59 protein-coding genes and 1 tRNA gene (2 of these 60 cut by a window edge) are annotated in these 53,743 nt (G+C 66.8%); 21 read left to right on the top strand and 39 right to left on the bottom strand.

The window, feature by feature from the left end; all coding sequences use genetic code 11:
* Positions 1-2,007, top strand: partial view of a bifunctional cytochrome P450/NADPH--P450 reductase gene (locus AC1DJH_RS27225; protein WP_478187858.1) — the 3' portion only. It extends 1,224 nt beyond the left edge of the window; the window shows 2,007 of its 3,231 coding nt (coding positions 1,225-3,231); the start codon falls outside the window, past its left edge; its stop codon occupies positions 2,005-2,007.
* 19 nt (positions 2,008-2,026) lie between these two features.
* Here the strand turns inward: AC1DJH_RS27225 and AC1DJH_RS27220 are convergent, their stop codons facing one another.
* The 5 genes from AC1DJH_RS27220 to AC1DJH_RS27200 form a co-directional block, all read right to left on the bottom strand.
* The gene (locus AC1DJH_RS27220) at positions 2,027-2,806 is read right to left on the bottom strand and encodes an esterase/lipase family protein (RefSeq protein WP_478187857.1); all 780 of its coding nucleotides are present in this window, start codon (positions 2,804-2,806) and stop codon (positions 2,027-2,029) included.
* 88 nt (positions 2,807-2,894) lie between these two features.
* Positions 2,895-3,530 carry a TetR/AcrR family transcriptional regulator gene (locus AC1DJH_RS27215; RefSeq protein WP_472122266.1) on the bottom strand — a complete coding sequence of 212 codons (636 nt, stop codon included), beginning with the start codon at positions 3,528-3,530 and terminating at the stop codon, positions 2,895-2,897.
* A 20-nt stretch (positions 3,531-3,550) separates the two neighbouring features.
* Positions 3,551-3,991, bottom strand: coding sequence for a phasin family protein (locus AC1DJH_RS27210; protein ID WP_478187856.1), 441 nt, complete (start codon positions 3,989-3,991; stop codon positions 3,551-3,553).
* A gap of 79 nt (positions 3,992-4,070) precedes the next feature.
* A complete protein-coding gene (locus AC1DJH_RS27205) occupies positions 4,071-4,625 on the bottom strand; it encodes a hypothetical protein (protein WP_478187855.1) in 555 nt (184 codons plus the stop codon).
* Positions 4,626-4,783: 158 nt separating this feature from the next.
* Complete coding sequence (locus tag AC1DJH_RS27200) at positions 4,784-6,568, bottom strand: WS/DGAT/MGAT family O-acyltransferase (protein ID WP_478187854.1); 1,785 nt, start codon at positions 6,566-6,568, stop codon at positions 4,784-4,786.
* A 223-nt stretch (positions 6,569-6,791) separates the two neighbouring features.
* Between AC1DJH_RS27200 and AC1DJH_RS27195 the strand changes: the two genes are divergently transcribed.
* On the top strand, positions 6,792-8,864 hold the full coding sequence (locus AC1DJH_RS27195; protein ID WP_478187853.1) for a prolyl oligopeptidase family serine peptidase: 2,073 nt from the start codon (positions 6,792-6,794) through the stop codon (positions 8,862-8,864).
* Positions 8,861-9,781 carry an arginase gene (gene rocF / locus AC1DJH_RS27190; protein WP_435487457.1) on the top strand — a complete coding sequence of 307 codons (921 nt, stop codon included), beginning with the start codon at positions 8,861-8,863 and terminating at the stop codon, positions 9,779-9,781. Before AC1DJH_RS27195 ends, rocF begins: the two co-directional genes overlap by 4 nt.
* Positions 9,782-9,809: 28 nt before the next feature.
* Here the strand turns inward: rocF and AC1DJH_RS27185 are convergent, their stop codons facing one another.
* The 3 genes from AC1DJH_RS27185 to AC1DJH_RS27175 all read right to left on the bottom strand — a co-directional run bounded on the left by AC1DJH_RS27185 (position 9,810) and on the right by AC1DJH_RS27175 (position 12,617).
* Positions 9,810-10,574 carry a DUF2242 domain-containing protein gene (locus AC1DJH_RS27185; protein WP_478187852.1) on the bottom strand — a complete coding sequence of 255 codons (765 nt, stop codon included), beginning with the start codon at positions 10,572-10,574 and terminating at the stop codon, positions 9,810-9,812.
* Between the two features lie 84 nt (positions 10,575-10,658).
* Positions 10,659-11,312: a nucleoside/nucleotide kinase family protein gene (locus tag AC1DJH_RS27180; protein WP_478187851.1), complete on the bottom strand. Its 654-nt coding sequence runs from the start codon at positions 11,310-11,312 to the stop codon at positions 10,659-10,661.
* Between the two features lie 33 nt (positions 11,313-11,345).
* Positions 11,346-12,617 carry a Glu/Leu/Phe/Val family dehydrogenase gene (locus AC1DJH_RS27175; protein ID WP_478187850.1) on the bottom strand — a complete coding sequence of 424 codons (1,272 nt, stop codon included), beginning with the start codon at positions 12,615-12,617 and terminating at the stop codon, positions 11,346-11,348.
* A 213-nt stretch (positions 12,618-12,830) separates the two neighbouring features.
* On the opposite strand from AC1DJH_RS27175, the gene AC1DJH_RS27170 reads away from it, so the two are divergent.
* Both AC1DJH_RS27170 and AC1DJH_RS27165 read left to right on the top strand, forming a co-directional pair.
* A complete protein-coding gene (locus AC1DJH_RS27170) occupies positions 12,831-13,253 on the top strand; it encodes a hypothetical protein (RefSeq protein WP_478187849.1) in 423 nt (140 codons plus the stop codon).
* A 160-nt stretch (positions 13,254-13,413) separates the two neighbouring features.
* On the top strand, positions 13,414-13,881 hold the full coding sequence (locus tag AC1DJH_RS27165; RefSeq protein ID WP_435441080.1) for an Lrp/AsnC ligand binding domain-containing protein: 468 nt from the start codon (positions 13,414-13,416) through the stop codon (positions 13,879-13,881).
* 3 nt (positions 13,882-13,884) lie between these two features.
* Here AC1DJH_RS27165 and AC1DJH_RS27160 read toward each other — a convergent pair whose 3' ends face one another.
* Entirely contained in the window at positions 13,885-14,595 is a 711-nt protein-coding gene (locus AC1DJH_RS27160) for a YggS family pyridoxal phosphate-dependent enzyme (protein ID WP_478187848.1), read from the bottom strand.
* Positions 14,596-14,646: 51 nt separating this feature from the next.
* Here AC1DJH_RS27160 and AC1DJH_RS27155 point away from each other — a divergent pair, with 51 nt between their 5' ends.
* Entirely contained in the window at positions 14,647-15,690 is a 1,044-nt protein-coding gene (locus tag AC1DJH_RS27155) for a type IV pilus twitching motility protein PilT (RefSeq protein WP_435441082.1), read from the top strand.
* A gap of 136 nt (positions 15,691-15,826) precedes the next feature.
* Positions 15,827-16,963 carry a PilT/PilU family type 4a pilus ATPase gene (locus tag AC1DJH_RS27150; RefSeq protein ID WP_435441083.1) on the top strand — a complete coding sequence of 379 codons (1,137 nt, stop codon included), beginning with the start codon at positions 15,827-15,829 and terminating at the stop codon, positions 16,961-16,963.
* Between the two features lie 44 nt (positions 16,964-17,007).
* Here AC1DJH_RS27150 and AC1DJH_RS27145 read toward each other — a convergent pair whose 3' ends face one another.
* Both AC1DJH_RS27145 and AC1DJH_RS27140 read right to left on the bottom strand, forming a co-directional pair.
* Entirely contained in the window at positions 17,008-18,558 is a 1,551-nt protein-coding gene (locus AC1DJH_RS27145) for an MFS transporter (protein WP_478187847.1), read from the bottom strand.
* On the bottom strand, positions 18,555-19,085 hold the full coding sequence (locus AC1DJH_RS27140; RefSeq protein ID WP_478187846.1) for a MerR family transcriptional regulator: 531 nt from the start codon (positions 19,083-19,085) through the stop codon (positions 18,555-18,557). Before AC1DJH_RS27140 ends, AC1DJH_RS27145 begins: the two co-directional genes overlap by 4 nt.
* Positions 19,086-19,173: 88 nt before the next feature.
* Between AC1DJH_RS27140 and AC1DJH_RS27135 the strand changes: the two genes are divergently transcribed.
* On the top strand, positions 19,174-20,082 hold the full coding sequence (locus AC1DJH_RS27135) for an NAD(P)-dependent oxidoreductase (protein ID WP_435496716.1): 909 nt from the start codon (positions 19,174-19,176) through the stop codon (positions 20,080-20,082).
* A 150-nt stretch (positions 20,083-20,232) separates the two neighbouring features.
* Here AC1DJH_RS27135 and AC1DJH_RS27130 read toward each other — a convergent pair whose 3' ends face one another.
* The 3 genes from AC1DJH_RS27130 to AC1DJH_RS27120 form a co-directional block, all read right to left on the bottom strand.
* Positions 20,233-21,024 carry a BON domain-containing protein gene (locus AC1DJH_RS27130; RefSeq protein WP_472122229.1) on the bottom strand — a complete coding sequence of 264 codons (792 nt, stop codon included), beginning with the start codon at positions 21,022-21,024 and terminating at the stop codon, positions 20,233-20,235.
* Positions 21,021-21,665: an SIS domain-containing protein gene (locus AC1DJH_RS27125; RefSeq protein ID WP_435441088.1), complete on the bottom strand. Its 645-nt coding sequence runs from the start codon at positions 21,663-21,665 to the stop codon at positions 21,021-21,023. The genes AC1DJH_RS27130 and AC1DJH_RS27125 overlap by 4 nt, the downstream gene beginning before the upstream one ends.
* Before the next feature lie 87 nt (positions 21,666-21,752).
* A complete protein-coding gene (locus AC1DJH_RS27120; RefSeq protein ID WP_478187845.1) occupies positions 21,753-22,136 on the bottom strand; it encodes a YraN family protein in 384 nt (127 codons plus the stop codon).
* 45 nt (positions 22,137-22,181) lie between these two features.
* Between AC1DJH_RS27120 and rsmI the strand changes: the two genes are divergently transcribed.
* Positions 22,182-23,129 (top strand): 16S rRNA (cytidine(1402)-2'-O)-methyltransferase, encoded by a 948-nt coding sequence (gene rsmI / locus AC1DJH_RS27115; protein ID WP_478187844.1) that lies wholly within the window; start codon positions 22,182-22,184, stop codon positions 23,127-23,129.
* On the opposite strand, the gene AC1DJH_RS27110 is transcribed toward rsmI, so the two are convergent.
* Together AC1DJH_RS27110 and AC1DJH_RS27105 are read right to left on the bottom strand one after the other, a co-directional pair.
* Entirely contained in the window at positions 23,126-23,662 is a 537-nt protein-coding gene (locus tag AC1DJH_RS27110) for an RNA 2'-phosphotransferase (RefSeq protein WP_478187843.1), read from the bottom strand. The two genes, rsmI and AC1DJH_RS27110, sit on opposite strands and share 4 nt — an antisense overlap.
* Entirely contained in the window at positions 23,659-24,552 is an 894-nt protein-coding gene (locus AC1DJH_RS27105; RefSeq protein WP_478187842.1) for a LysR family transcriptional regulator, read from the bottom strand. The genes AC1DJH_RS27110 and AC1DJH_RS27105 overlap by 4 nt, the downstream gene beginning before the upstream one ends.
* A 100-nt stretch (positions 24,553-24,652) precedes the next feature.
* Between AC1DJH_RS27105 and AC1DJH_RS27100 the strand changes: the two genes are divergently transcribed.
* The gene (locus AC1DJH_RS27100; protein ID WP_478187841.1) at positions 24,653-25,150 is read left to right on the top strand and encodes a hypothetical protein; all 498 of its coding nucleotides are present in this window, start codon (positions 24,653-24,655) and stop codon (positions 25,148-25,150) included.
* A gap of 12 nt (positions 25,151-25,162) precedes the next feature.
* Here the strand turns inward: AC1DJH_RS27100 and AC1DJH_RS27095 are convergent, their stop codons facing one another.
* On the bottom strand, positions 25,163-25,891 hold the full coding sequence (locus tag AC1DJH_RS27095) for a glutathione S-transferase (protein ID WP_478187840.1): 729 nt from the start codon (positions 25,889-25,891) through the stop codon (positions 25,163-25,165).
* Positions 25,892-25,972: 81 nt separating this feature from the next.
* Positions 25,973-26,791 (bottom strand): sulfite exporter TauE/SafE family protein, encoded by an 819-nt coding sequence (locus AC1DJH_RS27090; RefSeq protein ID WP_478187839.1) that lies wholly within the window; start codon positions 26,789-26,791, stop codon positions 25,973-25,975.
* Between the two features lie 127 nt (positions 26,792-26,918).
* On the opposite strand from AC1DJH_RS27090, the gene AC1DJH_RS27085 reads away from it, so the two are divergent.
* On the top strand, positions 26,919-27,683 hold the full coding sequence (locus AC1DJH_RS27085) for an AraC family transcriptional regulator (protein ID WP_478187838.1): 765 nt from the start codon (positions 26,919-26,921) through the stop codon (positions 27,681-27,683).
* Positions 27,684-27,713: 30 nt separating this feature from the next.
* Here the strand turns inward: AC1DJH_RS27085 and AC1DJH_RS27080 are convergent, their stop codons facing one another.
* A complete protein-coding gene (locus AC1DJH_RS27080) occupies positions 27,714-28,130 on the bottom strand; it encodes a hypothetical protein (protein ID WP_478187837.1) in 417 nt (138 codons plus the stop codon).
* Positions 28,131-28,569: 439 nt separating this feature from the next.
* Here AC1DJH_RS27080 and AC1DJH_RS27075 point away from each other — a divergent pair, with 439 nt between their 5' ends.
* The 4 genes from AC1DJH_RS27075 to AC1DJH_RS27060 all read left to right on the top strand — a co-directional run bounded on the left by AC1DJH_RS27075 (position 28,570) and on the right by AC1DJH_RS27060 (position 32,165).
* Entirely contained in the window at positions 28,570-29,736 is a 1,167-nt protein-coding gene (locus AC1DJH_RS27075) for a tyrosine-type recombinase/integrase (RefSeq protein WP_478187836.1), read from the top strand.
* A 275-nt stretch (positions 29,737-30,011) separates the two neighbouring features.
* Positions 30,012-30,848, top strand: coding sequence for a protein kinase domain-containing protein (locus tag AC1DJH_RS27070; protein ID WP_478187835.1), 837 nt, complete (start codon positions 30,012-30,014; stop codon positions 30,846-30,848).
* Positions 30,815-31,006 carry a hypothetical protein gene (locus tag AC1DJH_RS27065; protein ID WP_478187834.1) on the top strand — a complete coding sequence of 64 codons (192 nt, stop codon included), beginning with the start codon at positions 30,815-30,817 and terminating at the stop codon, positions 31,004-31,006. The genes AC1DJH_RS27070 and AC1DJH_RS27065 overlap by 34 nt, the downstream gene beginning before the upstream one ends.
* Before the next feature lie 13 nt (positions 31,007-31,019).
* On the top strand, positions 31,020-32,165 hold the full coding sequence (locus AC1DJH_RS27060; protein ID WP_478187833.1) for a hypothetical protein: 1,146 nt from the start codon (positions 31,020-31,022) through the stop codon (positions 32,163-32,165).
* Between the two features lie 6 nt (positions 32,166-32,171).
* Here AC1DJH_RS27060 and AC1DJH_RS27055 read toward each other — a convergent pair whose 3' ends face one another.
* Complete coding sequence (locus tag AC1DJH_RS27055) at positions 32,172-32,852, bottom strand: hypothetical protein (protein WP_478187832.1); 681 nt, start codon at positions 32,850-32,852, stop codon at positions 32,172-32,174.
* Positions 32,853-32,989: 137 nt separating this feature from the next.
* Between AC1DJH_RS27055 and AC1DJH_RS27050 the strand changes: the two genes are divergently transcribed.
* Positions 32,990-33,799, top strand: a complete 810-nt coding sequence (locus AC1DJH_RS27050) for a hypothetical protein (RefSeq protein WP_478187831.1) — start codon at positions 32,990-32,992, stop codon at positions 33,797-33,799.
* 552 nt (positions 33,800-34,351) lie between these two features.
* Here the strand turns inward: AC1DJH_RS27050 and AC1DJH_RS27045 are convergent.
* The 12 genes from AC1DJH_RS27045 to AC1DJH_RS26990 all read right to left on the bottom strand — a co-directional run bounded on the left by AC1DJH_RS27045 (position 34,352) and on the right by AC1DJH_RS26990 (position 42,146).
* Entirely contained in the window at positions 34,352-35,194 is an 843-nt protein-coding gene (locus AC1DJH_RS27045) for a hypothetical protein (protein ID WP_478187830.1), read from the bottom strand.
* A gap of 170 nt (positions 35,195-35,364) precedes the next feature.
* Positions 35,365-36,093 (bottom strand): hypothetical protein, encoded by a 729-nt coding sequence (locus AC1DJH_RS27040; protein WP_478187829.1) that lies wholly within the window; start codon positions 36,091-36,093, stop codon positions 35,365-35,367.
* 10 nt (positions 36,094-36,103) lie between these two features.
* Positions 36,104-36,310: a hypothetical protein gene (locus AC1DJH_RS27035; RefSeq protein ID WP_478187828.1), complete on the bottom strand. Its 207-nt coding sequence runs from the start codon at positions 36,308-36,310 to the stop codon at positions 36,104-36,106.
* 77 nt (positions 36,311-36,387) lie between these two features.
* Positions 36,388-36,765, bottom strand: coding sequence for a hypothetical protein (locus AC1DJH_RS27030; protein ID WP_478187827.1), 378 nt, complete (start codon positions 36,763-36,765; stop codon positions 36,388-36,390).
* A 347-nt stretch (positions 36,766-37,112) separates the two neighbouring features.
* Entirely contained in the window at positions 37,113-39,182 is a 2,070-nt protein-coding gene (locus AC1DJH_RS27025; protein WP_478187826.1) for a DUF927 domain-containing protein, read from the bottom strand.
* Positions 39,183-39,196: 14 nt separating this feature from the next.
* Positions 39,197-40,198, bottom strand: coding sequence for a DUF7146 domain-containing protein (locus tag AC1DJH_RS27020; protein ID WP_478187825.1), 1,002 nt, complete (start codon positions 40,196-40,198; stop codon positions 39,197-39,199).
* The gene (locus tag AC1DJH_RS27015; protein WP_478187824.1) at positions 40,195-40,479 is read right to left on the bottom strand and encodes a hypothetical protein; all 285 of its coding nucleotides are present in this window, start codon (positions 40,477-40,479) and stop codon (positions 40,195-40,197) included. Before AC1DJH_RS27015 ends, AC1DJH_RS27020 begins: the two co-directional genes overlap by 4 nt.
* On the bottom strand, positions 40,470-40,637 hold the full coding sequence (locus tag AC1DJH_RS27010) for a hypothetical protein (protein ID WP_478187823.1): 168 nt from the start codon (positions 40,635-40,637) through the stop codon (positions 40,470-40,472). Before AC1DJH_RS27010 ends, AC1DJH_RS27015 begins: the two co-directional genes overlap by 10 nt.
* Positions 40,634-40,873 (bottom strand): hypothetical protein, encoded by a 240-nt coding sequence (locus tag AC1DJH_RS27005; protein ID WP_478187822.1) that lies wholly within the window; start codon positions 40,871-40,873, stop codon positions 40,634-40,636. Before AC1DJH_RS27005 ends, AC1DJH_RS27010 begins: the two co-directional genes overlap by 4 nt.
* A 160-nt stretch (positions 40,874-41,033) precedes the next feature.
* Positions 41,034-41,378: a hypothetical protein gene (locus tag AC1DJH_RS27000; RefSeq protein WP_478187821.1), complete on the bottom strand. Its 345-nt coding sequence runs from the start codon at positions 41,376-41,378 to the stop codon at positions 41,034-41,036.
* A complete protein-coding gene (locus AC1DJH_RS26995) occupies positions 41,375-41,749 on the bottom strand; it encodes a helix-turn-helix transcriptional regulator (RefSeq protein ID WP_478187820.1) in 375 nt (124 codons plus the stop codon). The genes AC1DJH_RS27000 and AC1DJH_RS26995 overlap by 4 nt, the downstream gene beginning before the upstream one ends.
* 136 nt (positions 41,750-41,885) lie before the next feature.
* Positions 41,886-42,146: an Ogr/Delta-like zinc finger protein gene (locus tag AC1DJH_RS26990; RefSeq protein ID WP_478187819.1), complete on the bottom strand. Its 261-nt coding sequence runs from the start codon at positions 42,144-42,146 to the stop codon at positions 41,886-41,888.
* Positions 42,147-42,378: 232 nt separating this feature from the next.
* Between AC1DJH_RS26990 and AC1DJH_RS26985 the strand changes: the two genes are divergently transcribed.
* Positions 42,379-42,936, top strand: a complete 558-nt coding sequence (locus tag AC1DJH_RS26985) for a hypothetical protein (RefSeq protein WP_478187818.1) — start codon at positions 42,379-42,381, stop codon at positions 42,934-42,936.
* Here the strand turns inward: AC1DJH_RS26985 and AC1DJH_RS26980 are convergent.
* The 4 genes from AC1DJH_RS26980 to AC1DJH_RS26965 form a co-directional block, all read right to left on the bottom strand.
* Positions 42,926-43,339: a PIN-like domain-containing protein gene (locus AC1DJH_RS26980; RefSeq protein WP_478187817.1), complete on the bottom strand. Its 414-nt coding sequence runs from the start codon at positions 43,337-43,339 to the stop codon at positions 42,926-42,928. The genes AC1DJH_RS26985 and AC1DJH_RS26980 overlap by 11 nt on opposite strands.
* Entirely contained in the window at positions 43,336-44,025 is a 690-nt protein-coding gene (locus tag AC1DJH_RS26975) for a DUF433 domain-containing protein (protein ID WP_478187816.1), read from the bottom strand. Before AC1DJH_RS26975 ends, AC1DJH_RS26980 begins: the two co-directional genes overlap by 4 nt.
* Before the next feature lie 214 nt (positions 44,026-44,239).
* Positions 44,240-44,314: transfer RNA gene (locus tag AC1DJH_RS26970), tRNA-Arg, on the bottom strand.
* Between the two features lie 43 nt (positions 44,315-44,357).
* A complete protein-coding gene (locus tag AC1DJH_RS26965) occupies positions 44,358-45,026 on the bottom strand; it encodes a TetR family transcriptional regulator (RefSeq protein WP_472122180.1) in 669 nt (222 codons plus the stop codon).
* 181 nt (positions 45,027-45,207) lie between these two features.
* Here AC1DJH_RS26965 and AC1DJH_RS26960 point away from each other — a divergent pair, with 181 nt between their 5' ends.
* The 4 genes from AC1DJH_RS26960 (at position 45,208) to AC1DJH_RS26945 (ending at position 51,918) form a co-directional block, all read left to right on the top strand.
* Complete coding sequence (locus tag AC1DJH_RS26960; RefSeq protein WP_478187815.1) at positions 45,208-46,539, top strand: efflux RND transporter periplasmic adaptor subunit; 1,332 nt, start codon at positions 45,208-45,210, stop codon at positions 46,537-46,539.
* 16 nt (positions 46,540-46,555) lie between these two features.
* On the top strand, positions 46,556-49,720 hold the full coding sequence (locus tag AC1DJH_RS26955; RefSeq protein ID WP_472122175.1) for an efflux RND transporter permease subunit: 3,165 nt from the start codon (positions 46,556-46,558) through the stop codon (positions 49,718-49,720).
* Entirely contained in the window at positions 49,713-51,143 is a 1,431-nt protein-coding gene (locus AC1DJH_RS26950) for an efflux transporter outer membrane subunit (protein WP_472122173.1), read from the top strand. Before AC1DJH_RS26955 ends, AC1DJH_RS26950 begins: the two co-directional genes overlap by 8 nt.
* A 115-nt stretch (positions 51,144-51,258) precedes the next feature.
* A complete protein-coding gene (locus tag AC1DJH_RS26945) occupies positions 51,259-51,918 on the top strand; it encodes a c-type cytochrome (protein ID WP_478187814.1) in 660 nt (219 codons plus the stop codon).
* A gap of 76 nt (positions 51,919-51,994) precedes the next feature.
* Here AC1DJH_RS26945 and AC1DJH_RS26940 read toward each other — a convergent pair whose 3' ends face one another.
* The 3 genes in view from AC1DJH_RS26940 to AC1DJH_RS26930 are tightly spaced (at most 44 nt apart) and all read right to left on the bottom strand, a layout consistent with a single transcriptional unit that may run on beyond the window.
* Positions 51,995-52,561, bottom strand: a complete 567-nt coding sequence (locus tag AC1DJH_RS26940; RefSeq protein WP_472122167.1) for a DUF2946 family protein — start codon at positions 52,559-52,561, stop codon at positions 51,995-51,997.
* Positions 52,562-52,565: 4 nt separating this feature from the next.
* Positions 52,566-53,621 carry a YheT family hydrolase gene (locus AC1DJH_RS26935; RefSeq protein WP_478187813.1) on the bottom strand — a complete coding sequence of 352 codons (1,056 nt, stop codon included), beginning with the start codon at positions 53,619-53,621 and terminating at the stop codon, positions 52,566-52,568.
* A 44-nt stretch (positions 53,622-53,665) separates the two neighbouring features.
* Positions 53,666-53,743, bottom strand: partial view of a YybH family protein gene (locus tag AC1DJH_RS26930; RefSeq protein WP_435441105.1) — the final stretch only. The gene runs 375 nt beyond the window's last position; only the last 78 of its 453 coding nucleotides appear in the window; its start codon lies beyond the right edge, outside the window — the gene reads right to left on this strand; its stop codon occupies positions 53,666-53,668.

The following is a 53,743-nucleotide window of genomic DNA, read 5'->3' as shown; positions in this document are numbered from 1 at the left end:
CGCGCGTGCATCGGGCGTCAGTTCGCGCTGCAGGAAGCGGTGCTCACGCTGGGCATGATCCTGCAGCGCTTCAACCTGGTGGACCACGCGGGCTACCAGCTGAAGATCAAGGAGGCGCTCACCATCAAGCCCGAGGGCTTCAAGATCAAGGCGCTGCTGCGCGACCCGGCCACGCGGCCGCGCGGCAACATGACCGACGCGGCGGCGGCGCCGGTGCAGCCCACGCAGCCGGCCGTGCGCAAGCCGCAGGCCGCGCGCCACGGCACTTCGCTGCTGGTGCTGCAGGGCTCCAACCTCGGCACGGCAGAAGACCTGGCACGGCAGCTGGCCGAAGCGGGCGAGCTGCGCGGCTTCTCGACGCAGCTGGCCTCGCTCGACGACTACGCCGAGCGCCTGCCGGCCAACGGCGCGGTGGCCATCGTCTGCGCCTCGTACAACGGCGTGGCGCCCGACAACGCGGCCGAGTTCCACCGCTGGCTCGACAAGGCCGACGACGCGCTCAACGGCGTGCGCTTCAGCGTGTTCGGCTGCGGCAACACCGACTGGGCCGCCACCTACCAGGCCGTGCCGCGCCGCATCGACGAGCGGCTCGAGGCGCTGGGCGCCACGCGCGTGCATCCGCGCGGCGAAGGCGATGCGCGCGAGGACATGGACGGCGCCTTCCAGGACTGGAGCGACGCGCTGTGGCCCGAGCTGGTGAAGGCCTTCGACATCAAGACCGGCGCCGACACGCCCGCGCAGAGCGAGCCGCTGTACACGCTGGAAGAACTGCCGCCGCCGCAGAAGAACGCGATCGTCGATGCGCTGGGCGCGGTGGCGCTGCGGGTCATCGAGAACCGCGAGCTGCAGAGCCCGGCCGATGGCGGTGTGCACGGCGAGGCCGGCCGCTCCACGCGCCACGTCGAGCTGATGCTGCCCGAAGGCCTGGTCTACCGCGCCGGCGACCACCTGAGCGTGGTGCCGCGCAACAGCCCGGCGCAGGTCGAGCGCGCGATGGCGCGCTTCGGCTTCGACCGCACGGCCCATGTGCGCCTGCATGCGGGCGCGGGTCGCAAGGCGGCGTTGCCGGTGGAGCAGGTGATTGCCGTCGACCGGCTGCTGGGCGACTACGTCGAGCTGCAGGACGTGGCCACGCGCAAGCAGATCGCCACGCTCGCGGCGTACACCGAATGCCCGTTCACCAAACCGAAGCTGGCGGCGCTGTCGGGCAGCGACGAGGCCTCGCAGGCGGCGTACAAGGCCGAGGTGCTGCACAAGCGCAAGTCGCTGCTCGACCTGCTCGAGGAACACCGCGCCTGCCAGGTGCCGTTCGCGGTGTTCCTGGAAATGCTGTCGCCGCTGTCGCCGCGCTATTACTCGATCTCTTCATCGCCGACGATGACCCCGGGCCGCTGCAGCGTGACGGTGGGGGTGGTGCGGGAACCGGCGCGCTCGGGCATGGGCACCTTCGAGGGCGTGTGCTCCAACTTCCTGGCGCGCGCGGAAGCCGGTGACACGGTGCATGGCGTGGTGCGCGAGACCACGGCCGAGGGCTTCCGCCTGCCCGAGGATGCGAGCCGCCCGCTCATCATGGTCGGCCCGGGCACGGGGCTGGCGCCGTTCCGCGGCTTCCTGCAGGAGCGCGCGGCGCAGATCGAGGCGGGCCATTCGCTGGGCGAGGCGCTGCTGTTCTTCGGCTGCCGTCATCCGGCGCAGGACTTCATCTATGCCGAGGAGCTGAAGGGCTGGGCGCACCGCGGCGTGATGAAGCTGCACACCGCGTTCTCGCGCTCGGGCGAGCGCAAGGTCTATGTGCAGGACCTGATCCGCGAGCAGGGGGCCGAAGTCTGGAAGCTGCTGGAAGCGGGTGCCGTGCTCTACGTGTGCGGCGACGGCTCGCGCATGGAGCCGGACGTGCGCCGCACGCTGAGCGACCTGGCGCGCGAGAATGGGCACGACAGCGCGGCGTGGATGGACAGGATGATTGCCGACCAGCGCTACGTGCTCGACGTCTGGGCCGGCGCGTAGCCTCGCCCAGCCTCGCAGGTCAGCTCGCGCGGTCCGGGTCCGGGTAGACCAGCGGCCCCAGCAGTCCGCGATTGAAGGGCTTCCACTGGCCCTCGGCCTGCGACAGCCGGTCGGCCACCGCATAGAGCACGGCCGGGTGCGCGCCCAGCCCCAGGTGGCTGGCCATCACCTCGATGTTCTCCGACTGCGGGCCGGTCTTCTCGATGCTGCAGCGCCAGGCCACCACGCCGTCGGTGCGGCTGAAGATGGAGGTGGTGGGCACGGGCGGCGTGGGCTGCACGAACTTCATGCGGCGCGGGTCGTGCGAGCTCTGGCCGCTCACGCCCTCGTACACGCGCCAGGCGTTGGTGGCGCGCGGGCTGCCCGAGAACGGGCTGCCCAGGGTGATCACGTCGCGGATCATGTGCGAATACGACGACGCCAGCATCCGTGCGTACACGCCGCCCAGGCTCCAGCCGATGACGCTGACCTTCTCGCCGTTCTTCTCGTGCAGGGTCTTCAGCAGCTCGACCATGCCGTGCTCCACGCCTTCGCGCGGGCCGAGGTTGCGGCCCAGGCCCCAGCCGTGCGCATCGTAGCCGCGGCTGCGCAGGTAGCGGCGCAGCAAGAGCGTGGAGCCGTCGCCGGCCACCAGGCCCGGCAGCACGATCACCGGGTGCCCGTCGCCGCGCGGCGTGAGCTGCAGCAGCGGCCACATGGCGATGCCGGCGCCGGTTTCCCAGAGCGCGCGCGCTTCGGCCAGCAGCAGCAGGCGCGACGGCGGGGCGATGGTGTCTTTGGCGTGGGTGGCGGTGGTCATGGTGCGGGTTCCTTGTCTGCCGATTCTTGTCTGTTGACGACGAAGTTGGGGCTCTGGCAGCCCATGCCCCGTCGGACAACAACGTCATTTATCCGAGGTATTTGCCCCTCAGGTAATCGAGGTAAGCCCTCGATTCACTGGAAACATACGGCGAAACGAGCGTGAGCGTGTAGAAAGCCGCCAGGCCCGGGTCGGCCTGCGCCAGCGCGTCGCGCCCCGGCACCAGCCGCTCGAACGACAGCCAGCAGGTGGTGGTGAACACCATCTGCAGCGCCAGGATGCGCGCCTGCTCGGCGCTGGTCTCGATCACGCCCGAGGCCACCAGCCCTTCGCACAGCGCCTGCGCGGCCAGCAGGTTGTGCGCCGTCAGGGCCTGGGCACGCTGGCCCAGCGCCGGGTATTCGCTGGCCAGAAAGGCCATGTCGCGGTAGATGAAACGGTATTCGTCAATGGCCTCGAAGCGCAGGTGCAGCGCCAGCCACAGGTCGTCGATGGCGGCAATGGCGGCCGACGAACCGTTCAGGGCCTCAAGCCGCTGCTCGAAGCGCCGGAACAGCCATTCGACGATCAGCTGCTTGGCCTTGAAGTGGTAGTGCAGGTTGCCCGGGCTGATGCCGAGCTCGGCCGCGATCTTGTGCGTGGACACGGCGGCAAGGCCCTGCGCGTTGAACAGCGCAAGGCTGGCCTGCAGGATGCGATCGCGCGTGGTGTTGGAACTGGCCACAACCGGCTTGTGTCGTGGCTTCAGCGCCTGGCGCGGCCGCGCGGGGCGGCAACGCCGGTGCCTGCGGTGCCTTCGAGTTGCGCCACCCGTTCGCGCAACTGCGCGACCTCATCGCGCAGGGCCTGCACCTCCTGCGCGCCCGGCATGCCCAGGCGCTCCAGCGCGGTGGCGACGCGCTGGTCGAACACGTCCTCGAACTTGCGGATGCCGAAGCTGTCGAGGCTGGGAACCTTGCCCTGCCGGATGCCGAGCAGGCCTTCGATCACGTTGGCCTGGCGCTTGGCGACGTCGTGGCGCACGGTGTCCAGCGCCTTCAGGCCCGCGCGCAGCAGGCCTTCGGCCTTGCCGGGCTCGGGCGCCTTCGGCGTCTTCGGCGTCTTCTTCGTTGCGGTTGCCGCCTTGCGGGCGGCCGCTTTCCGCGAAGCCGGCGCCTTCTTCGCAGGCGCCGCCCTCTTCTTCAACTTTGCAGTTTCTTCAGGACGGGTCGCCATGCGGTGCTCCAGATGCCGGGAAAAAGAAAGGGGCCCGAAGGCCCCGGGGTCAGGCGGCCTTGCGGGCCGCAGCGCGGCGAACCGGCGTGCGGGCCACGGCGGCCTTGGCCTTCACCGTGCGGACCGGCCTGGCTTCTTCGGCGCCGCTCACACGGGCTTCGATCTGCCGGGTGCCGGCGACGATCTTGTCGGCGATCTGCACCGAGACGGTGGCGATCGGCTGGTTCAGCGCGCCCAGGGCGTTGATCACCGAGGTGACGACCGGCGACTCGACGCGGGCCACGCGGCCGGCGACCGTTTCGATGCCGGTGGTGGTACCCGCTGCGACGCGGTCCATCACGGAGACGATGCGGCCGGTGTCGATGTCCAGGCGGTTGGCCAGGAAGCCGTTGATCTTTTCTTGCGCGCCGATCAGGTTGGCCTTCACCTGTTCGCTCACCATCGGAATCTGGCGGCTGCCCAGGAAGTTGCTGTAGCGCGAAGCGGCGCCGCCCAGCAGGCGGTGCACGCCGGTGCGGTAGGCACCGACCAGGGTCTTGCCCGCGTCGTTGTACTGGCCGACGACGTGGACGGCTGCGGATGCGATGGTGGTTTGCGTGGACATGGTGATTTCCTTTGAAGTGGATGGGCTCGCGAAGGAAACCGAGAGGTTCTGTCGCGATGGGCCTATCTTCTTCCCGGGGGCCTAGGCCTGGAAAACTAGAACGGTCGGAAAACTAGTCCAACTGCCCCAACTTTCTGCAGGCCGGGCCCGCGCGCCGATCATGCCGCAGCGGCGCGCGGGGCGCGGGCGCGCTTGGCCGGCGCGGCCTTGCGGGCCGGCGGCTTCGGCGCGACGGCTTTCTTTGCAGCAACCTTTTTCGCGGCGGCCCTGGCAGGCGCCTTGGCGGCCGTTTTTGCGGTCGCCTTCACAGTCGCCCTGCCGGGAGCTTTCGGGGCGGCGGCCTTCACCGGCGCTTTCACCGGCGCGTTCACCGGCGCGTTCACCGGCGCGTTCACCGACGCTTTGGCCGCCACCTTCTTCCGGGCGGCAGGCGTCTTCTTTGCGGCGACGGCCGGCGCCTCCTCGTCCGACGGCTCCTCCACCGTCTTCGGCGGCGCGGGCGCGGGCGCCGCGCCCGCGGCGGCAGGGTGCTTCTGCGTCAGTTCCATCAGCAGCTTGTGCTCGGCCAGCATGTAGTCGCCGATCTCGGTGATGTCGGGCACGGCGCGGCGGCAGGCGATCAGGCCGTAGTCCATGCGGCCGTTGTAGCTCTGCACCGTGACGTTGAGCGCCGTGCCGTGGCTGGCAATCGACACCGGGTAGTAGCAGGTGACCAGCGCGCCGGCAAAGTACATCGGGAACGGCGCCCCCGCCACGTTCGAGATGGCCACGTTGGCCGCCGGCGGCAGCAGGTTGACGATGCCCGAGCGCCCCACCATCGACGCAATGCCCGACACCAGCCAGGGCGCAGCAAAGGTCGGAAAGTCGTCCAGGATCACCGCCTTGAAGCGGTTCATGGTCGACTTCGACGCGTTCGACGACGTGTTGATGGCCTTCAGCCGCTGCACCGGGTCGGTGATGTCGGTGGCCAGGCTCACCAGGATCATGCTGGCCTGGTTGTTGGCCGTGCTGTCGCCCGCCTCGCGCAGGCTCACCGGCACGCCGGCCACCAGCGGCTTGGCGGGCAGCTCGTTGTTGTCGGCCAGGTAGTGCCGCAGCGCGCCGGCCACGGTGGCCATGACCACGTCGTTGAGCGACACGCCGAAATGCTTGGCGACGTACTTGGTCTCGGCCAGCGAGATGGTGCGCCCGGCGAAGGTGCGCTGGTTGGTGATCGACACGTTGAGCGAGGTGCGCGGCGCGAACAGGTTGAACTTCTTCGGCGCGGCGGCCGTGTCCTTCTCGGCCGACTTCTCGTCGGGCTTGGCCAGCCCGCCGATGGCACGCGCGATGGCCGGCGCCATCTTGAAGAGCTTCACGTACTGCTGCGCGGTGTTGCGCAGCGCCGCGGTGGCCAGCTCGGCCATGCCCAGCTGGTAGCCGCTGCTGCGCGGGCGCGAACGCGGCGGCTTCACCATGCGGCCCGTGGCCTCGAGGTCGAAGATCGCCTTGCCCAGCTCCACGCCGGCCTGCCCGTCGATGCCCGCATGGTGCACCTTGGTGTAGAGCGCCACCTGGCCGCTCTTCAGCCCGTCGATGATGAAGAACTCCCACATGGGGCGGCTGCGGTCGATGAGCGTGGAATGCAGCCGCGCCACGTACTGCTGCAACTGCCGGTTGGTGCCGGGCTTGGGCAGCGTGATGTGGCGCACGTGGTAGTCGAGGTCGATGTCCTCGTCGTCCACCCACACCGGGTTGGACATGTCGAAGGGCATCAGCGCCAGCTTGCGCGTGAACACGTCGGCCAGGTGGATGCGGCTGGCCATGAAGTTCTTGGCGTCTTCGTAGAAGTCGCCCTTGTAGCCCTTGGGCAGGTCGAGCACGTTGAGCGAGCCCACGTGCATCGGCATTTCCGGCGTTTCCAGGTGCAGGAAGGTGGCATCAAGACCGCTCAGGTGTTTCATGTGTTGTGTCTCCTAGGTGGGGCTGGCGCCGTGGGGCAGGATAGCGCGGGCATTGCGTTCGTGGGCCCCGTCTTCTTCAGTGTTTCCACCGGGGGGAAGGCACCGGCGGGGCAGGGGTTTGCCCGGAGTAAGGGAAAGGTTGCGCATGCCCGGCGGGGCCGCGACAGGTGCGCCCAGGGGCTTGTGCGGACCCTCTTTCACACGGCCTCCGTACACTGAGGCCATGACATCCAGCCTCCCCCCGCAATCGCTGCAACCAGCGCAAGACGACCACCTCTGGCTCGAAGACATCGACGGCGAGAAGCAGCTCGACTGGGCCCGTGCGCAGAACGCGCTCACCGTGCAGGCCTACGCCCAGTCGCCCGCGTTCGATGCGCTCCAGCAGGGCATCCTCGAGGTGCTCGACTCGGAAGAGCGCATTCCGATGGTGCGCAAGATCGGCGCGCGCTTCTACAACTTCTGGCGCGACAAGGCGCACCCCAAGGGCCTGTGGCGGCGCACCACGCTCGAGGAATACCGCAAGCCGCAGCCCGCCTGGGAGACCGTGCTCGACCTCGACGCGCTGGCCGCGGCCGACCAGGAGAACTGGGTCTGGCACGGCGCCGATTGCCTGGACCCGGACTACAAGCGCTGCCTGATCTCGCTGTCGCGCGGCGGGGCCGACGCCGACGTGGTGCGCGAGTTCGACCTGGAAACGAACCAGTTCGTCGAAGGCGGCTTCACGCTGCCCGAGGCGAAGAACCACGTGGGCTGGAAGGACATCGACCACCTGTACGTGGCCACCGACTTCGGCCCCGGCTCCATGACCAGCTCCAGCTATCCGCGCATCGTGAAGGAGTGGCGTCGCGGCACGCCGCTGGAAAGCGCCGTGACGGTGTACGAAGGCCTGCACGAGGACATGTCCGTCGGCGCCTACCGCGACAACACGCCCGGCTTCGAGCGTGACTACGTCTCGCGCCAGATCGACTTCTACGACAGCGAGACCTGGCTGCGCGGCGCCGACGGCGCGCTCGCCAAGATCGACGTGCCCGACGACTCGCTGGCCGAGATCACGCGCGAGTGGATGCTGATCGAGCCGCGCACCGACTGGACCGTGGGCGGCACCACGTACAAGTCGGGCTCGCTGCTGGCCACGAAATTCGACGACTACATGGCCGGCCGGCGCGAACTCACCGTGCTGTTCGCGCCCGACGACACCACCGCGCTGGACAGCCATTCATGGACGCGCCACCACCTGATCGTCAACGTGATGCACGACGTGGTGAACCGGCTCGAAGTGCTCACGCCCCCGGCCGACGGCAAGGGCGCGTGGACACGCGAAAGCCTGGGCGGTGCACCGGCGCTGTCGACCATCGCGGCAGGCGGCATCGACGAGGACGAGAACGACGACTACTTCCTCACCGTGAGCGGCTTCCTGCAGCCGACCACGCTCTACATCGGCACCATCGGCCAGGGCGAGCCCCAGGTGCTGAAGGACAGCCCCGCCTTCTTCGACGCCTCGCGCTACCGCGTGAGCCAGCACTTCGCCACCTCGAAGGACGGCACGCGCGTGCCCTACTTCGAGATTGCCGCCCATGACCTGAAGGCCGACGGCACCCACCCCACATTGCAGTACGCCTACGGCGGCTTCGAGATTTCGCTGCAGCCCAGCTACAGCGGCAGCATCGGCCGGGCGTGGCTGGATCAGGGAGGCGTGTACGTCGTTGCCAACATCCGCGGCGGCGGCGAGTACGGCCCGCGCTGGCACCAGGCCGCGCTGCAGGAGAACCGGCTGCGCACCTGCGAGGATTTCGCGGCCGTGTCCGAAGACCTCATCGCACGCAGGATCACCTCGCCCGCGCACCTGGGCGCGATGGGCGGCAGCAACGGCGGCCTGCTGATGGGCAACATGCTCACGCTGTACCCGCAGCTGTACGGCGCCATCGTGAGCGAGGTGGCGCTGCTCGACATGCGGCGCTACACGCAGCTGTCGGCCGGCGCGTCGTGGATCGCGGAATACGGCGACCCGGAGCAGCCCGACGAATGGGCGTTCATCAAGACCTTCTCCCCCTACGAGAACGCGGAGGCCGGCCGGGCCTATCCGCCCGCCCTGTTCACCACCTCCACCCGCGACGACCGCGTGGGCCCGGTGCATGCGCGCAAGATGCACGCGAAGATGGTGGCGCTGGGCCACGACAGCAGCTTCTACGAGAACCTGGCGGGTGGCCACAGCGCGGCCACGGACAACAAGGAGTCCGCCTTCATGGACGCGCTGGGCTATGCGTACCTGTGGCAACACCTGAGGAAGCCGAAATGAGCAACGACCCCACCACCCTCGAACTGATCGGCGCGCCGACCGACATCGGCGCCAGCGTGCGCGGCGCCGGCATGGGGCCCGACGCGCTGCGCGTGGCGGGCCTCGCGGAGGCGCTCGCGGGGCAGGGTTTCGCGATCATCGACCGCGGCAACCTCGCAGGCCCTGCCACGCCCTGGACGGCCCCGGCCAACGGGCTGCGCCACCTCGACGAGGTGATCGCGTGGAACCGCTCGGTGTACACGGCCGTCGACAGCGCGCTGGGCGCAGGCCACGTGCCGGTGATGCTGGGCGGCGACCACTGCCTGGCCATCGGCTCCATCAGCGCGGTGGCCTGGCACGCGCGCCAGCGCGGCAAGAAGCTGCGCGTGCTGTGGCTCGACGCGCATTCCGACGTCAACACCGAGACCACGAGCCCCAGCGGCAACCTGCACGGCATGCCGGTGTCGTGCCTGCTGGGCCACGGGCCCGCGGTGCTCACGGGCTGGAGCGGCGAGCGCGCGGCGCTGCAGCCCGACGCCATCCGCTTCATCGGCATCCGCAGCGTCGACAGCGACGAGAAGAAAGCCATTCGCACGCTGGGCCTGCATGTGTTCGACATGCGCCACATCGACGAGCACGGCATGCGCACCACCATGACCGAGGCGCTGCAGGACGTGGACGAAGACACGCACCTCCACGTGAGCTTCGACCTCGACTGCCTGGACCCCGGCATTGCGCCCGGTGTGGGCACCGGCGTGCGCGGCGGGCCGACCTACCGCGAGATGCAGCTGTGCATGGAAATGATCTCCGACACCGGGCGGCTGGGCTCCGTCGACGTGGTCGAGCTGAACCCCGCGCTGGACGTGCGCAACCAGACGGCCGAGGTGGCGGTGGAGCTGATCGAGAGCCTGTTCGGCAAGTCGACGCTGGTGCGTTGACGTCGAGCCCCGCGGGGCGGGGCCGCCCTCAGCCGCGGCTCGGCGACGACGGCACGGGAAAGGTCATGACCGGTGCAGGCGCAGGTGGCGTGGCCGGCGCGGCAGGCGACGTCGGGGCTGGCAATCTGGCCGCGGGCGGTTGGGTGGGGGCCTCGGCCTGGCTGTCGCCGGCGTCTTCAGCGCCTTCAGCGCCTTCAGGGCCTTCGAGGAAACGGTCGAGCAGCGCGAAGAAGCGGTCGTAGAAGCGCTCGTCGGTCAGCGTTTCGCTCGCCACCTTCACCATGGCGTCGTCGCTGGCCGAGAACGGCAGCGACAGCGAGCCGATCGCGCCCACGCCCACGCTGGCCGAGTTGTTCACCTTCTTGATGCCGTAGCGGTCCTGCAGCGCCGTCACGAAGGCCACCGTGCTCTTGCTGGCGGTGCCGCCCTTGGTGCCCCTGGTGCCCCTGCCGCCCTCCTGCGCGCAGACCACCCGGAACTCGACCTCCACATGCACCTCGGCCGCCGGCTGGAAGCTCTTGCGCCCGGTCACCAGGTCGGCGTTGGCGGCCGTGATCATGTAGCCCTGGCTCAGCAGCGCGCGGCGCGCGGCCTCGCAGGTCTGGGCCTCGGTGGCCTCGTAGTTGCGGGTGTGCGTGGTGGTGGAGCCGAACTCCTCGGGCTCGTAGGTGACGCGGCGCGAGCTGGTGCCGCAGCCGGCCAGAACGAGCGCGGACACCAGGCCCAGCAGCAGGACCGGGGCGCGAACGAAGGAGAAGGTAGAAGCAGATGAAGTGAGGTGCATGGTCGGCATGAAGCGGCGGATGCTAACCGGCGTAGCGCGCCGGCAAGGCTTCGAGCGTGCCAGCGGCCCGGCGTTCCCCGCCGCGATAAATTTTCAGGACCAGGGCAGCACGTGCTGCGCGCGCACCCGCGTCGCCGCGATCAGCCGCGCATTGGGCGCGTCGGTGCTGTCGACCCAGGCGCGGGCCTCCTCGGCGCTGCGGCCGAACTGCTGGTGGCGCCGCACCAGGCGCGCTTCGCGCAGGGCGTCGTCGATGTCCACGTACCAGACCTCGTCGAGCATCGCCGCCGCCCCTGCCCACGGGCCGACGTCGTGCAGCAGGTAGTTGCCTTCGGTGATGACCAGTTGCGTGCTCGGCAGCACGGCGATGGCGCCGGCCACCGGCTCCTCGATCTCGCGGCGGAATTCGGGCGCATAGACGATGTCGCCGTCGGGGCGCTGTTCGCGCAGGCGCTGCAGCAGCGCGACGTAGCCGGCGCTGTCGAAGGTGTCTGGGGCGCCCTTGCGGCCGGCGCGGCCGAGCCGTTGCAGCTCGACGTTGGCGAGGTGGAAGCCGTCCATGGGGACGACCTGGGCGCGGTCGGCGCCGATGGCCCCGAGGAGTGCCGCCGCCAGCGTGGACTTGCCGGCGCCGGGGGCGCCGACCAGGCCCAGCAGCTTGCGCTGCCCGCCGGCCATCAGGGCGTGCAGGCGGGCGAGGCTGTCTGCAGGAATGGGAGGGAGTTTCTGCACAGGAATGCTGGTCATGCCCCGAGCGTACAACCCCTTCCCGTCAAAAAATCACGGGTACAGGCCGCGTTCCTGGCGCGCCATCAGGATGCGCTCGCAAGCCACCGCGTACGTCGCCGTGCGCAGCGTGATCTTGTGCTTGTCCGCCGTGTCCCAGATCTGGTTGAGCGCGTTCATCATGATGCGGTCCAGGCGCACGTTGATCTCGTCCTCGTCCCAGAAGAACGACGAGAAGTCCTGCACCCATTCGAAGTAGCTCACCGTCACGCCGCCGGCGTTGCAGATCACGTCGGGCACCACCAGCACGCCGCGCTCGGCGAGGATGTCGTCGGCCACCGGCACGGTCGGGCCGTTGGCGCCTTCCAGCACCAGCTTGGCGGTGGTTTTCTTCGCGCGTTCGGCGGTGATCTGGCCTTCGAGCGCGGCCGGGATCAGGATGTCGCAGGCCGTGTCCCAGAAGGCGTCGTTGGGCACCACGTCGCCGCCCTTGAAGGCGATCACGCCGTCCTTGTTGGCAATGGGGATCAGCGTTGCCAGGTCGAGGCCGTTGCTGTTGACGATGGTGCCGGTGTGGTCCTGCACGGCCACGATCTTGGCGCCGGCTTCCGCGAACAGTTCGGCCGCGACCGAGCCCACGTTGCCGAAGCCCTGCACCGCGATGCGCGCGCCGCGCAGGTCCATGCCCAGCCGGCGGGCCGCCTCTCGGCCGGTGACGAACACGCCGCGGCCGGTGGCCTTGACGCGGCCCAGCGAGCCGCCCAGGTGCAGCGGCTTGCCGGTGACGACGCCGGTGGCGGTGCCGCCGGTGTTCATCGAGTACGTGTCCATCATCCAGGCCATGATCTGGCCATTGGTGTTGACGTCGGGTGCGGGAATGTCGGTGTGCGGGCCGATGATGATGCCGATCTCGCTGGTGTAGCGGCGAGTGATCTTTTCCAGTTCGTTCTGCGACAGCTTCTTCGGATCGACGCGGATGCCGCCCTTGGCGCCGCCGTACGGCAGGTTCACGGCGGCGGTCTTGATGGTCATCCAGGCCGACAGCGCCATCACTTCTTCGAGCGTGACGTCGGGGTGGAAGCGCACGCCGCCCTTGCCCGGGCCGCGGCTCATGTTGTGCTGCACGCGGTAGCCCTCGTAGTGGGCAATGCGGCCGTCGTCCATTTCGATCGGCACGTCCACGATCAGCGCGCGCTTGGGGCGCTTGAGCGTTTCGACCCAGCGGGCCAGCGGGCCGAGGTACGGCACGACGCGGTCGACCTGCGAAAGGTACGTGCCCCACGGGCTGTTGGCGGTCGGGCTGACGAAGGAGAGTTTTTCACTCATGAGAGATCCCAGGGTTGAACGGATGGGCACAACGATAGACCTGTCCCGCGCGCGACGCCATGGCTTATGCGCGGCGCGCTGGCGGTTATGCAAGAGACGTTGGGGCGGCGCCCGCGGCACATGACGAAACCGTCATCGACGGGTTATCGATCCGGCGGATGCGCTCCCTAGAGTGGGCTCACCAACCACAACCGACCTCAAGGAGCTTCCCGAATGACCCAGCAACCGAACGCCACCCGCCTCCTGGGCACCGCCGCCATCGCCGCGGTGCTCGGCCTGGTTTCGGCACCCGGCTTTGCCGGCAACTACGCCGAGGGCGACCCGCGCCCCGTGGCGACGACCTCGTCGACCACGCGCGCCGTCGTCGCTGCCGACACGCAGCAATGGCTCAAGGCCGCGCCCACCCAGGGCTACACCGACGGCATCTCGCAGCAGGCGGCCGTGGTCTCGACGAACACCCGGGCCGCGGTGGCTGCCGATACGCGGCTGTGGATGCAGTCGGGCCTGGCGGCCAGGCAGAACGGCGAGGCCGGGGCTGACGTGATGCAGCCGGGGTACCGCCAAGCCGTGGCGAACTACATGTCCGGGCGGGCCGGGGCGCAGGCACAAGCCCAGCCGGGGACGACGGTTCGCTGATCTGTTCAGGTCGCCCTGTGCATGCGCCAGAACACGGTCGCAGCGAAAACGAGCCCCAAAGGGTAGGCCAAGGGCACTTCCTTGGTTCTATCTCCTGTAGCCGGCTGCCATAGGCCGCATCTTCCGCCGCCGATCGACACCCGCGCCGGATAATCCTCCGATGCTCGACCTGGACCGCATCGATCTCCGGCTGCTGAAGACCCTTCAGGAGGATGGCCGCATCACCAACCTCAAGCTGGCCGAGGCGGTGGCGCTGTCGCCCACCGCGGTGCTGGCACGGGTGCAGCGGCTCACGCGCGAAGGGTTCATCCTGGGCTACGAGGCGCGGCTCGATCCGCACAAGCTGGGCCGCGGCTTCACCGTGTTCGTCGAGGTGCTGCTCGACCGCACCACGGCCAACGTGTTCGACCAGTTCAAGGCTGCCGTGCAGGTGCGCGACGAGATCATGGAATGCCACATGGTCGCGGGCGGCTTCGACTACCTGCTCAAGACCCGCATGGCCGACATGGCCGCCTACCGCGAGTTCGCCGGCACCGTGCTGTGGCAGTTGCCCGGCGTGCGGGAAACGCGGACCTATGCGGTGATGGAAGAAGTCAAGAGCAGCGCGCGCCTGCCGCTGGGCGTCTGAAGCCTACGCGGGCTTGCGCGCCCGGCCGCCGAAGATCGCGGTGCCGACGCGAACCATCGTGCTACCTGCGCTGATGGCCGCTTCGAGGTCCGCGCTCATCCCCAGCGAGAGCGTGTCGAGTTCCACACCCGCAATGCCCGCCGCGCGAATCGACTCGAACACCGCATGCGCGCGCAGGAACAGCTCGCGCTGTGCGTCGAAACCCTCTGCCGGCTCGGGGATCGCCATGAGCCCGCGCAGCCGCAGCTGTGGCAACGCCGCCACAGCGCGGGCCAGCGCCACGGCCTCTTGCGGCGTCACGCCCGACTTGTTCGAGCCCCCGTCCACATTGACCTGAAGGCACACATTGAGCGGCGGCAAATGGGCCGGCCGCTGGGCCGACAGGCGCTCGGCGATCTTCAGGCGGTCGATGCTGTGGACCCAGTCGAACTGCTCGGCCACGGGCCGCGTCTTGTTGCTTTGCAGAGGGCCGATGCAGTGCCACTGAAGGCTGGCGCGCAGGTCGGCCAGCGCCTCAATCTTGTCCAGCCCCTCCTGCACGTAGTTCTCGCCGAAGGCCGTCTGCCCCGCCGCATGCGCCTCGCGCACGGCCTGCGGGCCGAAGGTCTTCGACACTGCCAGCAGCCGCACCTCGCCGGGCGCGCGCCCGGCCGTTACACATGCCTTCGCGATCCGGTTGTTTACTTGCTGGAGGTCGTCGCCAATCATCGTCATAATCGTCCAAAATCGTATCAAAACGTCACCGCACCCGAGCCGAGGAGCCCTGTGGACATCACCCAATTGCTGGCATTCAGCGTCAAGAACAAAGCGTCCGACCTGCACCTTTCCGCAGGCCTGCCGCCCATGATCCGCGTCAACGGCGACGTGCGCCGCATCAACGTGGATGCGCTCGATCACAAGGGCGTGCACGCCATGGTGTACGACATCATGAGCGACACGCACCGCAAGCACTACGAAGAATTCCTGGAGGTCGACTTCTCGTTCGAGATCGACGGCCTCGCGCGCTTCCGCGTGAACGCCTTCAACCAGGCGCGCGGCGCGGCGGCGGTGTTCCGGACCATTCCCTCGAAGATCCTCACGCTGGAGCAGCTGAACGCGCCGAAGATTTTCGGCGAGCTCGCGCTCAAGCCGCGCGGGCTGGTGCTGGTGACGGGGCCCACGGGTTCGGGCAAGTCGACCACGCTGGCCGCAATGGTCAACTACCTCAACGAAAACGAGTACGGCCACATCCTCACGGTGGAAGACCCGATCGAGTTCGTGCACGAGTCCAAGAAGTGCCTGATCAACCAGCGCGAGGTCGGCCCGATGACGCTGTCGTTCTCCAACGCGCTGCGCTCCGCCCTGCGCGAAGACCCGGACGCCATTTTGGTGGGCGAGCTGCGCGACCTGGAAACCATTCGCCTGGCCATGACCGCGGCCGAAACGGGCCACCTGGTGTTCGGCACGCTGCACACCTCCTCGGCCGCCAAGACGATCGACCGGATCATCGACGTGTTCCCCGGCGAAGAGAAGGAAATGATCCGCGCCATGCTGTCGGAGTCGCTGCAGGCCGTGATCTCGCAGACCCTGTGCAAGACCAAGGACGGCCAGGGCCGCGTGGCGGCGCACGAGATCATGCTGGGCACGCCGGCCATCCGCAACCTGATCCGCGAGGCCAAGGTGGCGCAGATGTACTCCACCATCCAGACCGGCCAGGGCCAGGGCATGCAGACGCTCGACCAGAACCTGACCGAACTGGTGCGCCGCAACGCCATCTCGGCTGCCGAAGCCCGCGGCAAGGCAAAGATCCCCGAAAATTTCCCCGGCTAGTCATGAGGCCCCCCGGCTTTTCACTTCGCTGCGCTGCGTGTAACTCCACCCCCCAGGGGGGAGGCGCGGCCGCCTTGGGGCGGCCCGGCGGTCGGCCGCCAGCGGGTTCAATCTAAACAGATCAAGGAGCGCTCTCATGGAACGCGATCAAGCCAGCCAGTTCATCAACGACCTGCTCAAGCTCATGGTGAGCCGCAGCGGCAGCGACCTGTTCATCACGGCCGACTTTCCGCCGGCCATCAAGGTCGACGGCAAGGTCACCAAGGTGTCGCAGCAGGCGCTGGGCGCGCAGCACACGCTGGCGCTCACGCGCTCGGTCATGAACGACCGGCAGACGGCCGAGTTCGAGCGCACCAAGGAGTGCAACTTCGCGATCTCGCCCACCGGCATCGGGCGCTTCCGGGTGAACGCCTTCGTGCAGCAGGGCAAGGTCGGCATGGTGCTGCGGACCATTCCCGCCAAGCTGCCGACCATCGACGGCCTGGGCATGCCGCAGGTGCTGAAGGACGTGGCCATGACCAAACGCGGCCTCACCATCATGGTGGGCGCCACGGGCTCGGGCAAGTCGACCACCCTGGCCGCCATGATCGACTGGCGCAACGAGAACTCCTTCGGCCACATCGTGACGGTGGAAGACCCGGTCGAGTTCGTGCACCCGCACAAGAACTGCGTGATCACGCAGCGCGAAGTGGGCATCGACACCGACAGCTGGGAAGCCGCGCTGAAGAACACGCTGCGCCAGGCACCCGACGTGATCCTGATGGGCGAAATCCGCGACCGCGAGACCATGGAGCACGCGGTGGCCTTCGCCGAGACAGGCCACCTGTGCATGGCCACGCTGCACGCCAACAGCGCCAACCAGGCGCTGGACCGGATCATCAACTTCTTCCCCGAAGAGCGCCGCGCCCAGCTGCTGATGGACCTGTCGCTGAACCTGCGTTCGCTGGTGTCGCAGCGGCTGGTGCCCACCGAGGACGGCCAGGGCCGCGTGGCCGCGGTGGAAGTGCTGCTGAACACGCCGCTGATCTCCGACCTGATCTTCAAGGGCGAGGTGGGAGAGATCAAGGAGATCATGAAGAAGAGCCGCAACCTGGGCATGCAGACCTTCGACCAGGCGCTCTTCGATTTGTTCGAAAGCCACTCGATCAGCTTCGAGGACGCCATCCGCAACGCCGATTCGGCCAACGACCTGCGGCTGCAGATCAAGCTCAACAGCCAGCGCGCGCGCAGCAGCGATCTGGCGGCGGGCACCGAGCACTTCGCGATCGTCTGAGCGCGTATTCGATATTCGCGATCGTCTGAGCGCCCCGGGCGCCGTCAGTCGATCGTTCGCTGCCACGCAGCGAACACCCCCGCCACCAGCGCAATCACCGCCATCGCGGTGAACCCGTCCAGCGAGGCCATGAACGTGGCCTGCTGCTCGAGCGTGCGGTACAGCGTGCCCAGCGCCATGGCATGCGCCTCACCCGCCGCATGGCCCGACGCGACGAACCCACGGGTCAGCGAGTCCAGTGCCTGCATGAAGCTGGCATTGGCCGGGTTCGCCGATTCGCTCAGGCGCACCTCGTGCAGCGCCAGCCGGTGCTGCTGAAGCGCGATGACCGACGAGGTCGCGAAGGAAATGGCGAGCTGGCGCACCAGGTTCTTCAGCCGGTAGCCGTGCGCGAACTCCTCGGCCGCGAAGGGCCTGAAGGTGAGGTTGGCCACGGGCAGCACCACGAACAGCATCAGCAGCCCGCGCAGCAGCAGCGCCGGCAGCAAGGCCGCGCGCCCCGCCTGCGGCGTCATCTGCGACAGCCACCACGCCGCCAGCGCCGCAACGCCGAAGCCCGTGACGATGAGCCACTTCTTGCGTGCCAGCCGCGCCGAATAGCGCAGGTAGACGAACACCAGCAGCCCGGTCGCGAGCGACACCACGCCGGTGAAGTAGCCGGTGTTGCCCACGGTGAAGCCGAGCCCGCCCTCCATCAGACGCGGCAGCAGGTAGCTGAACCCGGTGGAGAGGTAGTAGTAGACGACGTACAGCGCCAGCCCCACGCGGAACGACGCATGGCGAAACGCCTGCAGCCGCACCAGCGGCGCGGGGTGCCGCCACTGCTGCCAGCCGAACCAGGCCAGCCCCGCCACGCCGGCGATCGTCAGGCCGATGAGCCCGGGCGAGCCGGTGAACAGCTCGAAGTGCGAGCGCGTCAGCACCACCTGCAGCGCGGCCTGCGCGAGCGCGAACACCAGGTAGGCGACGTAGTGCGGCTCGGTGCGCTCGTGCACCGGCACGTCGCCGATGTCGGGCAGCGTCCACAGCACCAGCAGCCCGATCAGCGCGGCCACCGGCGCGGTGCTGGCGAACAGCCAGCGCCAGTCGAGGTGGGTGACGAGGAAGGCGCCCGCAATGGGCGCCAGCGCGCCGCCGAAGACGATCAGCACCATGAACGCCTTCAGCGCCTTGGCGCGGCGCGCGGGCGGAATGCCGATCTGGATCAGGATGCGGCAGGCGCCCAGCATCGGGCCGACGAAGTAGCCCTGCACGGCGCGCGCGGCGGTCAGCTGCATCGCGCTGTCGCACAGCGCGGCGCCCACGCCGCCGGCGGCGAAGGCGAACATGCAGACGGCCAGGTAGCGCCGGTAGCCCAGCCGCTCGATCCACGCATGCTGGTGCAGGATGCCGAGCACCGCGCCCAGCGCATAGGCGCTGGAGGCCCACACCAGCTCGTCGGGCGAGGCGTTGACGCCGCCGGCGATGTAGCTCGCGAAGAACGCGAAGAGTGCGTTGTCGAAATAGTCGATGGCCGTGACGAGGCCGATGGCCCAGGGCAGCAGCGCCACCGCGGCGTTGCCGCGCGAAGGCCATGCCAGGGCCGAAGAGGTCATGGCGCGGGCCGCTCCTTGCGGCGCTGCGCCAGGGCCTCTTCCACCGGCTCGCCGGCCAGGCGGCGCTCGACGTAGCCGAGGTCGCGCCGCAGTTGCGCCTGCAACGCCGCGGCCTCCTTGAGCTCGCGGCGGACCTGGGCAACGCGCGCATCGAGCGTTCCCAACTGCTCGGTGAGCGTCTCGCGCAGGGTTTTCAGCGAGGCATTCGACAGCCGCGGGCGGCCTCCTTCGGCCGGCGCGTCCATGGGCTGCTGGAGCATGGCGGTGATGACCGGCAGCGAGAAGCCCAGCGAGCGCATGCGCAGCACGCGCGCCAGCTTGTCGAGGTCGGCCTGCTCGTACAGGCGGTAGCCGCCCTCGCTGCGCACGGGCACCACGACGCCGAGTTCTTCGTAGTACTTGAGCGTGCGCGGTGTGACACCGAGCCGGGCTGCGGCATCGCGCACGGTGAGGGCGCTGGCGGCAGGTGTGGCGGCAGGTGTGGCGGCAGGTGTGGCGGCAGGTGTGGCGGCAGATGCGTCGGTCATGGTGACGCAATTCTGCGCCAACCTGTACGTTCACGTACAGGTTGGGGGTCATCACATCGGCGGCGGAATGGCTTTAAGCTGTCGCCCCATGAGCAGCATCAACACCCGCACCTACGAATCCGTCCCCGCGCAAACCGTGGCCTTCCTCGGCCTCGGCGTCATGGGCGGCCCCATGGCCGGCCACCTGGCCAAGGCCGGCCACAGCGTCACGGTCTACAACCGCACACCTGCCAAGTCGCAGGCCTGGGCGGCCGAATTCGGCGCACCCGGGCGCCACGCCCCGACCCCGCGCGAAGCCGCCGCCGGCGCGGACATCGTGTTCTGCTGCGTCGGCAACGACGACGACCTGCGCTCCGTGGTGCTGGGCGACGACGGCGCCTTTGCCGGCATGAAGAAGGGCGCCACCTTCGTCGACCACACCACCGCTTCGGCCGACGTGGCCCGCGAACTGGCGAAGGCAGCGCAGGCGCTGGGCCTGCACTTCATCGACGCGCCCGTCTCGGGCGGCCAGGCCGGCGCGCAGAACGGCGCGCTCACCGTCATGTGCGGCGGCGACGCGGCCGTGTTCGAGCGCATCAAGCCGGTGGCCATGGCGTTCGCGCGCGCGGTCACGCTGCTGGGCGAGAGCGGTGCCGGCCAGCTCGCAAAGATGGTCAACCAGATCGCCATTGCCGGACTGGTGCAGGGCCTGTCGGAAGCCATCGCCTTCGGCCAGCGCGCCGGGCTCGACATGGAAGCCGTGCTGGGCGTCATCAGCAAGGGCGCGGCCCAGAGCTGGCAGATGGAAAACCGCGGCAAGACCATGATCGCGGGCAAGTTCGACTACGGCTTCGCGGTCGACTGGATGCGCAAGGACCTGGGCCTGGTGCTCGACGAGGCCAAGCGCAACGGCGCGCGCGTGCCGGTGACGGCGCTGGTCGACCAGTTCTATGCCGACGTGCAGCAGGCCGGCGGCAAACGCTGGGACACGTCAAGCCTCATTACCCGCCTCAAATAGGCTCGCCCCCAGGCTTCGCGGCACTTCGTGTCCGCTTGCGTCTCCTTCCCCCCTGCCGGGGGCAACACCTGCGGCCCGGCAAAGCCGGTTTCGCGGTGTTCCACGAAAAAAGCCAGCAACAGCGGGCTTTGTTGATTCAGCGCTTCCTGCTCAGCGGATCGGCGAGGTCGTCGCGCCGCTCGCGGGCAGCGGCTCCATCGGCGGAAGCGGCACGCGCGACGACGACGAAGGCGCAGGCGGTGCCGACGGCGAGGCCGACGTCACCGGCGCCGGTCCCTGCCCGCCGCGCTGGGCGGCGCTCTGGTTGGCGGCCTGGGAGGCTGCCAGGTCGGCTTCGGACACGATCTCGACCACGCGCACCACCTTCGCCACGCCGCTCACGCCGCGCGTGATCTCGGTGGCGCGGTCGGTCTCGCGCCGCGTGGCGATGCCCATCAGGTAGACCGTGCCGCGCTCGGTCACCACCTTGAAGGAGTTGGCGAAGATGTCCTTGGCGTCGAGCAGCGAGGCCTTCACCTTGCCGGTGATGTAGAGGTCGTTCGAGCGGTCCTGGAAGGTGCTGGACGCGCCCACGGTCAGTTCGTTGACCACGGAGCGCACGTTCACGACGCGGCCCACTTCCTCTTCCACGCGGCGGCGGTCGGCGTCGCTGCCCACGGCGCCGGTCAGCAGCACCTGGCGGTTGTAGCTGGTGACGCTCACGTACATGTTGTCGTTGGCGATGTCGCGCACGCGGGCCGCGGCCCGCAGCTCGATGCCCTGGTCGTCGAGCTGCGCGCCCGAGCTGCGGCGGTCGGTCGCCACCATGCCCACGCCCATCACCGCGGCGCCGCCCACGACGAGCGGAACGCAGGCGGAAAGGCCGCCCACCAATGCGGCGCCCAACGTGAGGGCAAGGGCAAGGCGTTGGGTCGACGTCGTCGTCATGGTCGTGAAGGTCATGAGGAAACTTCCTGTTCTCCGAGTAACTGGGCATCCACGCCGTCGCACAGGCAGTGCAGCGCGAGCTGGTGGATTTCGTGAATGCGCGCCGCACGCTCGTGCGGCACGCTGATCTGGACGTCGGTTTCGCGCAGCGCGCGGCCGATGGCGCCGCCCGAGCCGCTGCTGCCCGCGCCCGGCGCCGAAGGCGGCCCCGAGACGGCATTGCCGAGCAGCGCGACCACGGTCATGTCGCGCTCGTGCGCGGCCGTCACCGCGGCCAGCACCGCCGCCGACTGCCCGCTGGCGCTGAGCGCCAGCAGCACGTCGCCGGCCTGGCCGAGCGCGCGCACCTGGCGGGCGAAGCGGTCGGCGTCCATCGCGGTGGCGCTGTCGGCGTCGGGGTCTGTGGTGTCGCCGGGCAGCGCAATGGCGCCCAGCTCGGGCCGTTCGCGTTCGAAGCGGCCCACGAACTGCGCGGCGAACTGCGCCGCCAGCAGGCCGGACACGCCCGAACCGCAGGCCAGCACCTTGCCGCCGCTGGTCACGCACGCCAGGATGGCCTGCATCGCTTGAGAGATGGGTTTGCTGAGGACCGGTCCGGTCTGGTATTTGAGGTCGGCACTGTCAATGAAGTGCTGCTGAATCCGTTGCTCGAGCATGAGGCGGGATGATAACTGGGGGTTGTGAAACAAAAGGTGTGAGTGGTGGAGCCGCAAGCCAAGGCTTCGGTTCCCGCACGGGGCACTTCAGCCGGCGTCGAAGGCGCCCTGGAGCCAGGTGATTTTCTCCTCCACCAGCACCACGTCGAACCGGCAGGGCGGCACCGTGCGCAGCCCGTTCAGGAAATGCTGCGCGGCGAACACGATGCGTCGCTGCTTCACACCTGTGATGCTGCCGCCCGCGCCGCCGTGCGTGCCGGTGCTGCGCTGGCGCACTTCGACGAACACCAGCGTGGCCTCCGGCGGGCGGCGCGCGTCGCGCATGATCAGGTCGATCTCGCCGCCGCCGCGCCCGGGCGTCCGATAATTGCGCGCGACCAGCGTCAGGCCGGCGTCCCGCAGGTGGTCGAGCGCGGCGTCTTCCGCCGCATCGCCGCGATGCTTCGTGGTCTTCGTGGTGGTGGTCTTCATGGCTCCCTGCCGCAATCTTCTTGTTCGTTCTGACGGAGAAACTTCTTGGCTTCACTCGCCCCTGCTTCTTTCGGCGCCGCCCTCGCGGCCGCGCACGACGCCGCGGGTGCGCAGCATTATCCGCAGGCCACGCTCTACGTGGTCGCCACGCCCATCGGCAACCTGGCCGACATCACGCTGCGCGCGCTGCACGTGCTGCAGCTGGTGGACGCCATCGCCTGCGAGGACACGCGCCACACCCAGACCCTGCTGCGCGCCTACGGCATCGACCGGCACGGCTCGCGGCTGCTGGCGGTGCACCAGCACAACGAGGCCGAGGCCGCGCAGGCCGTGGTCGCGCGGCTCGCGCAGGGCGAGCGCATCGCCTACGTCAGCGACGCCGGCACGCCCGGCGTGAGCGACCCCGGCGCGCGGCTGGCTGCCGCGGTGCGCGCGGCCGGCCATCGCGTGCTGCCGCTGCCGGGCGCCAGCGCCGTGACCACGCTGGTCGGCGCGGCCGGCCTGGTGGCCGACGGCGGCGACGGCAACGCCAGCAGCGCCTTCGTGTTCGCGGGCTTCCTGCCGAGCAAGGCCGGCGAGCGCGACACCGCCGTGCAGGTGCTCGCGCAGGAGCCGCGCGCCGTGGTGCTGCTGGAGGCGCCGCACCGCATCGAAAGCCTGGCGCGCGCGCTCGCCACGCTGGGCGAACGCCGCATCACCGTGGGCCGCGAACTCACCAAGCAGTTCGAGGAAATCGCGACCGTGGCCGCCAGCGCCCTGCCCGACTGGTTCGGCGCCGACCGCGACCGCACGCGCGGCGAATTCGCGCTGGTGCTGCACCCGGTGGCGGTGAGCGGCGACGGCGGCGCCGAAGGCGAGCGCGTGCTGCGCCTGCTGCTGGCCGAGCTGCCCGTGAAGACGGCCGTGAAGCTGGCCGCAGAGATCAGCGGCGCGCCGCGCAACACGCTGTACGACACGGCGCTGCGCATTCGCAAGGACGCGGAAGAAAACTAGCCTTCGAGAAATTCGGGCGGCACGGCAGCGGTCAGCCAGACGCCGTTTTCCGCACGATGAAAGGCGTGGCCCCGCGCATGCATGCGGCCCGCGTCGACGCGCAGCACATGCGCCTTGCCGTGGCGCCGGCCCACCTGCACCGCCGTGGCCTCGTCGGCCGACAGGTGCACATGCTGACGCGCACCCGGCCGCAGGCCCTGCGCGCGGATCGCATCCAGAAAGCGCGTCGCCGTGCCATGAAACAGCACCGCAGGCGGCGTCAACGCCTCGAAGCTGCGGCTGACCTGCGGCGTCGAATGACCTTGCAGGGCGCGAATGCGCAGCCCGTCGGCCGACAGCTCGTAGCGCTTCTTGGCGCCCGCATCGACCGCGCGCACGACGTCCGAACGGGCCAGGTCGCGGCCTTCGGCCACCGCGCCCGCAACCAGCGCGTCGATGTCGGCCCAGCCCTGCAGGTCGAGCCGCAGGCCGACGGACTCCGGCGCATGCCGCAGCACATAGGCCATGAACTTGCTCACGTCTTCGGGGGTCATGCCGTCTTCCAGTGATCGCCGTGCGCCAGCAGCGCGCTCCACAGCCGTTGAACATGCGCGGCCGGTGGCCGGTCCGCCGCATGGAACACGTGGTACTCGAGCGGCGGATACCCCTGCAGCGGCACCGCCACCAGCCCCTTGGGAATGCGGCAGCAGGCGTTGACCACCGCGAGGCCGAAGCCCAGTTGCGCGAAACGCAGCATCAGCTCCCAGCCGTCGGCTTCGAGCGCCGGCTGCCAGGCCACCGATTCGGCCTGCAGCAAGCGGCCGAGCAGTTCACGGTGCGGTCGCCCGGCCGGCGGCACGATGAGCTGTGCGCCCTTCAGGTCCCGCAGGCGCACCGACTTGCGCGCGGCCAGTGCATGTGCGCGCGGCACCACCACCACCTGCCCGACCACCGTCAGGCGCACCGCATGCAGGTCGGCCGGCGCCGTGCCGAGTGGGGCAATGCCCAGCTGCGCCTGGCCCGCCCGCACCGCCTGGATGGCCGCGTCGCGGTTGCGCGTGAGCAGCTGCAGGTGCGGCGACGCGTCCGGCCCCGAGAACTGCGACAGCGCCTTGCCCAGCAGGTAGAGGTAGGCGCCCTCCCCGGCCGCCAGCGTGACGACGGGCCTGTCCTGCCCCGCGGCGAGCCCTTTGGCGAAGCGCTGGTTGAGCATGAGCAGCTCGCGCGCATGCCGAGCGACCTGCTCGCCCGCGCTCGTGAGCTCCAGCGCGCTGCCCACCCGTACGTAGAGCCTGGCGTCGAGCTGCTCCGACAGCTTGCGCACCTTGGCGTGCAACGCCGGCTGGCTGATGTGCAGCAGGCGCGCCGACTCGCTGAAGTTCAGCGTGTCGGCGAACACGGCGAACGACTGCAGCGCGTCGAGATTGGTGCGGGGAATGTCCATCTATCCATTTTATGGATAGCGCTTCCAATATCGGTAGTTCCTGGTGATGGGCTTCGTTTCTACGATCCGGCTGCATACATACACACACAAGGAGCAGCAAATGAAGAACAAGCACACCCCTACCCGCCTGGGCATCGACATCGGCCGCGTGCTGATCGCTGCCGAAGGCCCGCACGGCGAGGACACCGCGTTCATCGGCGGCTCGCTGCAGGACGCCCTGGACACGCCGCCCTGCGAAGGCATGTTCGAGGCCGTCGCGCCGCTCGTCGACAAGTTCGAAGGCCGTGTCTGGCTCGTGTCGAAGTGCGGGCCCAGCGTGCAGGCCAAGAGCCGCGCATGGCTGCGTCACCACCGCTTCTTCGAGCGCACCGGCATCGCACCCGAGAACCTGCGCTTCTGCCTGCAGCGGCCGCAGAAGGCCGACCACTGCCGCCAACTGCGCATCACCCACTTCATCGACGACCGCACCGACGTGCTGCACCACCTGCAAGACATCGTGCCGAACCGCTACCTGTTCGGCCCGCAGCGCAAGCCGGTGACGGTGGAGGGGCTGGTGCTGCTGCCAGCCTGGAAGGACGCGGCCGCACTGGTCGGCTGACCGGCCGCGGGGCTAACCGTCCAGCTCGGCGTAGCGCCTGAAGATGCCGTCTTCGTTGAACGCGATGCGGCGCGGGCTCTGCAGGTAGTCGTGCACGCGCTGGCGGCGCTTGATGTTGCCGTGCAGCTTCTCGACCGCAGGCGTCTTCGCCAGTGCCCGCGCGGTGGCTTTGGGGAAGGCGTAGTGCAGCCCGTCCACCAGCTGGAACAGCGACAGGTCGGCGTAGGTCAGCACGTCGCCCACCAGGTGCAGGCTGCCGGCGGGGTTGCGCTGCAGCACTCGCTCGAACCAGCCCAGGAACTTGGGAATGCGCTCGTCGCGAAAGGCCTTGGCGCGCTGCGCGGCCGCGTCGCGCTGGTCTTCGTAATAGGCGCCGCTGGAGATGGGGTGGTGCGTGTCGTGCGCCTCGGCCACCGCATCGGCGATGGTGAGCTGCAGCTGGTGCGTCCACAGCCCGTCGGACTCGCCCACGCCCGCCAGGCCCAGTCGCGGCCCCAGGTACAGCAGGATCGCGGCGGTCTGCCCCACCACGACGTCGCCGTCGACCAGGAAGGGCGGCGCGAAGGCGGGACGGGCGTTGTCGGGGTCGCCCAGCCGCTCGCCCAGCGCGGACTCGCCGCCGCCCTTCGATTCGGGCAGGCGGGCCACGTCGACATAGTCGGCGCCGGCCGCTTCGAGTGCGAGCCGCACGAATTCGCCGCGGCCCTGGATGGTGGGCCAGTAGTGGAGTTGGTAAGGCATGCGGTCATGGTGGCAGGGTCGGCAAGGCGCTGCAACCTCGGGCGCGCAGGTGTCGAAGTCGGCCTACGCCGGCATGCGCGCTCAGCGCAGCGCCATGCCCGCCAGCACCAGCACGAGCAACGCGATGTAGCCCCAGGTGTGCACGCGGTCGGGCATGCGCCCGATCAGCGGCGCGGCGGCGCGCACGCCCACCAGCGAACCCGCCACCAGCGCGGCGAACGCCGGCACGTCGACGTAGCCGATGTGCCAACCCTCCAGCGCCGAGCCCGAGCGCCACGCCATCGCCATGTAGGTGGCCGTGCCCGCCAGCGCGATGGGCAGCGACAGCGGGTTGGCCATGGCGGTGGCGCGCGTCATGCCGATGCCGCGTCGGCGCATCAGCGGCACGGTCATCACGCTGCCGCCCACGCCGAGAAAGGCGGCGACCAGGCCGATGACGAAGCTGCCGGCCGTGGCGACGGCGCGCGACAGCGGGCGAACCACGGCCGACGCGTCGTGCGTCATGAAGCCGGGACGCAACAGGCAGTCGAGGAGGGTCACGCCCAGGTAGGCAATGAAGGCCCAGCGCACGAACTCGCCGTTGGCGGCCACCGCCATCGCAGCGCCCACCACGGCGCCGATGCCGATGAAGCCGAGCAACGGCCGGATCAACGCCCAGTCGAGCGTGCCGGCACGCTGGTGGCGGCGCGTGGCCAGCCACGCGCTGACGATCATCACGCAGGTCGAGGTGGCCACGGCGATGTGCATGGCGGAGCGGCCGACGGCGCTGTCGGCACCGTGCGTCAGCATCAGCGCGCGGTAGAGCAAGGGCACCACGACGAAGCCGCCGCCGAAACCGAAGAGCACGGTGGTGACGCCCGCCAGGCCACCGAAGGCTGCGAGCACGAGATAGATCGACACGACAAAACTCCAGGCAAGTGAGGGAACAAGCCCTTGAAGATAGGACGGCACCGCCTGGCGCGCTTGCGCATGTTCGACAATGATGTACTCGTTTCAGCCAGCCGCCTTCACGGGTCGCTTCACGGCCATGCGCAACGTCACCATCGATTCCGTCGACGCCACCGACCGCCCGGTGCTGGCCATCGGCACCGACTACCCGCCCGGCCACCTGCTGCCCACGCACAGCCACCGTCGCGCGCAATTCCTGTATGGCGCCACGGGCGTGATGGAGGTGGGCTGCGACGACGGCGCCTGGGTCGTGCCTCCGCAGCGCGGTGTGTGGATTCCGGCCGGCAAGCCGCACCGGGTGCGCATGCTGGGCGTGAGCACGCGCAGCCTCTACATCGAGCCGCGCGCCGTGCCGCGCCGGAGCGGCCAATGCGAGGTACTGAGCGTGTCGCCGCTGCTGCGCCAGCTGCTGATGGAAGCGGTCGAGCTGCCGCCCGCCTACGACCGGCAGGGGCGCGACGGCGTGCTGATGCGCCTCATGCTGCACGAACTGGCGCGCGCCGAAGCGCTGCCGCTGCACGTGCCGCTGCCGCGCGATACGGCGCTGGCCGGGCTCTGCGTGGAATTTCTTCGCCAGCCCGACGTGCATGTGGCGCCTGCGGCGTGGGCCGCGCGGCTGAACGTGAGCGAGCGCACCTTCAACCGGCGCTTCAGCCTGGAAACCGGCATGCCGTTCGGCAAATGGCGACAGCGGGCCTGCGTGCTGGTGGCGCTGTCGAGGCTGGCCGCCGGCGAGCCGGTGACGGCGGTGGCGCTGGACATGGGCTACGACAGCCCGGGGGCGTTCTCGACGATGTTCCGCAGGACGCTGGGGCGGCCGCCGTCGCATTTCTCGATGGCGTAGGCGCTGGCGGCGGCGCCCTTCTTCTTTCGGTCAGCCGCGTGCGACGCGCACGGGTCCGTTCGCCGTCCAGCCGCAGCCGACGGCCTGGTCCGGACCTCCGTCGACGAGGGCTTGCCGGGCAGCGGCCTGCGTCGCGCTGCGCAGCGACTTGATCGTCGCGTCGGCTGCGTCGATGCGGCGGTGCAGCTCTTCGTTGACGAGGCGCATCAGCGCACCGAGTTCGGAGCGGGTGGGATGCATCTCCTCGGTGTCATTCACGCGTTGCGGAAGGATGAGCTTTTCGAGGCACGCGCTGGCGCAGTGCACGTGGCGGATGTTCTCGATGTCGTCGTCTGCCTGCAGGACGAGGGATTCGGTGTCGTTCGGTAAGGGAGCTGAATTCGCCGCCGCAAAGGGCTTGCCGCCAGCAGATTCGGGAGATGAAGGAACAGGAGCGGAACTAGCCATGATGGCCTCCAGTGGTTTCGGTGTGCTTCAACCGACGCCCTCAACGCCAATTGAGGGCGGCAGCTCGACGGGTTGGCGTACCGGGAAACCACTTGCGTGAAACCGGCAGGGCGCGAGCCCTCCCGTCGAGCCGCCAAAACTGGAGGCACGAACGACAAAGCCGCAGACCTTGCGGTTGACTGCGGCTTATGTCGCAGTGATTTCAACGGGACGCCAATCCCGATCACGCCTTGTTCGGACGTGACGACGCAGTGTATATCGAGGGGGGTGTGCTCAAAAGCCGCTCCAGCAGCCCCAGAAACAAGAAAACCGGAAGTCTCTGGAGAAACTTCCGGTCTTGTGTGTGGTCCGCCGCCAGGAACCAAAGTCTCCTGTGAAGAAGGTCCGAAATCGGCATTTATGCCCCCATTTGTGCCCCCAGGCGTGCCTAGACTACCGTATGAAACTGACTGACACCAAGCTCCGCACGCTTGAGCGGGTAGGCAAACACTCGGATGGTGGCGGCCTCTACCTTGAGTTGACGGCTGCCGGCGGTAGGTATTGGCGCATGAAGTATCGATTCGCGGGCAAAGAGAACCGCCTCGCGTTTGGCGTCTATCCCGAGGTGAGCCTCAAGGAAGCCCGCGAGCGTCGCGACGCTGCTCGGAAAGCGCTTGAGCAAGCGGAAGACCCAGCAGCGCTGCGCAAAGCCGCCAAGGTAAAGATTCGATACGAAGCAGCCAACACGTTTGAAGCCGTCGCCCGCGACTGGCTGGCGCACCAGGCAGGACGTTGGGAAGCCATCACGCTGCAGCGCACCCAAGCATCCCTCGAAGCCGATATCTTCCCTGCTTTCGGCGACCGCCCAATGGCATCTATCACCGCGCGCGACGTGATGCATGCCGTAAAGAAGATCGAGGAAAGAGGAGCCGGCGAGATGGCCACCCGCGTTCTGCAGCGGATCAAAGCAGCCTTCCGCTACGCCGTGACCCATGAGCGCATCGACAGCAACCCCATGCTGGATCTTGTGCCAAGCGAGATCTTGAAGCCCCGACGCGTCACCCACCGCCCCGCTTTGGCAGAGCGAGAACTGCCCGAGTTCATGGCAAAGCTCGCCAACTATCAAGGAGACCCGCACACGCTACATGCGCTGCGACTATTGATGCTCACTGCAGTTCGGCCCGGCGAGGTACGAGGCGCTCGCTGGGAAGAGTTCGACCTCAAGGCCGGGGTCTGGCGAGTTCCAGCAGAGCGCATGAAGATGCGCGCCGAGCACCTGGTGCCGCTGTCCAAACAGGCTGTCGAGATTCTGAAGTCGATGCATGCGCTTAGCGGGCACCGTGAATTGACTTTCCCGAGTCCGTTCTACCCAAGCAAGTCCCTCAGCGAGAACACCATCAATAGCGCACTAGCTCGCATGGGTTACAAGGGCGAAGCCACCGCCCACGGCTTCCGCGCCCTTTTCTCGACCATTGCCAATGAAGCCGGCTGGAGCCCAGAGGTGATCGAACGCCAGCTCGCGCATGTGGAGCGCAACCAGGTGAGAGCGGCCTACAACCGTTCGACCTATGTGCAAGACCGGGTGCGATTGATGCAGTGGTGGGCAGATCGGCTGGATGCCGCCTGATCAAACCAGATCTTCACGCCCGAACGGATCACTTCGTCGAGGGCGAATGAAGAGATCGTCGCCAGCACCAATGTCGGAGACACTTCGGCTTTCGGCCAAGTCCGGTCAGTCGCCAACTCAACGGCTATGACCGCTGCAGACTGATTCAGTTGAAAAACTCGAGGTAGGGAGAAAGCTAGGTACGTCGTTCTAGGTGATCTGTTATGTTCCGTTACACAGCCTGCTGCCCTGTCAGGCTTGTACGCCCTAACACCCAAGAGCCCGGAGGGTTCTGCTTGCCCACAGATACGGATCGCCTTCGCGACGAACTTCGCGCCTGCTTACCCAGCCTTGTTCTAGATCGCGCACTCGCGCCGTCTGGACAGCGCGTGGTCTATTTGGCAAGGTTCGACGACGCCAAAATCCCGGAGGAAGTTCGCCGCGCGGAAACGGAAAAGGCGCACCAAGTCGACGTTGATGATCCCGACGACCAATCTTTCTTGGTTGGTTGGGAATCGTGGGGCCAAGTCGTTGTAAAGGTCGTTTCTGACGCAAACAATGACACCATCATGCGCCTCGAAGCGGAAGTGGCTGTCCTCGGAGAACTTCGGCCTGCTAATTTCCCGAAGTTGCATTACGCAAACTTGTTCAAGAACAACCCCGAGACGGAAGAGCCGCTAAGAGAGCGGTTGTATGTAAGCATCGAAGAGTTCATCCCAGGCCACTCTCTTGAGGAAATCTGGCAGCAGTATGTCGGGGACGAGAAGCGAATTGCCCGCATGGCCCTTGGCATTGCGAATGCTTTGATGCCCCTTTGGGTGCACCCGCAACGCTATGTTCATCGCGACATCAAGCCTCCCAACATCCTGATCCGCCCCAACGACGATGTGGTCGTGATCGACTTGGGAGTTGTCCGTGAGACGGGAGCGAAGGGTCTCACGCAAACTGGTTTATCGCGCCGCACACACCCGGGTTTGCGGCTCCAGAGCAATACAAAGACGAGCGAGCCCTCGTCTGCTTCAAGGCAGACTTCTTTGCCATCGGTGTTGTCATGTATCAGCTCATGTGGGGCAACAACCCTTTCAGGCATGACCCAGACATGGAACGCTTCGACATCTATGTCGCGACTTTGAAGCACGACCCGCCTGCGCTGTCCATTTGCACTGGCGCGTCTCAGGCGTTTTCAGACTTTGTTGAAAAATCGATGAAAAAAGTCCAGGCCGAGCGCCATCGTACGCCCGACATTTTCGTTGGTGACCTTGCAGCCTTGTGCGATTCTAAAAATAGCTGATTGGAGAAATCTTATGGCTCTCGGATTGCTTCATCAAGTTGGACACAACGCCAATTGGAACATCGAGTCTTTCCAATCTGGATGCGGTGACGGCCTCGTGCTAAGCCCGCTGCATCAGGCTCTCCCGACAGTAGAGAAATTGAGCCCGGAACTGCGCGCGGCATCGCTGTTTGACCCGCAGTTCTATCTGCCTAATTCTCGAAAGCGCAAACTCCTCTCGTACCCATTCTTCCCGGAGCAAGCTACTGGTGGCTTTGCAACTGGAACCTTTGACGAACACTCAAAAAACGTGGCTCAGGCCTGCATCGATTTCCAGCTCGAGCAGGGCTTTAGGAAGGTGGTAGTGCCGACGCGCTATCTGAAGGAGATGTACCCTGAGTACTTCCAAATGCAAGAGGAGTTCTCCGTCAACTCTTTTCTTTCAGCAGCTGGGAATCGGCCACTATGTCTATCCTTAGCCGTTAAGGCCTCAATGATTGAACATCCCAGTTGGCGGGAGATGCTCCTGAACTGGGTCACTGCGTTCCACCAGGTTGATGAGCTTTACCTTATCTACGACCATGAACGGGACGCCAAGCAGGTACAAGACGCGAATTTCCTAAGGGAAGCTCTGCGCTTCTTCCGTCAGGTAATGAGCACTGGCTTAAAGCTCACCATCGGTTATACAAACACCGAGGGGCTTTTGTTCTCGGCGGTCGGCGATCCCAATATAACGATGGGCGCCTTCGAGAACACAAGGATATTTTCAGAGGATAAGTTCGTAGAGTCGGAGGGCGCCGTGCGGGGTCCTAAAGCACGCATTTATCTTCCTGGCTTGCTGAACTGGGTGCAGTTTCAAGACGCCCTGCAGATTCGTAGACTTGCCCCGGACGTCTGGCAGCAGGTGCACATGGCGACGGAGTGGTCAGAGTCCACACTTTCACAACCGGTTGAACCGACGTTCAATCAACCAGCGCTCTATAAGCACTATTTTCTTTGTATGAACGCGCACATTCATGAGCTACGCCCCTTGAATTTGGCGGAACGCCGGGACCTCCTCAAGCGACGGGTCGCACATGCTCAGAGCATGTACAAGGCGCTTGAGCCTCGTATACAAGTTGAGCGGCATGGCCGTGGCGGCCATCTGGCGGCTTGGGCGGAGGCCCTAGAAACGTTCTGAAAACGATTATCTATTGACTGCTCGAGCAGCTAGCACCGCCTGGGCTTGCCATCTTTTAGTGACGCTAACGGGACCCGACGGTGCAGCAGGCAAATGGATGATCATGCCTTTCTGGACCCGATCCAGTGATGCCAACCCCACGCCCGTCATCTTGAAACGCTCTAGCTGAGCCAGCGCTGGCTTAACGCACGCATGGTCTAGAACAACCCACGATTCATCTGCAAACTGCAGGTTTCGATAAGCTTGCACGAGAACGCGCTGCCAGTCGCTCAGTTTTGCCTCCACAGCAATGATCTTCTCGAACGGGAGAGTCACGATCGTGCCAAGAATCAACTTCTCAGGCGTGCCGAAGGCGAGGCCCCCAGCGGCCAACTGTGCGAACACCTTTTGAGCAGCGCTCTCGGATGCGCCCAGACATCTAGCGAGGTCCGCGCGACAGGTGACCTTACTCGCTACTTCGTTGCTTAGCAGCACTGCAAGACGTGGATTTATGCTCGCGAGCGCTTTCAACGCCTTGGTGCTGCGGGCAGTTCGCTTAGCGAGGACGATGTCTGCGATCCCAACACTCGCGTCAACCTCAAGCTCGAGTCGATAATCGCGTCGTTTAGCTCGCTTCGTGCAAGCAACGATACTCTCTACCAGGTCCAGTTCCGAGTCGAATCCGACAGTCTTCAATGTGCTTGCCATGTTGTGAGGCCCGTCTCACACCTTAACAACGATATTAGGGTGACAGGCCGGCGGGGGACTATACCGGAGGATGGATCACTGTTTGCGCGGCCATCGCCTCGGCGATACGGACCCCGTTCCTCTACTGCATTAGCCGAATGAATCCCCTTGAAACGCCAATCGCAGCGGACCTTCTTGTCGGCGAGGGCCGCGCATACCTGCTCACTTTCGACGGCGTGACGCCAGAAGTGCTTGATATTCACCTTCAGGGATGGAAGCGCGACAAGTGCGCCACGAAAACCGAGTTGTTCCGATCCATGGTCATGCACGCGCAGAATCGCCAGGGCATGCCGAACTCCATCGGCGACATTGACAACCTTCGCGCGGTATTTTGCGACTTCAATCCTGATCGGGTGCTCAAGACTTATCGGACCTGGCGTGAGTTGTTCGACGCAGTGGCGAACGGCGTCAAGGTCCCCGGCCGCTTCGAGCCCGAGATTGCCAAAAGCCATTGGGTGGTGTACGCGAAGTCAGTCCTGTCATGCGCCTCGTTCCTCAAATCGTTCGACTCGGCCACTTCATTTCATGCCTTTGTCGACAGTTTCAACTTCAACGAACACTCGAAACTTGCACTGCCCTTGCTCCTCAAGGAGGAGATCTTCGGATTTGGATTCGCGCTAGCGTGCGATTTCCTGAAAGAGAATGGCTACAAGGAGTTCTTGAAACCTGACACGCACATCAATGACATCTGTCGGGCCCTAGGCATCAGCAAGGCCAAGACCGACTTCGGTGTTTTCAAGGACGCAGTCGCATACTGCGATGCCAACAGTCTGGTCCCCTACGAATTCGACAAGCTGCTCTGGTTGATTGGCAGCGGGCGCTTCTACCAGTCCAAAATTGCGGCGCCGGTCGACAAGGAGATATTTATCCAGCGGATGCAGGTACTCACCCAGCTCGCACCGGCTTGAACGCACGTATCGAACGCGACGTCTCGATCGCTGCTGGAACGGTCTTCTGAGCGAACCCAACCACCTCAAGTGGATCGGTTGTCGTCTGCCGGGAGGGTCATTCTTGGTCTTCCTACGCACCGTGCTGTGTCATGCTGTTGATCATCAGAGTCCAGTTCTAGCCGACGTGGTCTCACTTGTTTGCATCGCCCCTGGAGCGCAGCTCAGATCCTTTCCTGGACTGTTGGGCAAGACGAGCAAATCGTTCTTGCTCGCGCAGCCGGGCGGCAGGCCCTGACGCGCAGTCGATGCGGCCCGTTTGCGCTCCGCCCCCCGCCGGGGCCCCGACGTCTCAGCCCCTGGCGCGCGGTCATGACCCCGCCACGCCCGCTCGCTAAATGTCTCTCTTTTGACGGCACTGCCGAGGCTGCTCGCCATGGCCTCCCACTACGTGCAAGAGCCTCGGACGCGATGCCCAGCACCGTCGAGTTTCGACGTGATCTGAAGGCGCCACGCGCATACGCGAAACGCGCCCGTGACGTCACGCCCCACCCGCACAGATGACGAAAAAATTCAGAGCTGATCGATGACCTCAACGCTCGCGTCTTCGGTTGAGACGCGCCGCACTGAGCCCGCAGCGGGTTCGTAGAGCACCACGGCGTTGAAGGTCGCAAAAACAACTCGGCCGCGATATTCAGTGCCGCCGGACTTGCGCACGGTGACACACGTGGCGGCTCTCACCTTGGTGCCTCCATCCTTTTGCGGCGTGAGTTGTCGCTGCAGTCGGACCTCACGTGACTTCAGCGGCGCGCAGATCGCTGGGCCAATCACCCAGTCGTCGATATGCACGGTTCCAGCTTGAAGGCCAGCTATTGGAACGATGCTCAAGACGCACGTGAGCAGAACAAGTCCAACGAGAAGCGCGATCATCATCAATGGCATGACAACGAGCGGCGTGCCGAACGCAAAAAATGGGACTGCTGCGAAGACCACAAGCCGTCTGTGAGCCGATGCAACACTCCGTGCCTTTTCCACTTGCTTACCAACCCAGTTCCAACGGCGCAGCAAGGCCTGGGCGCCAAACACTGCGCCGGCAACCGCAATGACGCCCGCCACGACACCCAATGCGATCTTGGTGGCCGGCCAGGTCATTTTCCAAACACTGGCATAGAAGCCCCACTCGGACAGTTTGCTCAAGTAGTTCAGCATCTGGAGCACCGCCCAGCCGCCAAGCGTGAGAAGGTCTGTCGTGGAATTGAAGATCACCGCATGCGGTATTCCGACGCTCGCCTCGGCCGAGAGCGCCACGCCATAGCCGAGCAATGCCAGCACGATGGCTGCAGCCGACGAGACGGAGAGAAAGACGGTCAGCACCTTGGTGCCTGAGAATTTGCTGGTTGTAGTGGCGTCTGTCATGAGGTTGTTCTGAAGCTGCTGCGAAGATAACCGTCTGAAAGAAGAAAAGGGCCACCGCATGCTGCGGGGGCCCTTCGAGACTGATGATGGTTGGGGAATTTCTTCAGCCCATCACCGCGCTGCTGATTCTTTCGTAGACATTCGGAGGCATAGCTGAAGAGCCTTGCCTGTCAGATCATTGCTTCGACTTTGCCGACGCTGGCGCCACCCTGCTCGCGCACTTTGCGCTCCCTGTGTACCTCAGCAGGCGACAGGAACGCTCGATGCGAGAACGGGCCGAGATCCAGGCTGCCGACCTCCTCGGGAACCGTGATTGCGCTTGCGCCAGCCTCAGCTTCAATCGCCTTGAGCTCGTCCCAGACCAAGGCCATGCGCGCCGGCGCGACGTTGTCGATCAAGCACTCCAGGCCCGGACTCAGCGGCACATACTTCGCCAACGCCATGGCCCGTGCCATCACGCTCTCGCACTCGCTCAGCGCCTGAAGAATCTCCAGCCGTGCATAGGCCTCGAAGGCTTGGGTATGCGCCACCTGGTAGTTGCGCGCATCGTGCGACGCGGCCACCATCGGCTCGAACGAGTCCTGCTCGCTCTCCGCGAGCGCGTTGGCGAGTTCATCGCTCAGCGCCAGCGCTTCGTTCTTGAGCGCGAGTGCGCCCTTGACCTCCTTGGTGACGACATGGTTCGCCTGCGCGAAGAGGTGCTTGAACTTCATCTGCGCGGCTTCTGCCGCATCGCGGTGCTGGGCCATCTTGGTTTTCAGATCCGCCTCGCGTGCGCAGATGGCTGCGTAGGCCTTGCCTGTGCCGTTCACGTAGGCCTCGCGGCTTTCGGTCAGTCCGCGCAGCGCTTCGCTGTAGGCCGCACGAACCTGGGCGATCTTGTCTTGCAGCTTGCTCATGGTCGCCCTTTCAGCAATCGGTCAGTGCGATCTCAGCCTTGCCGGGCCGGCCGTCGACGGACGTGAATCGCATCGTCGCCGAATGGTCTGCGCCGACAAACTCGCCGGTCACGTCGTGCAGCTGCTTGCGTGCTGCGGTGTAGTCGGCCAGCGCCTTCTCCAGCTGCTTGCTGGCATCGGTGAAGACTTGTCGGGCTTGGGTTTCTTTGGAAGACATAAGGGTCCCTGGTTGGTTGATTCGTTGAAGAGGGAAAGAGATGAAAACGTGTCGATCGCATGCGGCACCGCCACCCGCTACCCGGTGTCAAGCCATTGAATGAAGCCGGCCTCCTTCAGCGCGTGCCGGATCACTTGCTCAGTCGCAGGGCTCAAACGGGGCAGCAGGGTCCTCAGGCGCGTGCGCAGCGCGGCGAAGCGCTGCCGGGTGCTGTCCAGGTCCTCCCGCGCTTGCGCAGTCGCCTGTGCGGCGGCGTGAGCCGCTTCCTGCTGCTTGGCCAGCTCCTGCTTCAGCCAGGCGACTTGATGCGTCAGGCGCTGGTTCTCAGGCAGCAGCTTGACCGCCGCCGTCATGTCGAAGGCCTTGGCCTGGTCGCGCTTCCTGGCGCGGTGCCGGCGCTGGCGTTCTGCAGCCGTCAGGGCACGGGACGGGGGCACGGCAGGCTCAATCGGCATGACAAGCCTCCCCACGCGGCGACGTTGCCGTGGCCGCTGCGAACACCGAGACGGTCGGTTTTTTGAGGTTCATCGCCAATCCCCGCTAAAAATCAGGTGGGACAAGTGGGACAGGTGGGACATCAAGCATTGGTGCGGGTTTGCGCCGTTTTGAGGACGTGGGACGCTGGTGGGACAGGTGGGACAAACGACCCAAAAAGCCCGATCTGTCCCACCTGTCCCACCGCCTGTTTTGGGGACGTGGTACGCGCAAACCCGCATGGGCATTGGTTGTCCCACCTGTCCCACGTGTCCCACCTGTTTTTGAGCAAGGTCAAAGTCGGCGGACGTCGTGCACGCGTTCCGGATCACTCGCCGCCCTCCAGAACCTTGCCGGTGAACACATAGACGCGGGTCGGTCCGATGAACGGCAGACGCGGTTTCTGGCTGGTCTTGCCGTCCTTGCCGGGCGTGAGCCACTGCGCCGCCGTCAGCACCTTGATGGCGTGCTTCATGTCGAAGCCGGCGCACAGCTCGCGCTTGAACACCTCGGGCAGCACGAGGTACTCACGCTCGCCTTCGGCATCCTTGCGGAAGAACCCCGCCCGGTTCGCCACCCGCTGCTCGAAGCGCGCCGTCAGATCCTCGAAGCGGCTGGAGCCATGCACCTCGAAGAACGCACGCACCTGCTCCAGCAACGCGCGGTCTTCCCGGTTGCCAGCGCTGCCGAAGTTGGCGATCCAGCTCGTGAAGCAGCGTGCCGCGGCGTCGGTCGATGCACCGGCCTGCCAGCCGGTGATGCCCGCCGCGCTCGCCAGCTCGCCCGCCGCTGCCACCAGCCCGAAGCGCTGCGCCACACGCACGACCTGACCGGACGCTTCCTTGGGCACCTGCGCGGCCACGAAGGCATCGACGCTGGCCTTCACCTGCGCACCGAGGGTCGGGCGCAGCTTCACCAGCGTCTCCAGCCATGCAGGGCCGGGCGCGCCGTGGAACTGGGCGCACGCGCGCTTCAGGTCCTGCGCCAGCGCCGCCGGCGAGGCCGCGCCGTTGAGCTGCTCGAACATGCCCATGCCGCCGCCCGCATCCGCGTCGATCTCCACCAGGCGGATCTCCTGACCGGCCTTCACCTGCTGGCCGCTCTTGGCCATCACAGACGCAAGGCTCTCTTCGCCGCTGGAGAGGAACACCAGCCGCCAGCTCTGCGCCTGGCGCGCTGCGCCGGTCTTCGTGGCCCGACCCTTGCCCTGCCCGTTGGCAAGCATGTAGACGGCCTCGCCCGCGTCCTTGGCCGGGCACTCGGACAACTCATCGAGGATCAGGATGCCGTCGTTATGGAGAGCGGCGATGCCCTCCAGCCCGTTGGCCGTGAAGCGCCAGCTGCGCTTGTACTTGGCAGGGTGGCCCCAGATCGAAGACGCCACGATCTGCGCGGTGGACTTGCCCGTCGAGCTGGCGCCCCTGAAGTGGAAGCCGCCCGAGTCGTTGCCCGAGCATTCCAGCAGCGCGCCGCTGAAGGCCGACGCGATGGCGAAGACCAACCGGCTGTTGCCCACGGCGAGCCGCGCCACCGAAGCGCGCCAGTCATCCAGCGTGCCGGCAACCGCGAAGGCGGGGTCCACCGCGTGCACGTTCTGGAAGACCGTGATCTCGTCGCCATTGGCGTACTCCATGCCAGGCATCACGAACACATCGGCATGCCAGCCCATGCGGTTGACGCAGCGCGCGAAGCGCCCGGGGTTCCACACCAGCATGTAGGTCTGCAGGTGCTGCCGCCCGCTCTGGTTCGCTGCGATGGTCAAGCCCTGGTCGGCCAGCGCGCGGCGCATGTCCGCGCCGTCCGTCTGCAGCATCTGCATCGGCAAGGCCATCTCGTGCTGCACGCCCGAGGGGTCCTTCCAGCGCAGCAGCACGCCCCACGAGACGCTGTTCTCGTCGCGCGTGCGCGCCACGATGTGCAAGGTGCTGCAGATCCACGTCTTGCGCTCCGCGCCGGTCTCCGCATCGAGCGAGACGAACCACACGCCGTCCTTGTCGGAGACTTCATAGCGCCCGTTGCCGAAGTCCATGCGCTGCCGGCCCGCGTGCGAGGTGATCGCACCGGACAGCAGCGTCAGCGCATTGCCTTGCGCCTGCTGGTGGTGGGCGCTGTCCCGGCGCGCGCGGTCCACATGCTCGGAGAGCATCGCCACGCGCACGCCGAGTGTGTCGGCCTCGGCCTTGCGGCATCGCTCAAAGTCAACGATGGGCAGCGCGGCCAAGCGCTTCACTGCGTCGGCGAAGGCCTCGGGCTCTGCGTCTGACTTCGTCGCGCCCACCTTGCGGCGCTTCTTGATCGTGACGGTGGGCGCATCGGCGGCGGCGCGCAGCAGCGCGCTCGCGTCGATCTCTTCTTGCACCGCATCCGCACCAGCGATGTCGGTCTGCTTGTCGTTCATGAAATCGTCCTTGCCTATCGCCGCTGCCACACGTCCGCCCAGTCGCTCCCCTCGATGGGCGGGATGAGGGTGTGCACGCACACGCCGCAGGCGTTGGCCTTGCGCTCCAGCTCGCGCGCTGCGCGCTGGCCCGTTTCGTTCGCATCGTTGTCGGCGAAGACATACAGCTCGTGCGGCGTGCGCGGCCACCGGAAGCTCTTCATGCCCGACGCCGACACGGTCGCCCAGGTCGGCACGCCCGAACCCTCTGCGGCGGCCAGCGCCGTCTCGATGCCCTCGGCCACGCCGAGGCGGTAAGCGCCCTCGATGAAGGCGGGCGGCGCAAGGCGGATCGCTGCGCCGCGCATGTCGCCCGTGGTGCCGGTGAGCTTTTTCGGCGTGGGCACGTCCGCCTTGCGGCCTTCGGGCGTGAGGTAGGTGCGATGCAGCGCGACGATGCTCAGCACGCCCGGGCTGTGCGGCCCTTCCGGGAAGGCCTCGCCCTGCACCGCCGCCAGCATGGCCGGATAGGTGCCGCGCTTGACGGCCTTCCCGCTCTCGTCGAAGTCCCAGTAGTCGAGCGCGGGGTGCAGGCGCAGCACCTCGGGCACGGTGGCCAGGATCAACCCGCGCCCGCGCAGGTACGTGTGCACGGGGTCGCCTTCGGTCACGGGGACCGACGCGGCCCAGAGACCGTCGATGCGCTCGCGGTTCTTGCGCAGCGCTGCGGTCCTGTCGCGGCGCGACTGCGTGCGGTGCGCGGCCATGCGTTGCTCATGCATGCGCCGCTCTGCCGGGCTCATGGCCTCGCTGCTGTGGCTGCACCAGGTCGCGTAGAGGCCGGTGCGCCAGTCCCAGAAGGCGCCCGCCGCGACCTGGTCCAGATGCAGCACGTAGCCGCCTGCGGTGTCGCCGCGCTTGCCGTTGGTGCTGAAGCGGTGGATGCGGCCATCCGCCTCGATGGACTCGGGCGGCGTGAGGCCGTGCGCGGCCATGCTGGCGGCGAACTGGGCGATAGGTTGCAAGACGCTGTTCATGCAGCACCGCCCGTCTTCTGCAGCGCCGTCATGCGCAGTTGCGGCGGAATGCCGGCGACGGCCTGCAGCCAGCGGCCCGCAGGGTGCATGCCGAACATGACGTGCAGGGGCGCAGTCGCGCGGTCCTCGGACTTGTTGCACCAGAAGCTGCTGCCGTCGCGCATCTCGCAGTACGCGAAGACCAGGCCGCTGTGCGCGTCGGTGAAGACGTGGGCGATGGAAGCGAGACCTGCGCCCTCGGTGGCCGGGTGGATCTCGGAGTTGCGGTAGGTCAGATGCATGCCGCCCCCCGCGAGGTCACTGCCAGCACGCTCAGCAGGCGCACAGCACCGAAACGGTCGAAGGCAAAACCCTCAGCCGCTGCGCACGTCGCAGCGAGCTGCACATACCGATGCATCACGCCGGCAGCATCGATGACCTTGACGTTGAAGGCCTTCATTGCGCACTCCCTTTGCGCAGCGCAGCACGCATTGCTTGAACCGTGACCTGCGCGGCGTCGATGCGCCGCTGCAATGCTTCGTTGACCAGGCGCACCAAGGCGCTGAGTTCAGAGCGGGTGGGATAGATCTCTTCGCAGTCGTTCACGCGCTGCGGCGCGATGAGTTTTTCGAGGCCTTCGCAGGCGCAGTGCACATCGCGGATGCTCTCGATGTCATCGTCTGCTTGCAGCGCCAATGACTCGGCGCTGTCCTGGCGAGGGAATGGCTGCGGCGCAGGGGCGCTGTCTGGTGGTGGCGCTGTACCAGGTGCTGCACTGGGCGCAGGACTGGGCGCAGCACTGGCCTTGGCAGCGGATTTTGAGGAAACGGGGGCGTGCGCGGACGCGCGAGCGGATCTAGCCATGAATGGCCTCCAAGAGCTTCGGTTTGCTAAAACCGCCGCACTCGCTGCTAAACGAGGGCGGCGGCTCGAACGGGTTAGCAGACCGGGAAGCTCTTGCGAGAACCGGCAGGGCGCGAGCCCTCCCATCCGAGCCGCCTAAAACTGGAGGCACGAACGACAAAGCCGCAGGTCCTGCGGGAAAACTGCGGCTTTCGTCGCAGAGCTTCTTCGGGCTGCTAAACCCGATCACGTCTTTTTTTGACGTGACGGGCGCAGTATAGCGACGGGTTTCCTGCCGTGCTATCAGGGCGACAAGGCCCACCAGCGAGCGCGAGGAGTGCATGTGCAGCGTGCTCATGCGCGGGCTTTGCGTGCGGTCGTCGCGCTGCGTTTCGTGGGAGTGGGCGCCACTGCGCGAACCGGTGCTTTGCGTGTCGCGGTGGCCTGCGCTTTAGTCCTGGTCGGCGCAACTTCCGTCCGCGTCTTGGCCGTTGGTGCGGGCGCAAGTGGCTCTGCGACAGAGGGGCGCTGCGCAATCCATGCATCGATCTGCGACTTGCGCCAGGCCACCGCGTACTCGGTGACGCGCACGGCCTGCGGAAACGTGCCGGCCTTCACCGCGTCGTAGATGCTGCTCTTGCCCAGGCCGGTAAGGAAGCGGACCTCAGGAAGACGAACGAGGCGCTCTGCGGTGCTGAGGCTGTCTGTTGCTGGCTGACTTGTTTGCATCTTTCATTGCTCCATTCGCGGCGCACGCTCGCGCCCATGCCTCATCGAGGCGATCGACTCCATCCGTGTCTGCGAAACGCAAACACAGCTCAAAAGAAATTCGGGTGGTGCGCGCGCTGCGCGCCTGGGTGCGCCGCTACTCGGGCGGCGCGTCGGGCAGCGTCTGAAGCTGCTCGATCAACACGCGGCGCCGCAGATGCACGCTCAGGGGAAGCCGGACCTTGGGGTTCGGAATGGCCGATGGCGACACCGTGCGGTTGATCTCAGTGATCGCGGCGAACACATGCCCGCACGCCGGGTTGTTACAAACGAGATAGCTCTCGCGAGTGAGGTTCGAGATCTCGCGGCTGTTGCGGATGGTCGCCGGGCTCTCGCAATGGGGGCAGCGCATCTTCATACGCTTTTCCTTTTCGTCGGAGAGGCCGCAACGGGCATGTTTTTCTGCATGCGTCGATGGTCTGCGCAAGCGATCGACGGGCCAAGCACTCCGGGTCGTATCTCCTCGAGATAGAACCGAAACATGGTCCGAGCTGCACCGCCGAAGTTCGAAGTCGTCGGCGTTTTCCTCGCAAATACACTAGCGCCCAACAAAAAACGGGAGCGTCGAATTGGGGTCAGTCAAGACAAGGGTGAAAGTCGTCGAAGCAATCATCGACGGAGCGACATTCAGAGATGTCGGCAAACTTATCGGCACGTCTGGAGGTCGAGCCTCTCAGCACTTTTATCGGGCATGCCGCGAGTTTGGGCTCAGCCAGGATCTACAAGAACTTCGCGCGAATCCCACTGCCGTCAGAAAGGTGCTTGAAGAGCAGCTTGCATTGCCCGCATATGGGCTATCTGATCGCCTGCGCCAGAAGCTTTTGGCTACGAACATCAAGAGTTCGCGAGAGCTCACGCCGCAACGCGTTTCGACTGCGGTTGGTGCTCGTCTGCTTCATGCACCAGGCTTTGGCATCCGCGCGCTCGTGGAACTGCAGAAATGGCTCGACGGATACGGTTTAGCGTTTCAAACCAGCAAGCCACAGACAGCCTTGGAAATTCAAGATGTTGAGCAAGCGCTTGCCGTACTTAAGATTTATGGCATTAGCGTTGACGCAAACTATGCACCTCCAGCTCAAGGATGCGAAATGAGTGCGCAAGCCGAATGCAATTTGTCGACCGAGGGAGCGCCCCCAGCTAAAGCTTGATCGCGCTAAATTTGGCCGAAGCAGAATGCGCCCAAGGCACACGAAATGCTCCGGCAGAGACCAGCCGAGTCTGCTCAAGTATTTGAGGCCACCAACGAACGAGGCGCTCGCATTGCAGCCAGTACGCTTGCTTCGCCCATTGCGCATCGAGCACGAACACGGTATGCCCAGATCGACGCAACGCCTCGCGTTCAGCGTCATGAGCCTTTTTGAACCGATCAATGGAGACGATGCACCATGGTCCCGTCTCGTCAAGCTTTCGGATCCACTCCACGTCCGGCGTGTTTCTTGGGAACAGATCGCTGAGATGCCTGACATCTGCAACGTCTTGGACAACAGTCGACATAGCAGCAATGCCGCGCGCCATGTGCGGTGACAAGTTGTTGTCGAAGAAGAACTTCAAGTGCCGAAGGACTGCTCGAAACGCACTGCAGCTTCAACCGTGCGCGGCGAAATGTCGAAGATGCGGCCTACCGCTTTGCTGTCTCGCCGCTCGGCCAAAAAAGAGGCATATAGCGTATCTGTCGGAATACTTGCCTCGTTGACGATTGGCGAACCAAACTGCCGAGCAGGGTCTAGAACAATAGCTTTGTGGTCGTTGCCGAGCGGATACCAGCGCCGAGCACTGTTGCCGTCGTACTCGATGCCGGCATAGAGCGACGGCTTGATGATTTCCGAGAAGACGAACTGCCGCCTCAGCGGGTCCAGCATCTTCTCCTCGCCGCTTTTCGCAACTGCTTCAATGAAGATGCGCTTTCCGTCCGTTCGAAAGCGCTTGGCCGTCAAGGGATAGTCAATGCCGAATTGCTCTCGGGCCGCATCGACGGTAGCGCGAATGACCGGGATGGCGACACCATGCCGCACGAAGGCGTTGACAAGACGAAGCTCCAGCAGATCATGGAATCCGATGACGGGATCGGGCAAGTCAGCTCCCGCGAGCTGCGTCTTCCAAAGTGGTGGCGAAAATCGCCGCTCGCCGTGCTCCTGGCGTTCATAGCCAAGCATCCAGCGGCGCACGGCGCGACGGTCCGCTCCAGCTAGGCGGGCGGCTTGTCCTAAGGTGTATAGGCCTGTGCCAACGATGCTCATGCGCGTCATTCTGCCCTTTAGACGACGACCACATTGTCCGTAGTCGCCCGCACAGAAATGTGCCCCCACTTCGGGAAAATATGCCCCCGAATGTGCCCCCTGATGCCCCCGGATGGTGGCGACCTAAGGTGGACCACTGCGGACCGCTATATGATGATTCTCAGAGGAGAAATAAAAAAATCCGGAAGAGTTTGGACTCATCCGGATTTGTAACTGGTCCCGCCGCCAGGAATCGAACCTGGATCTCAGCCTTCGGAGGGCCGAATTCTATCCGTTGAAATACAGCGAGGAATCGGGGTCCGGCGTGCACCGGAGCCCGTGATTATGGCCTATCAGGCGCCGAGTGTTTCAGGCTCGCTCTCCACAGGGGCGCCAGCCGCCGGCCGGGCGAACCCGAGCCCCGCCAGATACACCCGGAACGTGCGCCTGCCCGTGGCCACCAGCTCGAAGGCCTCTGGGTCGAGCAGCCAGTTCTGGATGAGCCCGCTGATCAGCGCATGCAGCCCCTGCGCCGCCACATAGCCGGGCACCGGCAGCTTGAGGTGGCCGCGCCGCGCGGCCAGGCGCAGGGCCTTTTCGAAATCGGCCACGCAGGCGTTGCGCGCGTCCAGGTGGCGCTGCTGCACCGAGGCCATGTCGTGCGTGTACTCGACCTTGTGCGTTGCCACGTCGAACACGCGGCGCACCTGCGGGTCGGTGGTCATGAGGGTCAGCGCGTGGACCATGCCCTCCTCGATCTCGGCCAGGGGGTCGTCGGTGCCCGGCATGCTGGCGGCCCGGGGGCCGGCCTCCAGCGGCAGGATGACGCGCTCCATCATCGCGTTGAAGAGGTCGGCCTTGTCCTTGAAATGCCAATAGATGGCGCCGCGCGTCGCGCCGGCCTGCTGCGCAATCTGCTGCAGCGTGGTCTGCGAGACACCTTGCGCCTGAAACAGCAGCTCCGCGGCATCGAGCAAGCGATGCCGCGTGGCCAATGCCTCTTCCTTCGTACGACGTGCCACCCAGTCTCCTGATTTGTAAAGGCAACGCCCTTTCAGTATCGTGGGGCCATTGCTGGCTGTCACTATACATCCATGAATGTATGTAAACTACCGGGCTTCCCCGATGGCCCGCCTGTCTGCGCTGGTTTGCGGTTCGCTCCGTGAAATGCGCCATCTCCCGTCTTCGCTTCAAAGGAATCGCATGCCTCTCCTGCATGTTTCGCGTCACTCGTCCTTTTCGCCGCGTCTCGCGACCGTGGCTGCCGTCGTCCTGCTGGTCCTTGCGGGCTGTGGCAAGAGCGATGCGCCCGCCGCCCCGGGCGGCGCTGCCGGCGGCGCCCGCCCTGCCCCTGAAGTGGGCGTGGTGGTGGCCGCACCGACCGACGTCGGCCTGGTGACCGAACTGCCCGGGCGCCTCGAAGCGTCGCGCATCGCCCAGGTCCGCGCCCGCGCGGCCGGCATCCTGCTGAAGCGCGAGTTCCGCGAAGGCAGCGACGTGAAGGCCGGCCAGTTGCTGTTCCGCATCGACCCCGCACCGCTGCAGGCCGCCGCCCAGAACGCCCAGGCCACGCTGGCCCGCGCCGAAGCCAATGCCGTGCAGGCCAAGGCCCTGGCCGACCGCTACAAGCCGCTGGTCGAGGCCAACGCGGTGAGCAAGCAGGAATACTCCGTCGCACTGGCCTCGCAGAAGACGGCCGAAGCCGACGTGATCTCGGGCCGCGCCGCCGTGCAGACCGCCAAGATCAACCTCGGCTATGCCGACGTGACCGCGCCCATCTCGGGCCGCATCGGCCGCGCCCTCGTGACCGAAGGCGCGCTGGTGGGCCAGGGCGACGCCACCGAGCTGGCCGTGGTGCAGCAGATCAACCCCGTGTACGTGAACTTCACGCAGTCGGCCACCGACGTGCTGAAGCTGCGCCGCGCCGTGGCCGACGGCCAGTACAAGCGCGCCGGCGGCGGCGAGGCCGCCAGCATCCGCGTGGTGCTGGAAGACGGCAGCGACTACCCGCTGGAAGGCAAGCTGCTGTTCTCCGACCTCACGGTCGACGCGACCACCGGCCAGATCACGCTGCGCGCCGAAGTGCCCAACCCCAAGGGCGAGCTGCTGCCCGGCCTGTATGTGCGCGTGAAGCTCGAGCAGGCCCAGGCCACCAACGCCATCACGCTGCCGCAACAGGCCGTGACGCGCACCCAGCAGGGCGACACGGTGTCGGTGGTCAGCGCCGACGGCAAGATCAGCCAGCGCACCGTGAAGATCAGCGCCGCCAAGGACAACCAGTGGGTGGTGCTCGACGGCCTGAAGGCCGGCGAACAGGTGATGGTCGACGGCTTCCAGAAGCTGCAGATGATGCCGCCGGGCACGCCCGTGAAGGCGGTGCCGTGGAAGAAGCCGGAGCCGAATGCCGCTGCAGCGCCCGCCGCCGCAGCCTCGGGTGCAGCACCAGGCGCCGCACCGGCCGCCGCAGGTGCAGCCGCCCCCGCCGCGGCACCCGCAGCGAACGGCCAGGCTTCGGCCCCGGCCGAGAAGAAGTAAGCAGGAGCGCGCCCGCATGGCCAAATTCTTTATCGACCGCCCGATCTTTGCCTGGGTGATCGCACTGTTCGTCCTGGTGATGGGCAGTGTCGCCATCACGCAGCTGCCGATCTCGCAGTACCCGCCGGTGGCGCCTCCGGCCATCGTGATCAACGCCGCCTACCCCGGCGCGTCGGCCCAGACGCTCGAGGACAGCGTGCTGTCCGTGATCGAACGCGAAATGAACGGCTCGCCGGGCCTGATCTACATGGAATCGGTGGCGCAAGCCGACGGCACCGGCACCATCACGATCAGCTTCGAGCAGGGCACCGACCCAGACCTGGCGCAGGTGGACGTGCAGAACCGGCTGTCGCGCGCGACGCCGCGCCTGCCGGCCACGGTGACGCAGCAGGGTGTGCGCGTGGACAAGTCGCGCAACAACTTCCTGCTGTTCACGATCCTGTCGTCCGACAACCCCGCCTACGACCCGGTGGCGCTGGGCGACTACGCCTCGCGCAACATCGTGCCCGAGCTGCAGCGCATTCCCGGCGTGGGCCAGGCGCAGCTGTTCGGCACCGAGAACGCGATGCGCATCTGGATCGATCCGGCCAAGCTGCAGGGCTTCAACCTGTCGCCGCTGGACGTGAACAACGCCATCAAGGCGCAGAACGCGCAAGTGGCCTCCGGCACCATCGGCGACCTGCCGAACGTGCCGGGCCAGGCCATTGCCGCCACCGTGGTGGTGAACGGCCAGCTCGCCAACGTCGACCAGTTCAAGAACATCGTGCTGCGCGCCAACACCGACGGCTCGACCGTGCGGCTGAAGGACGTGGCCCGTGTCGAACTGGGCGGCCAGGCCTATGCCACGTCGGCGCGCCTGAACGGCCAGCCGGCCGTGGGCGTGGGCGTGCAGCAGACGCCTTCGGGCAACGCGCTGCAGACGGCCAAGGCCGTGCGCGCCAAGATGGACGAGCTGTCCAAGTACTTCCCGCAGGGCGTGAAGTGGGCCATTCCGTACGACAGCTCGCGCTTCGTGAGCATCTCCATCACCGAAGTGGTCAAGACGCTGCTGGAAGCCGTGGCGCTGGTGTTCGTGGTGATGTTCATCTTCCTGCAGAACTGGCGCTACACGATCATCCCGACGATCGTGGTGCCGGTCGCGCTGCTGGGCACCTTCGCCACGCTGCTCGCACTGGGCTTCTCGATCAACGTGCTGACCATGTTCGGCATGGTGCTGGTGATCGGTATCGTGGTGGACGACGCCATCGTGGTGGTGGAGAACGTCGAGCGCATCATGAGCGAAGAGGGGCTCTCGCCGCTCGAAGCCACGCGCAAGGCCATGAAGCAGATTTCGGGCGCCATCATCGGCGTGACCGTGGTGCTGATCTCGGTGTTCGTGCCGCTGGCGTTCTTCGCCGGCTCGACCGGCAACATCTACCGCCAGTTCTCGGCGGTGATGGTGGCGTCGATCGCCTTCTCGGCGTTCATGGCGCTGTCGCTCACGCCCGCGCTGTGCGCCACGCTGCTCAAGCCGGTGGAAGCCGGCCACCACCACGAGAAGCGCGGCTTCTTCGGCTGGTTCAACCGGGTGTTCACGCGCACGGCCAAGGGCTATGAAAGCATCGTCTCCCGCCTGCTGCGCCGCGCGGCGCGCTACCTCATCATCTACGCCGTGATCATCGGCGCGGTGGTGGTGGCGTACCTGCGCCTGCCGAGCTCGTTCCTGCCCCAGGAAGACCAGGGCAACATCATCGTGAACGTGCAGCTGCCGCCAGGCGCCACGCAGGAGCGTGCGCTGTCGGTCATGCAGCAGGTGGAAGGCTTCATCCTGAAGCAGCCCGAAGTGCAGAGCATGGTGGGCGTGATGGGCTTCAGCTTCTCGGGCCAGGGCCAGAACGCCGGCCTCGCCTTCGTGACGCTGAAGGACTGGGACGAACGCAAGGACGCGGCCAACTCCGCCAGCGCGCTGGCCGGACGTGCCTTCGGTGCGCTCTCGGGCATCCGCGACGCCTTCATCTACCCGCTGAGCCCGCCGCCCATTCCCGAACTGGGCAACGCCACCGGCTTCAGCTTCCGGCTGCAGGACCGCGCAGGCGCGGGCCACGAGGCGCTCGTGAACGCGCGCAACCAGCTGCTGGGCATGGCGGGGCAGAGCAAGATCCTGGCGCAGGTTCGCCCCGACGGCCTGGAAGACGCACCGCAGCTGCAGATCGACATCGACCGCGAAAAGGCGAGCGCACTGGGCGTGACTTTCGACGCGATCAACGCGACGCTGTCGACCTCGCTGGGCTCGAGCTACGTGAACGACTTTCCGAACCGCGGCCGCCTCCAGCGCGTGGTGGTGCAGGCCGACGCGCCAGCCCGCATGCAGCCTGACGACCTGCTGAAGCTGACGGCGCCCAACACCCAGGGCCTGCCGGTGCCGCTCTCGGCCTTCGCGACCACGAAGTGGGTCAAGGGCGCCACGCAGACGGTGCGCTACAACGGCTACCCGGCCATCCGCATCAGCGGCGACGCCGCGCCCGGCTTCAGCACGGGCGCCGCGATGGCCGAGATGGAAAAGCTCGCCACGCAGTTGCCTGCGGGCTTCGGCTTCGAATGGACCGGCCAGTCGCGTGAAGAAAAGCTCGCGGGCTCGCAGTCGATCATTCTTTACGGCTTCGCGATCCTGGCGGTGTTTCTCTGCCTGGCCGCGCTGTACGAAAGCTGGACCATTCCGCTGGCGGTGATCATGGTGGTGCCGCTGGGGGTGATCGGGGTGCTGCTGGCGACCATGCTGCGCTCGTACTCGAACGACGTGTACTTCCAGGTGGGCCTGATCACCATCATCGGCCTGTCCGCGAAGAACGCGATTCTGATCATCGAGTTCGCGAAAGACCTGCAGGCGCAGGGCAAGGGCGTGATCGAGTCGGCGCTCACCGCGGCCCACCTGCGGTTCCGCCCGATCGTGATGACCTCGCTGGCCTTCGGCCTGGGCGTGCTGCCGCTGTTCCTCGCCTCCGGCGCGGGTTCGGCCAGCCAGCGCGCCATCGGCACCGGCGTGATCGGCGGGATGATCACCGGCACGGCGCTGGCCGTGTTCTTCGTACCCATCTTCTTCGTGGTGGTGCGCACCCTGTTCAAGGGCAGCGCGCGCCAGCGCGAGGCCGACAAGCGGCACGCCGAAGCCGCCGGCATCGTGGAGGAACCGAAACATGAATAAGACACTGATTCCCACCGCCCTGGCAGCGGCCCTGCTGCTGGCCGGCTGCTCGCTGATTCCGACCTACGAGCGTCCCGCCGCGCCGGTGCCGACCACCTACCCGGGCGACCCCACGCAACCGGCCGGCCAGGCCGCGGCCAACCTGCCGTGGCAGGACTTCTTCACCGACCCGCGGCTGGCGGGCCTGATCCAGACCTCGCTGGCCAACAACCGCGACCTGCGCGTGTCGGTGCTCAACATCGAGCAGGCGCGCGCGCAGTTCCAGGTCGAGCGCTCGGCGCTGTTCCCGGCCCTGGGCCTCACGGGCTCGGGCTCGCGCTCGAGCCCCAATACGTTCCAGGCCTTCGACTCCAGCGTGGGCAGCGTGTCCTCGCAGTACAGCGTCAACTTCGGCTTCACCGCCTGGGAGCTGGACTTCTTCGGCCGCATCCGCGCGCTGAAGGACCAGGCCCTGGCGCAGTACCTGGCCACCGACGAGACCCGCAAGGCGGTGCAGATCAGCCTGATTGCCTCGGTCGCCAACGGCTGGCTCACGCTGCTGGCCGACGACGAGCTGCTCGAAATCACCCGCCAGACGCTGACCACGCGCGAAGAGTCGGTGCGCCTGACCAAGCTGCGCTTCGACAACGGCGTGTCGTCCGAGCTCGACTTCCAGGCCGCGAACTCGCTGCTGGAGACGGCACGCGCCTCCTATGCGCAGCAACAGCGCACGCGCATGCAGGACGAGAACGCCCTGGCCCTGCTGCTGGGCGCGCCGGTGCCGGCCGAAGCCACCGCGGGCAGCACCAGCCCCACCAAGGGCCTGGAGGGCATCAACCCGATGCCCGACGTGCCCGCCGGCCTGCCGTCGGACCTGCTGGCCGAGCGCCCCGACATCCGCTCTGCCGAGCAGCAGCTGATTGCGGCCAACGCCAACATCGGCGCGGCGCGCGCCAACTTCTTCCCGCGCGTGTCGCTCACCAGCGGCATCGGCACCGCGAGCACCGAGTTCTCGGGCCTGTTCGACCGCGGATCCAAGGCCTGGTCGTTCGCGCCCACGGTGACGCTGCCGATCTTCGATGCGGGCCGCAACATGGCCACGCTCGACTCGGCCAAGGCCGGGCGGGAGATCGCGGTGGCGCAGTACGAGAAGTCGGTCCAGACGGCGTTCCGCGAAGTGGCCGATGCGCTCGCGGGCCGCGCCACGCTGGGCGAGCAGGTGCGCGCGCAACGAGCGCAGGCCGATGCCGAAGGCGTGCGCTTCAAGCTGTCCGACCTGCGCTACCGCAACGGCATTGCCAGCGCGCTCGACCTGCTGGACGCGCAGCGCTCGCTGTTCACGGCCCAGCAATCGGCCGTGACCACGCGCCTGCTGCAGTTGCAGAACCAGGTCACGCTGTACAAGACGCTGGGCGGCGGCTGGGCCACACGCGACAAGGGCTGAGCCATCGGGTCGCCGCCTAAGGGTAGGTCCCTTGCCCCTTCGGGCAAGGGGTCTCTCTATAATCGCCGGTTGGTTAGAAGAAGCCCCCCGACGAGCCCCCGTTATTGAGGACGCCATGAGCGCAGACCCGCATTACCAGGCCACAGAAGAAGCCCACACCGGGCCGATCAAGAACCCGAAGCAACTGCTGCTGGCGGTATTTTTCTCCTTCATTGCCCCGATCCTGATCATCGTGGGTCTTGTCGCCTACGTGGTCTCGGGCAACAAGCCCGCCGGCACCGCCGAGGGCGACAACATGGCGCTCTACGGCGTGACCAAGGAGGCACGCGACCGCGAAGTGGCCGAGCGCCTGAAGCGGGTCGGCGCCATCGAGGTCCGCGACGCCAACCGCCCGCTGGCCACCGGCGAGGCCGTGTTCAAGGCCCAGTGCGCCACCTGCCACGGCGCCCCCGGCATTCCCGGCGCGCCGCACTTCCAGGACGCAGCCGCCTGGGGCCCGCGCATCGGCCAGGGCTATGCCACCCTCCTCGAACATGCCCTGAAGGGCAAGGGCGCCATGCCCGCCCAAGGCGGCGGCGACTTCGAAGACCTCGAAGTGGGGCGCGCCGTGGTCTACATGGCCAACGCCGGTGGCGCCAAGTTCCCGGTGCCGGACCGTCCGGCGGCGGCGGCGCCTGCCGAAGGCGCTTCGGGAGCGGCACCCGCTGCGTCGGCAGCCACGCCTGCGGCGGCTGCGGCTCCTGCGGCGTCCGCGGCCAGCGCGCCCGCCAACTGAGCGTTCCCCCGATTCCATTGAAAAAGCCGGCCCAGCGCCGGCTTTTTCAATGGGCGGCGCGCGGGCCTGGCCAGGGCTAAGACCCGGAAGGCGAAGGCGCAGACGCTTCTTCGGCGTGGCGCTGCGCCGGGCTCAGCACATGCCCGAAGCGGCCTGGCAACTCGCTGGCCTGCACCGCCTCCGGCTGCCACAGGCCGCGTTCGACGGCCTCGGCCGCAATGCCCACGTCCTGCGTGTGCACCAGGCCCAGCCCGATCGGCGAGGCCAGGTAGAGCCTGCCCTCCTCGTCGAGCAGGCAGCCCGACACCTCGACCGCCTTGCCGGTGTGGGAGGTGACGCTGAAGCCATCGCCCTCCTCGGCCACGCGCCACACCCAGGGCGCGGCCTCCAGCTCCATGTACACGCGCTGCGGCCCGTTCTGGAAGAACCATTGCCCTTCGTCGTCGTGCTCGTAGTTGCGGTGAATGAAGTCGATCAGCTTGTCGTGCCGCAGCATCGAGCCCTTGGCCGTGCGAAACGGGCCTTCGGCCTGGGTGCGGTCGTCGCGCATGTACCAGTTGCCGCGCGCGTCCAGGCCGAGCCAGCCGTAGCAGTGCGGCACGTTGGGCCACTTGGCAATTGCTTGTTTGACGATGTCGTCCATGGCGTCATTCTCTTCCCGTGCGCAAGCCCGCACCGTCAGCCAATGTGCCGCGTGTGCCGCCATGCAGCTGCAGCCAGCTGCCCACGCGCTGGGGCATGCCCTGCACATGCCCCGGCGGCAATCCCATCGGAAAGCCCACATGGCCGCCGTGCACGGGCTGCCACAACGTGACGTGCGGGCCCACCTCGCCGGGCCGGGGCAGGCTCGCGGCGGGAATGAACGGGTCGTTGCGGGCGTTCACCACCAGCGCGGGCACGCGGATCGTCGCCAGGTGCGGCTTGGCCGAGCCGCGCGACCAGTAGTCGGCGACGTCGCGAAAGCCGTGCAGCGGCGCGGTGAACACGTTGTCGAAGTCGTGGAGGTTGCGCGCCGACACCAGCCGCTCGCGGTCGAACAGGCCCGGAAACTGCGCCAGCTTGGCCAGCGCCTTCGGCTTCATGGTGTTGAGGAACATGCGGGTGTAGACCAGCTTGTTGAAGCCGCGGCCGATGGCCTCGCCGCCCGCCGCAAGATCGAGTGGCGCACACACGGAGGCCACGGCGCCCACCACGCCCGAAGCCGTTTCTCCGGCTTCCGAAGCCCATCGCATGAGCGCATTGCCGCCCAGCGACACGCCCGCGGCCAGCACCGGACCGCCACCCTTGGCCACGTGCTGCTCGCGCATGCGCGCCAGGATCCAGCCGATTTCCTCGAAGTCGCCCGAGTGGTAGGCGCGCGGCGCCAGGTTCAGCTCGCCGCTGCAGCCGCGGAAATGCGGCACGGCGAAGGCCATGCCCTGCGCCGCGGCGAAGGTGGCGAACGCCTCGGCGTAGTGGCTGCGCGACGAGCCTTCGAGGCCGTGGAAAAGCACCAGCAGCGGCGGCGGCGCTGGTGGTGGTCCTTCAGCCGATGACGCCGCAGGCGCGTCCACGAAGTCGACATCGATGAAGTCGCCGTCCGGCGTGGGCCAGCGCTCGCGCCGGTAGACCGGCGCCGGCCCGTCGAAGCGCCGCGCATACAGCGCGGCCCAGATGGTCTGCAGGTTGCCGCCGGGCAGCCAGCGCGGCGCCAGGTAGTCCATCGTCGAACCGGAAGCAGGGGAAGAGGGGGAAACCAAGGACGGCATCAATGCAGGGTCTGGGGCGGGTCGTTCACGTCGTCGGGCTCGCGCGCGCTGCCGGGGCTCGCATGGTGCGCCACCAA

The organism is Variovorax sp. 10N412 (genome assembly GCF_056394985.1).
The sequence above is the reverse complement of the archived record's forward strand: the minus strand, read 5'-3'. Positions and strand labels throughout refer to the sequence as shown.

What these genes read in the sequence shown, in the direction of transcription:
- AC1DJH_RS27125 (WP_435441088.1), bottom strand. Translation starts at nt 21,665, where the DNA reads ATGCTCGAGCAACGGATTCAGCAGCACTTCATTGACAGTGCCGACCTC.
- AC1DJH_RS27080 (WP_478187837.1), bottom strand. Translation starts at nt 28,130, where the DNA reads ATGGCTAGTTCCGCTCCTGTTCCTTCATCTCCCGAATCTGCTGGCGGC.
- AC1DJH_RS27130 (WP_472122229.1), bottom strand. Translation starts at nt 21,024, where the DNA reads ATGACCTTCACGACCATGACGACGACGTCGACCCAACGCCTTGCCCTT.
- AC1DJH_RS26990 (WP_478187819.1), bottom strand. Translation starts at nt 42,146, where the DNA reads ATGAAGATGCGCTGCCCCCATTGCGAGAGCCCGGCGACCATCCGCAAC.
- AC1DJH_RS27065 (WP_478187834.1), top strand. Translation starts at nt 30,815, where the DNA reads ATGGAACGCTTCGACATCTATGTCGCGACTTTGAAGCACGACCCGCCT.
- AC1DJH_RS27015 (WP_478187824.1), bottom strand. Translation starts at nt 40,479, where the DNA reads ATGCATCTGACCTACCGCAACTCCGAGATCCACCCGGCCACCGAGGGC.
- AC1DJH_RS27145 (WP_478187847.1), bottom strand. Translation starts at nt 18,558, where the DNA reads ATGACCTCTTCGGCCCTGGCATGGCCTTCGCGCGGCAACGCCGCGGTG.
- AC1DJH_RS27200 (WP_478187854.1), bottom strand. Translation starts at nt 6,568, where the DNA reads ATGAAACACCTGAGCGGTCTTGATGCCACCTTCCTGCACCTGGAAACG.
- AC1DJH_RS26975 (WP_478187816.1), bottom strand. Translation starts at nt 44,025, where the DNA reads ATGAGCATCGTTGGCACAGGCCTATACACCTTAGGACAAGCCGCCCGC.
- AC1DJH_RS27010 (WP_478187823.1), bottom strand. Translation starts at nt 40,637, where the DNA reads ATGAAGGCCTTCAACGTCAAGGTCATCGATGCTGCCGGCGTGATGCAT.
- AC1DJH_RS26995 (WP_478187820.1), bottom strand. Translation starts at nt 41,749, where the DNA reads ATGCAAACAAGTCAGCCAGCAACAGACAGCCTCAGCACCGCAGAGCGC.
- AC1DJH_RS27180 (WP_478187851.1), bottom strand. Translation starts at nt 11,312, where the DNA reads ATGACCAGCATTCCTGTGCAGAAACTCCCTCCCATTCCTGCAGACAGC.
- AC1DJH_RS27025 (WP_478187826.1), bottom strand. Translation starts at nt 39,182, where the DNA reads ATGAACGACAAGCAGACCGACATCGCTGGTGCGGATGCGGTGCAAGAA.
- AC1DJH_RS27220 (WP_478187857.1), bottom strand. Translation starts at nt 2,806, where the DNA reads ATGACCACCGCCACCCACGCCAAAGACACCATCGCCCCGCCGTCGCGC.
- AC1DJH_RS26950 (WP_472122173.1), top strand. Translation starts at nt 49,713, where the DNA reads ATGAATAAGACACTGATTCCCACCGCCCTGGCAGCGGCCCTGCTGCTG.
- AC1DJH_RS27000 (WP_478187821.1), bottom strand. Translation starts at nt 41,378, where the DNA reads ATGAGCACGCTGCACATGCACTCCTCGCGCTCGCTGGTGGGCCTTGTC.
- AC1DJH_RS26955 (WP_472122175.1), top strand. Translation starts at nt 46,556, where the DNA reads ATGGCCAAATTCTTTATCGACCGCCCGATCTTTGCCTGGGTGATCGCA.
- AC1DJH_RS27135 (WP_435496716.1), top strand. Translation starts at nt 19,174, where the DNA reads ATGAGCAGCATCAACACCCGCACCTACGAATCCGTCCCCGCGCAAACC.
- AC1DJH_RS26960 (WP_478187815.1), top strand. Translation starts at nt 45,208, where the DNA reads ATGCCTCTCCTGCATGTTTCGCGTCACTCGTCCTTTTCGCCGCGTCTC.
- AC1DJH_RS27140 (WP_478187846.1), bottom strand. Translation starts at nt 19,085, where the DNA reads ATGACCGACGCATCTGCCGCCACACCTGCCGCCACACCTGCCGCCACA.
- AC1DJH_RS27050 (WP_478187831.1), top strand. Translation starts at nt 32,990, where the DNA reads ATGAATCCCCTTGAAACGCCAATCGCAGCGGACCTTCTTGTCGGCGAG.
- AC1DJH_RS26940 (WP_472122167.1), bottom strand. Translation starts at nt 52,561, where the DNA reads ATGGACGACATCGTCAAACAAGCAATTGCCAAGTGGCCCAACGTGCCG.
- AC1DJH_RS27205 (WP_478187855.1), bottom strand. Translation starts at nt 4,625, where the DNA reads ATGTCCACGCAAACCACCATCGCATCCGCAGCCGTCCACGTCGTCGGC.
- AC1DJH_RS27100 (WP_478187841.1), top strand. Translation starts at nt 24,653, where the DNA reads ATGAAGAACAAGCACACCCCTACCCGCCTGGGCATCGACATCGGCCGC.
- AC1DJH_RS27160 (WP_478187848.1), bottom strand. Translation starts at nt 14,595, where the DNA reads ATGACGATGATTGGCGACGACCTCCAGCAAGTAAACAACCGGATCGCG.
- AC1DJH_RS27120 (WP_478187845.1), bottom strand. Translation starts at nt 22,136, where the DNA reads ATGAAGACCACCACCACGAAGACCACGAAGCATCGCGGCGATGCGGCG.
- AC1DJH_RS26945 (WP_478187814.1), top strand. Translation starts at nt 51,259, where the DNA reads ATGAGCGCAGACCCGCATTACCAGGCCACAGAAGAAGCCCACACCGGG.
- AC1DJH_RS27170 (WP_478187849.1), top strand. Translation starts at nt 12,831, where the DNA reads ATGACCCAGCAACCGAACGCCACCCGCCTCCTGGGCACCGCCGCCATC.
- AC1DJH_RS27075 (WP_478187836.1), top strand. Translation starts at nt 28,570, where the DNA reads ATGAAACTGACTGACACCAAGCTCCGCACGCTTGAGCGGGTAGGCAAA.
- AC1DJH_RS27020 (WP_478187825.1), bottom strand. Translation starts at nt 40,198, where the DNA reads ATGAACAGCGTCTTGCAACCTATCGCCCAGTTCGCCGCCAGCATGGCC.
- AC1DJH_RS27095 (WP_478187840.1), bottom strand. Translation starts at nt 25,891, where the DNA reads ATGCCTTACCAACTCCACTACTGGCCCACCATCCAGGGCCGCGGCGAA.
- AC1DJH_RS27105 (WP_478187842.1), bottom strand. Translation starts at nt 24,552, where the DNA reads ATGGACATTCCCCGCACCAATCTCGACGCGCTGCAGTCGTTCGCCGTG.
- rocF (WP_435487457.1), top strand. Translation starts at nt 8,861, where the DNA reads ATGAGCAACGACCCCACCACCCTCGAACTGATCGGCGCGCCGACCGAC.
- AC1DJH_RS27110 (WP_478187843.1), bottom strand. Translation starts at nt 23,662, where the DNA reads ATGACCCCCGAAGACGTGAGCAAGTTCATGGCCTATGTGCTGCGGCAT.
- AC1DJH_RS27175 (WP_478187850.1), bottom strand. Translation starts at nt 12,617, where the DNA reads ATGAGTGAAAAACTCTCCTTCGTCAGCCCGACCGCCAACAGCCCGTGG.
- AC1DJH_RS26935 (WP_478187813.1), bottom strand. Translation starts at nt 53,621, where the DNA reads ATGGACTACCTGGCGCCGCGCTGGCTGCCCGGCGGCAACCTGCAGACC.
- AC1DJH_RS27040 (WP_478187829.1), bottom strand. Translation starts at nt 36,093, where the DNA reads ATGAGCAAGCTGCAAGACAAGATCGCCCAGGTTCGTGCGGCCTACAGC.
- AC1DJH_RS27045 (WP_478187830.1), bottom strand. Translation starts at nt 35,194, where the DNA reads ATGACAGACGCCACTACAACCAGCAAATTCTCAGGCACCAAGGTGCTG.
- AC1DJH_RS27030 (WP_478187827.1), bottom strand. Translation starts at nt 36,765, where the DNA reads ATGCCGATTGAGCCTGCCGTGCCCCCGTCCCGTGCCCTGACGGCTGCA.
- AC1DJH_RS27055 (WP_478187832.1), bottom strand. Translation starts at nt 32,852, where the DNA reads ATGGCAAGCACATTGAAGACTGTCGGATTCGACTCGGAACTGGACCTG.
- AC1DJH_RS27060 (WP_478187833.1), top strand. Translation starts at nt 31,020, where the DNA reads ATGGCTCTCGGATTGCTTCATCAAGTTGGACACAACGCCAATTGGAAC.
- AC1DJH_RS27185 (WP_478187852.1), bottom strand. Translation starts at nt 10,574, where the DNA reads ATGCCGACCATGCACCTCACTTCATCTGCTTCTACCTTCTCCTTCGTT.
- AC1DJH_RS27150 (WP_435441083.1), top strand. Translation starts at nt 15,827, where the DNA reads ATGGAACGCGATCAAGCCAGCCAGTTCATCAACGACCTGCTCAAGCTC.
- AC1DJH_RS27195 (WP_478187853.1), top strand. Translation starts at nt 6,792, where the DNA reads ATGACATCCAGCCTCCCCCCGCAATCGCTGCAACCAGCGCAAGACGAC.
- AC1DJH_RS27085 (WP_478187838.1), top strand. Translation starts at nt 26,919, where the DNA reads ATGCGCAACGTCACCATCGATTCCGTCGACGCCACCGACCGCCCGGTG.
- AC1DJH_RS27165 (WP_435441080.1), top strand. Translation starts at nt 13,414, where the DNA reads ATGCTCGACCTGGACCGCATCGATCTCCGGCTGCTGAAGACCCTTCAG.
- AC1DJH_RS27035 (WP_478187828.1), bottom strand. Translation starts at nt 36,310, where the DNA reads ATGTCTTCCAAAGAAACCCAAGCCCGACAAGTCTTCACCGATGCCAGC.